The sequence below is a fragment of the Pseudomonas urmiensis genome, from assembly GCF_014268815.2.
GTDB lineage: Bacteria > Pseudomonadota > Gammaproteobacteria > Pseudomonadales > Pseudomonadaceae > Aquipseudomonas > Aquipseudomonas urmiensis.
The window spans coordinates 2,906,818-2,962,805 of record NZ_JABWRE020000001.1 but is presented as its reverse complement, the minus strand read 5'-3'; the positions used below and the strand labels follow the sequence as shown (position 1 = coordinate 2,962,805).

Sequence of the window (55,988 nt, the reverse complement as noted above, 5' to 3'; positions counted from 1 at the left end):
GCGCAGGTGGTTCAGATAGCGCTGGCCCAGGTCAAGGTTGCGGATGCCCTTGACGAACCTGCTCGTATCCAGCGCCATCCGCGCGCCATCGGCTGAAGGATAAAGCCAAATTGGCGTGTCCGGCTTCAGGTTTTGCAAAGCGGCCTCCAACCAGGACATCGATCGGTGATGGCCCGGGGTGCGATCGCTGAGTACTGCTTGGTCAACCTGGGGCAGCGTCTGGCCGGGATACCAGGACTTAAGAGCGTCGTGCAGCAGTGGCCGGCAGAAAGTCTCGACCGATTGGATAGAGGCCATGGCCTGCTCCAGCTTGCGGGTGGCCTTATGACTGAGCTGCAGACGGCTTTTCAGCGTGCTGCGCTGCGCAAGGGTGCTCTGTTGCAGCCAACTCGGCATTCGTTGATGGATCAAGGCAAGGTGATGAGGCAGTGCGTGAGACATGAGCTGCTCCTGGTGTGTGGAGCAGCGAGGCTAAGCAAACGCCAGTGCCGGGGTTGTGTATCCGGTTACTACCTGTGCCGGACAAGGCTTGAGTGGGCGGGCTCGACACCTTGCTCACGCAAGCGCTTGTATAAGGTGGTGCGGCTGATACCCAGGCTGCGGGCCAGCGAGGAGAGGTTGCCGTTAGCCGAGCGCAGCAGTTCAACCAGGCTGCCGGTTGCCGGCGCATTGCCTGGCAACGCGCAACTTTCTGAAGGACCAGAGTGTGGTTCAGCAAAACCTTGTGGTAGGTGTTCGATGCTGATCGCAGCGGTGCCAGCGAGTGCCAGTGCCACTTGCAGCACGCTGCTCAGTTGCCGCAGGTTGCCAGGCCAGGGGTGGTTGAGCAAAACCTCCATCACTTGGGCAGTCAGCTGCTGGGGTTGCCCAGCCTCGCAATAGCGGGCATGCAGTTGCTCGATCAACTGACGCTTATCGCTACGCTCGCGCAGCGCTGGCAGTGTCAGGCTCAGGCCAGCGATGCGATAGTAGAGGTCTTGGCGAAATGAGCCGTCGCGCACTTGCACGGCCAGGTCGCGATTACTCGCCGAAACCACCCTGATGTCCACCGCTACCGGCTCAGCGCTGCCCAGCGGTTGAATGCTGCGCGATTGCAGCACCCGCAGAAGACGAGCTTGGGTGGCCAGTGGCATGTCGCCGATCTCATCGAGAAACAGGATGCCCAGGTGGGCCTTGCGGATCAGCCCAGGGTTGCCTTTGTGGTGGGCACCGGTAAAGGCGCCTTTGTCATAACCGAACAGTTCCGACTCCACCAGCTCGGCTGGGATCGCTGCACAGTTGACCGCCACCAGTGGTTGCTGGGCACGGCTGCTGGCGCGGTGCAGGGCTTGCACGAAGACTTCTTTGCCGACGCCCGTTTCGCCCTGGACCAGCACCGGGATGTCCTTTTCCAGCAGTAGCCCAGCCTGGGCCAAGGCCTTCTCCACACGCGGGTCGCAGTTGCCGCTGCGCTGACCAGTGCGCGGCTTGCGTGGGGCGTGCCATTGGCAATGCAAGCGGTTGCGCCCGGTCGCTTGCAAGGCAAACGGCTGGCCCTCGGCTTGCGCCAGGATCTCGCGTAGCGGGATCTGGAACAGCTGCTCCAGATTGTGCTGCAGCGGCACCCGGCCCAGCAGGCTATCGGCCCGGTGGTTGGCGGCCAGTACCCGACCGTGTTCGTCGAACAGCAGCAGGCCGGCCCATGAGCTGTCGAGGTTATCCGGACCACTGTTGAACAGCAGCTGGTGCAATTGATCGGCATGCCGGGCGAGGATCAGCCGGTTCTCCAGGCTCTGGCTCATCATGCGCACCAGGCCCAGGGTTTGAGCGGCGGGCAGATAACCATCGCTGGCCACATCGAGCACGCCAATCAGGCCTCGCTCGGCATCGAACAACGGCGCAGCGGCGCTGGCCATGTAGCGATTCTGGCGCAGGAAGTGCTCGTCCTGGCTGACATGTATGGCTTCGCCGCAGATCAGCGCGGTGCCCAGGGCATTGGTCCCCACGCCTTGCTCGCGCCAGCAGGCTCCAGGGCAGAAACCATGTTGTTGGCGCGGCTCGACAAAACGCTGCGTACCCCAGGTCTGCAGCAGGCAGCCAGCGGCATCGGCGAGCATGACCAGATAGCTGGAGTTGCCCAACAGGTGGCTGTATTGCGGCATGACCTCATCTCGGGTTACGCGCAGCAGGGCGTGCTGGCGTTCGAGCAGGGCGTTCAGTTGCACGGGGGTTAGGCAGTCGAAATCCGGCGCGCCGTGGGGCGCCAGGCCGTGCTCGCGGCAACGCGCCCAGGAGGCCTGGATCAATTGGGCATGGGTCGATGCGGATGCGGCCATGGGCCTGTCCTGTGTGATTGTTGTTTTGTGCCGACCGCAGTTCAGTGTTGTTCAGCGCTGTTCATTGTCAATGCCGGGTCTGTTCAGTTGTGCAGCGAAACTGTTCATTGGTGTTCAGTCGGCTTGTGCTGGCAACCAGCGTTGATGCCTCGCGGCTCGGTGATAGAGCCCTCGCCCCTGGCCTGGCACGGATCTGGCTCTGGTCTGCGCACAACAACGACAAAAGGCCACGCCATGTCCCTGGTGCTTGAGCAGGTCAGCCGCAGCGTCGACAACCAGCCTTGGATTGTCGATGCCAGCCTGCGTTTCGAACCCGGCTCGTTCAACGTGCTGTTGGGTCGCACCCTGGCCGGCAAGACCAGCCTGATGCGCCTCATGGCCGGGCTCGATCGGCCTGATCGTGGTCGGGTGCTGATCAATGGCCAAGACGTTACCGGCGTGCCGGTGCGTCAGCGCAACGTGTCGATGGTCTATCAGCAGTTCATCAATTACCCGACCCTGACGGTCTTCGAGAACATCGCCTCGCCCTTGCGCCAGGCACGTCTGGCGGAGGACGAAATTCGTCGGCGGGTGCAGGAAACGGCGCAGATGCTGCGCATCGAGGCGTATCTGCAGCGCTTGCCGTTGGAGCTGTCCGGCGGCCAGCAGCAGCGCACGGCGATGGCCCGTGCGCTGGTCAAGGACGCCTCGCTGATCCTGTTCGACGAGCCGTTGGTCAACCTCGACTACAAGTTGCGCGAGGGGCTGCGCCAGGAGTTGCGCGAGCTGTTCGCCGCACGCAACTGCATTGCCGTGTACGCCACCACCGAGCCGAACGAAGCGTTGGCCTTGGGCGGTACCACGACCCTGGTTGATCGAGGGCGGATTATCCAGAGTGCAGCCAGCGCCGAGGTCTACCACCACCCGTGTAACGAGCTGGCCGCCGAGCTGTTTTCCGAACCGCCGATCAATCTGGTGCCCGGGCAGATCGCCGGTAACGAAGTCAGCCTGGCCGGCGCGGTGCACTTTGCCCGCAACGCCGACCTGCGCCGGCTGGGCGATGGCCAGTACCGCTTCGGCGTGCGTCCCAGCCATATCACGCTAGTGCCGGCGCATGACGATGACCTGGAGTTGCCGGTGCTGGTGGAGTTGGCCGAAATCAGTGGCTCGGAAACCTTCCTGCATGTGCGCAACGAGCACTGGCGAATGATTCTGCACCTGCCCGGTGTGCACGAGTATCAGGTCGACACGGCCATTCGTGTATTTGTCCCGACCCACAAGCTGTTCGTCTTCGACAGCGCCGGAGCACTGGTGCAGGCGCCTGGCCTGCGCGAAGCGAGGAGCGCCTGATGGCCGAGATTCGTTTGCGCCAGTTGGCTCACAGCTACAGCCGCCAGCCACGCTCATCGGCCGACTATGCCTTGCATGAGCTGGAGCATGTCTGGGAGCAGGGTGGGGCCTATGCCTTGCTTGGGCCGTCGGGCTGCGGCAAGTCGACCTTGCTCAACATCATTTCCGGTTTGCTCAGCCCCTCCCAGGGCGAGGTGCTGTTCGACGGCAAACCGGTCAATGAACTGTCGCCGCAGCAGCGCAACATCGCCCAGGTGTTTCAGTTCCCGGTTGTCTACGACACCATGAGCGTGTTCGACAACCTGGCCTTTCCCCTGCGCAACCAGGGCCTGGACGAAACCCGGGTGCGCGCGCGGGTGGCGGAGATCGCCGAGGTGCTCGACCTGGCTGAGGTACTGAAAAAGAAAGCGCGCAACCTCAGCGCCGACGAGAAGCAGAAAGTTTCCATGGGGCGTGGCCTGGTGCGTGATGACGTCTCGGCGATCCTCTTCGACGAGCCGCTGACGGTGATCGACCCGCACCTGAAGTGGAAGCTGCGGCGCAAGCTCAAGCAGATCCATGAGCAGTTCAACATCACCATGATCTACGTCACCCATGATCAGCTGGAGGCCTCGACCTTCGCCGACAAGATTGCGGTGATGCATGGCGGACGGATCGTCCAGTTCGGCACCCCGCGTGAGCTGTTCGAGCGCCCGCGGCACACCTTTGTCGGCTACTTCATCGGTAGCCCCGGGATGAACCTGATCGAGGTGCGCGCGCAGGCCGATGGGGTGGGTTTTGGCGACGTCCACCTAACGCTGCCAGCAGGCTTGCGCGAGCGTCTGGCGGAGCAGCCGGGCGGGCGCCTGCAGGTGGGTATCAGGCCGGAATTCGTGCAGGTTTGGGAGCGGCCGCTGGACGATACCTTCGAGGCGCTTGTGGTGGATGTGGAGGATTTGGGCACCTACCGCATTGTCACGCTCGATTTGGCCGGCACCCCGCTCAAGGCGCGTATGCCAGAAGATCGGCCGGTGCCACAGGGACGCGCCTGGGTCAGCTTGCCGAGCCAGTGGTTGATGCTCTATGTCGATGATCTGCTGCTGGAGCTGGCGCCATGAACAAGGTGCCGAACAACAAGGCCTGGTGGTTGGTGCTGCCGGTGTTCCTGCTGGTCGCGTTCAGCGCGGTGATCCCGATGATGACCGTGGTCAACTATTCGCTGCAGGACATCTTCGATCAGTCCAATCGCTACTTCGTCGGCACCGACTGGTATCGCCAGGTGCTGCGAGATCCGGCCCTGCACGACGCGCTGTTGCGTCAGTTCATCTATTCCGGTTGCGTGCTGCTGATCGAGATCCCGCTGGGCATCGCCATCGCCCTGACCATGCCGACCAAAGGCCGCATGGCCTCGGTGTGCCTGATCGTGATGGCCATCCCGCTGCTGATTCCATGGAACGTGGTGGGCACCATCTGGCAGATCTTCGGCCGCGCCGATATCGGCCTGCTCGGGGCTACCCTGGCGCAGTTGGGGGTGAACTACAACTATGCCGGTAACCCCTTCGATGCCTGGGTCACGGTGCTGGTGATGGATGTCTGGCACTGGACTTCACTGGTCGCGCTGCTGTGCTACTCGGGCCTGCGCGCGATCCCCGATGTGTATTACCAGGCTGCGCGCATCGACCGCGCCTCGGCCTGGGCGGTGTTTCGGCATATCCAATTGCCCAAGCTGAAGAATGTGCTGCTGATCGCGGTAATGCTGCGTTTCATGGACAGCTTCATGATCTACACCGAGCCTTTCGTGCTCACCGGCGGCGGCCCCGGCAATGCCACCACCTTCCTCAGTCAGACCCTGACGCGCATGGCCGTGGGGCAGTTCGACCTAGGCCCGGCAGCGGCGTTCTCGCTGGTGTATTTCCTGATCATCCTGCTGGTGTCGTGGCTGTTCTACACGGCCATGACCCATGCCGACAAGGACTAGGCCGATGACCCTGCGCAAGACAGTGCCCTTGCTGCTGTACTTCTTCTTCCTGCTGGTGCCGATCTATTGGCTGCTGAACATGTCGTTCAAGCCCAACAGCGAGATCCTCGGCGGCCTGACCTTGTGGCCAGAGGCATTCACCCTGGATAACTACAAGGTGATCTTCACTGACCCCAGCTGGTACACCGGCTACCTCAACTCGCTGTACTACGTGTGCCTGAATACCCTGATCTCGCTGGCAGTGGCGCTGCCGGCTGCGTATGCCTTCTCGCGCTACCGCTTTCTCGGCGACCGGCACCTGTTCTTCTGGCTGTTGACCAACCGCATGGCACCACCGGCGGTGTTCTTGCTGCCGTTCTTCCAGCTGTATTCCTCGATCGGCCTGTTCGACACCCATATCGCCGTGGCCCTGGCGCACTGCCTGTTCAACGTGCCGCTGGCGGTGTGGATCCTGGAAGGCTTCATGTCCGGCGTGCCCAAGGAAATCGACGAAACCGCCTACATCGACGGTTATAGCTTCCCGCGTTTTTTTGTGAAGATTTTCATCCCGCTGATCGGCTCGGGGATCGGTGTGACGGCGTTTTTCTGCTTCATGTTTTCCTGGGTCGAATTGCTGCTGGCGCGCACCTTGACCTCGGTCAACGCCAAGCCGATCGCCGCGGTGATGACTCGCACCGTGTCGGCCTCGGGCATCGACTGGGGGGTGCTAGCCGCCGCCGGGGTGCTGACGATCCTGCCAGGCATGCTGGTGATCTGGTTTGTCCGTAACCATGTGGCCAAGGGCTTCGCCTTGGGCCGGGTGTAGGAGGGCGACGCGATGGAGTGGATGGCCTGGACCTTGCCCACTGCGCTGTTTTTCATCGCAGTGGGCCTGATGCTGTTGGGCATGACCGTGCTTGAGCTGCGCCGGCCGTGCATCGAGCGGCGTGGTTTTCTGCCGATTGTCACCACCCGTGGCGACCGGCTGTTCATCGGTTTGCTGGCCAGTGCCTACCTGCACCTATTGATAATTGGGGTCAGCGACTGGCCGTTGTGGGTGGCCTCGCTGTTGTCGCTGGCTTGGCTGGTGCTGGTGCTGCGCTGGGGATGACTGGCGCCGTGGAATAACTCAATCGGGAGATCACAATGTTCGATAACGACAACAAGCGGCGACATTTGACCCTGGCCGCGGTACTTGTGCTAGGGCTGCAGGGCAACGCCTGGGCCGATCAGTACGAGGACGCGGCGAAGAAATGGATCGACAGCGAATTCAAGCCCTCGACCCTGACCCCGCAGCAGCAGATGGACGAACTCAAGTGGTTTATCAAAGCCGCCGAATCGTTCCGTGGGATGAAGATCAACGTGGTTTCGGAAACCATCACCACCCACGAGTACGAGTCCAAGGTACTGGCCAAGGCCTTCAGTGAGATCACTGGGATTGCGCTGACCCACGACCTGCTGCAAGAAGGCGATGTGGTGGAAAAGCTGCAGACCCAGATGCAGTCGGACAAGAATATTTATGACGGCTGGGTCAACGACTCCGACTTGATCGGTACCCATTTTCGCTACGGCAAGGTCGAATCGATTACCGACATGATGGCCAACGAAGGCAAGGCCTACACCTCGCCGACCCTGGATCTGCAAGACTTCATCGGCATCTCGTTCACCACAGCGCCAGACGGCAAGGTCTACCAACTGCCCGACCAGCAGTTCGCCAACTTGTACTGGTTCCGCGCTGACTGGTTCGATCGCCCCGAGCTCAAGGCCAAGTTCAAGGAGAAGTACGGCTACGAACTGGGTGTGCCGGTGAACTGGTCGGCCTACGAGGACATCGCCAAGTTCTTCACCGAGGACGTCAAGGAGATCGACGGCAAGCGCGTCTATGGCCACATGGACTACGGCAAGAAAGACCCATCGTTGGGCTGGCGCTTCACTGACGCCTGGTTCTCCATGGCCGGCGGCGGCGACAAGGGCCTGCCCAATGGCCTGCCGGTGGACGAGTGGGGGATACGCGTTGAGGACTGTCATCCGGTTGGTTCCAGCGTTACTCGGGGTGGCGACACCAACGGCCCAGCGGCGGTCTATGCGACCCAGAAATATGTCGACTGGATGCGAGCCTATGCGCCCAAGGAAGCCCAGGGCATGACCTTCTCCGAGGCAGGCCCGGTGCCTGCGCAAGGCAACATCGCTCAGCAGATCTTCTGGTACACCGCGTTTACCGCGGACATGACCAAGCCCGGCCTGCCGGTAGTCAACGCCGACGGTACGCCGAAGTGGCGCATGGCGCCTTCGCCGAAGGGGCCGTACTGGGAGGAGGGGATGAAGCTCGGTTACCAGGACACAGGCTCCTGGACGTTCTTCAAATCCACTCCCGAGAAGCAGCGCTTGGCGGCCTGGCTGTATGCGCAGTTCGTCACTTCCAAGACCGTATCGTTGAAAAAGACCATCGTCGGCCTGACGCCAATTCGTGAGTCGGACATCAATTCCCAGGCCATGACCGAGCTTGCGCCCAAACTTGGCGGCTTGGTGGAGTTCTACCGCAGCCCGGCCCGGGTGCAGTGGACGCCGACCGGCACCAACGTCCCGGATTACCCGCGCCTGGCCCAGTTGTGGTGGAGCCATATCGCCGAAGTGGCCAGTGGCGAGAAGACTCCGCAGCAGGCGCTCGATGGCCTGGCCCGCGATCAGGACCGCATGCTTGAACGGCTTGAACGCTCCAAGGCGCAGGCGACCTGTGCGCCCAAGCTCAATCCGGAGAAAGATGCCCAGTATTGGTTCGACCAGCCGGGTGCACCCAAGCCTAAGCTTGAGAACGAGAAGCCCAAGGGCGAGACGGTGAGCTACAGCGAGTTGCTCAAGTCGTGGGAGGCGGCGCGTAAGTGACTTGAGGGTGATGCTGTACGTGCCAAGGCGCAGAGCGTTCTGCGTGGGAGCGGGCTTGCCCCGCGATGAGGCCGGTGAGGGCTGCATGAAATTCAGTGCATAAAAAAACGGCACCTGCTAAAGGTGCCGTTCTCTATTCAACTCACTTATGCAGCTCTTCGGCGGCAAACAGTGTGTTCTCCAGCAAGCACGCCCGGGTCATCGGGCCCACGCCGCCCGGTACCGGGGTGATCCAGCCTGCGCGGGGCAGGGCAGTCTCATAGACCACGTCGCCCACCAGCTTGCCGTCTTCCTGGCGGTTGATGCCGACGTCGATGACGATGGCGCCTTGCTTGATCCACTCACCCTTGACCAGGCCTGGCTTGCCAGCAGCCACCACCACCAGGTCGGCGCGGCCGACGTGGCCGGCCAGGTCCTTGGTAAAGCGGTGGGTGACGGTCACGGTGCAGCCGGCCAGCAGCAGTTCCATGGCCATTGGCCGGCCAACGATGTTCGAAGCGCCCACTACGACCGCGTTCATCCCATACAGATCCTGCCCGGTGCTTTCCAGCAAGGTCATGATGCCTTTGGGCGTGCACGGGCGCAGCAGCGGGATACGTTGGGCCAGACGACCGACGTTATAAGGATGGAAGCCATCGACGTCTTTGTCCGGACGGATGCGCTCGAGCAGCAGCGAGGCGTCCAGGTGTGCCGGCAGCGGCAGTTGCAGCAGGATGCCGTCGACCGCTGCATCGTCATTGAGGCGATCGATCAGCTCGGTCAGGGCTTGCTGCGTGGTATCGCTAGGCAGGTCGAAGGCCTGGGAAATGAAGCCGACCTCCTCGCAGTCCTTGCGCTTGTGCGATACATAGACTTGGGAAGCGGGATCGGTGCCGACCAGGATCACCGCCAGGCCTGGCGTACGCAGGCCTTGCTGGCGACGCTCCACGACACGTTGAGCGATCTGCTGGCGCAGGCTGGCGGCGATCGCCTTGCCATCGATAAGGTGTGCAGTCATAGACGCGTGATTAACCATCGAGAAAGGAACATATAGAAGCGCGCATTCTCGCACGACACGGCGCGAGGGCAAAGGCGGGTGGTCGGGCAAATCCCCTAACCCCTTCAATAATTTAAATTTTTTAGAGAAAGAGGTTGACGCTTTTGCAGCTCGTCTATAACATTCGGCGCACTTGTCGGGCACAGCCTAGCACTGGTTGGCTAAGTCGGGCAGAATGAGTGGTTTAACAGCTTGACTGATAAGCCTCATTCGGTCAGGCGGCATGCTTATGCGCCCGTAGCTCAGCTGGATAGAGCATCCGCCTTCTAAGCGGATGGTCGCAGGTTCGAGTCCTGCCGGGTGCGCCATTAGGCGGCATAGGCACGCAAGTGAAGTTGTAGCGCGATATGGTGGGCGTAGCTCAGTTGGTAGAGCGCCGGATTGTGATTCCGGTTGTCGTGGGTTCGATTCCCATCGTCCACCCCATATTCTGCAAAGGCGCCTTGATTGTTGGATCTGGCGCCTTTGTTTTAAGTGTTACACGCGGACGTGGTGAAATTGGTAGACACACTGGATTTAGGTTCCAGCGGCGCAAGCTGTAAGAGTTCGAGTCTCTTCGTCCGCACCATGTTTCTGTAAGCTTCAATGCAACACTGCAACACCGCAATATGGTGGGCGTAGCTCAGTTGGTAGAGCGCCGGATTGTGATTCCGGTTGTCGTGGGTTCGATTCCCATCGTCCACCCCATATTTTTCGAAGGCGCCTTGATTGTATAATCAGGCGCCTTTTGTTTTATCTGCTTCACGCGGACGTGGTGAAATTGGTAGACACACTGGATTTAGGTTCCAGCGGCGCAAGCTGTAAGAGTTCGAGTCTCTTCGTCCGCACCATTCCCCTGCTTTCAACGGCCATCGAGCGCGTGTGAGGGCTCTAAAAAAATGCCGCCATGTGCGGCATTTTTTTTGTTCTGGCAGTGTCCTGTTCAGTGTTTTTTTTGGCGTTACCGTCATTCGCCTGGCGCTAGCGATTATGGGTGCGCAAGGCTGCAGGCCTGATCGTGCCTGGCTTTTCGGCTGTTCTATGAGTTTGCTTGGGTTGGTCGGATTCTTGCTTGCGAATGTCACCTCGCCAGCCTGCCGGCTGCGTCCCTCGTGTAAAAAAAGGAACTGACCATGAAAGTCTGCAGCGCGACCCGAGAAAACTTTTACAGCCTGCTTGGCGCGGTATTTCAAGCGTTGGACAAGCGTCCGGTGGTGGCGGAGTTGGGTGTGTTGCGCGGGGAGAATGCGTTGAAGCTGCGCGCAGCCCTGGCGCCAGAGCGCATGGTTTTGATCGATAGCTGGAGCAAGGCCTCCAACGAGGCCTACAGTCCATTCGAGGAGCTGCCGTCGTGGGTCAGCCCGGTCGATGCCTATGAGTACTACTATGGTGGCTCATTGCACGATGAATCGACCTGGGACAGGCTCTACGACGAGTGCGCAGCGAAGTTTGTCGATATGCCCGAGGTGACGATGATTCGCTCCGATACCATTGGTGGGATCGAGAAGGTTCGCCAGCAAACCGGTATCCAGCAGTTCGACCTGGTCTATGTCGATGCCAATCACCAGTATGAATACGTGCTGCGCGACATGATGCGCTATCAGGAGTTCCTGGGTGAAGATGGCATCATGATGCTCAATGACTGCTGTCACAGTGAGAACGGCACCAAGCAGAATCTGGGCGTACTCGAGGCGCTGGGTAGCTTCCTCAAGCGTTCAGACTTCATTCCTGTGGCAATGACCAACACCGATTGGTCGGATGTGATCCTGGTGCGCCGTAACTCGATGCTGGTACAGCTTGTCGATATGGCACTGGCCAACTCTGATGTGCCCTATGTCGAAATCCCACATCAACTGATCACGGCGGCGCGTGTGGTGTATGGCGCGCAGCGTCACAATATCAGCTTCGTGTGAAGGAGGAGTGGCGTGCGCTGACAGGCTGCGCTGGTGGTCGGTTGTCGGTGCTGCTTGCCTGCCTCTTGTTGGTGGCTTGCCAATCGCCTCGTGAGGCGCTTGAAGCGCTTGCTGGCGAGCACCGGCGCACGGTCGAGGTGCTGGCCACTGCGGATTTTCCACTGGTCATAAGCGCTCCAGTCGGCGCGCTGCGCCCGGGTGCGTTGCGGGTCTATCTCGAGGGGGACGGGCATGCCTGGGCGACCTCCTCGCAGCCTAGCCTTGACCCTAGTCCGCGTAGGCTGTTGCTGGCTGGTTTGGCCATGGATGATCCGTTGCCTTCGGTGTATCTGGCCAGGCCGTGCCAGTTCGTCAGTGGTGAGCGGTGTGCGCCCGCGCTTTGGACTTCTGAGCGGTTTTCCGAGTCGGTGCTTCTAGCGCTTGAGCAGGCGCTCGATCAATTGAAAAAACGTTACGGCAACCAGTCGTTCGAGTTGGTCGGCTATTCCGGAGGAGGGGCGCTGGCATTGTTGTTGGCGGGGCGCCGTAGCGATGTACTGCAAGTGCAGACGCTGGCCGGTAATCTCAGCCCCGCCGAGTGGACGCGCGCGCTGCAACTGACGCCGCTTACGGGGTCGCTTGAGCCGCTGCACTACCGTCAATACCTGGCGCGGATTGCTCAGCGCCACCTGCTCGGAGGCGATGATCGTCAGGTGCCTGGGCAGGTAGCGGCGGTCTATAAAGGTCAATTGGGTGTAGCCAGCTGCGCTCAATTCGTCACTTTGCCAGGCGTCGGCCATGAGCAGGGTTGGGCGCAGGCTTGGCAGCAATGGCGCGGTCGTCCATTAGGGTGTTCTAGCGAACGCCAATAGCTGTCAGTCATCCTGCCCTCTGGTGGCGGCCTTATAAAAGCTGATAGATTTCAGTCGGTTGAAACTCCGGTCGACAAGCCGGTAGAGGAATTGCCCCAATGATTGCAAAAGAAGCCCGCCAAGCCGTGGCGCTAGAGCGTTTCGCCCAAGCCAATCCGCAGATGCTCGAGGAGATTCGCGAGCTGGATCCGCGCGAGCAGGCCCAGCAGATTGAATGGGCGTTCGAAGACGCAGCGCAGGAGCAGGGTATAGAACCCTGGGAGTTGACCCTGCAACTGATCGCCGAGAGCCCTGAACAGCTGCAAGCGATGCGTCTGGAGGTTCATCGCGAGGTGGCCGAGGCGCTGGGTATGGAGTGGCAAGAGTACTGCGCGTTCAACGAGATCGATCCCGAGCAGGGGTGATGGTCGCTTGGCCGGGTAGTTGTTTGACAAGGTTTTTCAACTGCGTGCCCCAAGCGGTGGCGTGCAGCCCTTAACGGATAGGGCCTGGCGGCTGATCGCGCAGGTCCTTGAATGAAATCGATCGGCGTGGTTTCCCGTCGTCCCGAGTGGGGTGACTTCTGGTGCGTGAGTCACTAGAATGCTTGCCCTTGATTCTGGAGTCGGGCTATCGCCGGCTAACGTCTGTGCAACGAGGAATATCCATGCAAGTTTCGGTTGAAAACACTTCCGCTCTCGAGCGCCGCATGACCATCGCCGTTCCGGCCGAGCGCGTCGAGACCGAAGTCAACAAGCGTCTGCAACAGACTGCCCGTCGCGCCAAGGTTCCAGGCTTCCGTCCTGGCAAGGTGCCAATGAGCGTCATCCGTCAGCGTTACGAAGACGCTGCCCGCCAGGAAGCGTTCGGTGACCTGGTCCAGTCGTCCTTCTACGAAGCCGTAGTCGAGCAGAAGCTGAACCCGGCTGGCGCCCCAGCTGTTGAGCCTAAGTCCTTCGAAAAAGGCAAGGACCTGGAATTCGTTGCCATCTTCGAAGTATTCCCAGAGTTCACCGTTGCAGGTTTCGAGTCGATCAACGTCGAGCGCCTGAGCGCCGAAGTGGCTGACGCTGACCTGGACAACATGCTGGAAGTCCTGCGCAAGCAGAACACCCGTTTCGAAACCGTTGAGCGCGCTGCGCAAAACGATGACCAGGTCAACATCGACTTCGTTGGCAAGGTCGACGGTGAAGTATTCGCCGGTGGTTCGGCCAAGGGCACCCAGCTGGTATTGGGTTCCGGCCGCATGATCCCAGGCTTCGAAGATGGCCTGGTTGGCGCCAAGGCTGGCGAAGAGCGCGTTGTTAACGTGACCTTCCCAGAGGACTACCAGAACCTCGACCTGGCGGGTAAAGCCGCCGAGTTCACCATCACTGTCAACAGCGTTTCCGCGCCTCAGCTGCCTGAGTTGAACGAAGAGTTCTTCGCTCAGTTCGGCATCAAAGAGTCGACCCTGGAAGGCTTCCGCAACGAAGTTCGCAAGAACATGGAGCGTGAGCTGCGCCAGGCGATCAAGACCAAGGTGAAAAACCAGGTCATGGACGGTCTGCTGGCCGCCAACCCGATCGAAGTGCCAAAAGCGCTGCTGGAAAACGAAGTCAACCGTCTGCGCGTACAAGCTGTTCAGCAGTTCGGTGGCAACATCAAGCCTGACCAACTGCCGGCCGAACTGTTCGAAGAGCAGGCCAAGCGTCGCGTTGTCCTGGGTCTGATCGTTGCTGAAGTGGTCAAGCAATTCGACCTCAAGCCTGACGAAGGCAAGGTTCGCGAGATGATCGAAGAAATGGCTTCGGCTTACCAAGAGCCAGAGCAGGTCATCAGCTGGTACTACAAGAACGACCAGCAACTGAACGAAGTGCGTTCGGTTGTGCTGGAAGAGCAAGTTGTAGATACTGTCTTGCAGAAAGCGACTGTGACCGACAAATCGGTCTCGTACGAAGACGCAGTCAAACCAGCCCAGGCGCCTGCCGAAGCTGAGTAAGCTGCCCCTCTCGTAGGAAGCCCCCACAAGCCAGCCTTCGCGCTGGCTTGTGCGTATTCAAGCCATGACTATTTGGGAGTGAGTGCAGGACATGTCCCGCAATTCTTATATTCAGCAGAGCTCTGACATCCAGGCCGCAGGCGGCTTGGTCCCGATGGTTATCGAGCAGTCCGCCCGTGGCGAACGCGCCTATGACATCTACTCGCGCCTGTTGAAGGAGCGAGTGATCTTCCTGGTAGGTCCGGTAGAAGACTACATGGCCAACCTGGTCGTGGCGCAACTGCTGTTCCTGGAAGCGGAAAACCCGGACAAGGATATCCATCTCTACATCAACTCACCGGGCGGTTCGGTGACTGCTGGTATGTCGATCTACGACACCATGCAGTTCATCAAGCCGGACGTCTCCACCATCTGCATCGGCCAAGCCTGCAGCATGGGCGCCTTCCTGTTGACCGCGGGTGCCAAAGGCAAGCGTCACTGCCTGCCGAACTCGCGCGTCATGATCCACCAGCCGCTCGGCGGCTTCCAGGGTCAGGCGACCGACATCCAGATCCACGCCCAGGAGATCCTCAGCATCAAGGGTCGTCTGAACGAGCTGCTGGCCTACCACACCGGCCAGGACCTCGAGACTATCCAGCGTGATACTGAGCGCGACAACTTCATGAGCGCCCAGCGCGCGGCCGAGTACGGCCTGATCGACTCGGTATACGACAAGCGGCAACTGGTCTCCTGATCCCAGGGGCCAGAGCGGGTAGGCGCCGAAAGCGCCTACCTGCGGACTTGAAAAAGCCCGCAATTGCCTTCATCTTGTGTTTCAAGCCTACCGGATTGGATCGATCGAATGACTGACACCCGTAACGGCGAGGACAGCGGCAAATTGCTCTATTGCTCCTTCTGCGGCAAAAGCCAGCACGAAGTGCGCAAATTGATTGCCGGGCCCTCGGTATTTATCTGCGACGAGTGCGTCGACCTGTGCAACGACATCATCCGCGAGGAGGTGCAGGAAGCCCAGGCCGAGAGCAACGCGCACAAACTGCCTTCGCCGAAAGAAATCAGCGGCATCCTGGACCAGTACGTCATTGGTCAGGAGCGCGCCAAGAAGGTGCTGTCCGTAGCGGTGTACAACCACTACAAGCGCCTGAACCAGCGTGACAAGAAGGGCGACGAAGTCGAACTGGGCAAAAGCAACATCCTGCTCATCGGGCCTACTGGCTCGGGCAAGACCCTGCTCGCCGAAACCCTTGCACGCCTGTTGAACGTACCGTTCACCATTGCTGACGCCACCACCCTGACCGAAGCGGGTTATGTCGGTGAGGACGTCGAGAACATCATTCAGAAACTGCTGCAAAAGTGCGACTACGACGTAGAAAAAGCCCAGATGGGCATTGTCTACATCGACGAGATCGACAAGATTTCGCGCAAGTCGGACAACCCGTCGATCACCCGTGACGTTTCGGGCGAGGGCGTGCAGCAGGCGCTGTTGAAGCTGATCGAAGGCACCGTGGCCTCCGTGCCGCCGCAAGGTGGCCGTAAGCACCCGCAACAGGAGTTCCTGCAGGTTGATACCCGCAACATCCTGTTCATCTGCGGTGGCGCATTCTCGGGTCTGGAGAAAGTCATCCAGAACCGTTCCACCAAAGGTGGCATCGGCTTCAGTGCTGAAGTGCGCAGTAAGGAAGAAGGCAAGAAGGTCGGTGAATCCCTGCGTGAAGTCGAGCCTGACGATCTGGTCAAGTTCGGTCTGATCCCGGAATTCGTTGGTCGTCTGCCAGTGCTGGCGACGCTCGACGAGCTGGATGAGGCTGCGCTGATGCAGATCCTCACCGAGCCGAAGAACGCGCTGACCAAGCAATATGGCAAGCTGTTCGAAATGGAAGGCGTGGACCTTGAGTTCCGCAGCGACGCGCTCAAGGCCGTTGCTCGCAAGGCTCTGGAGCGCAAGACTGGCGCCCGTGGCCTGCGTTCGATCCTCGAAGGCGTGCTGCTCGACACCATGTATGAAATTCCTTCGCAGAAGGAAGTCAGCAAGGTGGTGATCGACGAGAGCGTCATTGAAGGTAGCTCGCAACCGCTGCTCATCTACGAGAACAGCGAGCCGCAAGCCAAAGCCGCGCCAGACGCCTGATTCAGGTATTTGTTGCGTAAACAGAAGGGGCCTACGGGCCCCTTTCTGCTTTTCCTGCTTAAGCGCTTGTAATTTCGCAGGGCTGCCCCCACATTAGGTCCAAGCATCATTTCCACCGGTTTCCGGCCATAAGGCCGCTGTAGAGGCGAAATCATGAAGACCACCCTCGACTTGCCTCTTTTGCCATTGCGCGATGTCGTCGTCTATCCGCACATGGTTATCCCGCTGTTCGTGGGGCGCGAAAAATCCATCGAGGCCCTCGAGGCCGCGATGACGGGCGAAAAGCAGATCCTGCTGCTGGCCCAGAAGAATCCAGCCGATGATGATCCAGGTGAAGACGCCCTGTATCGCGTGGGCACCATTGCCACTGTTCTGCAGCTGCTGAAACTACCCGACGGTACCGTCAAGGTGCTGGTCGAGGGTGAGCAGCGCGGTGCGGTCGAGCGTTTCACTGAAGTCGATGGGCACGTACGTGCCGAAGTCAGCCTGATCGATGAAATCGACGCACCTGAACGTGAGTCGGAAGTCTTCGTACGCAGCCTGCTGTCGCAGTTCGAGCAATACGTGCAGTTGGGCAAGAAGGTGCCAGCCGAAGTGCTGTCCTCGCTCAACAGCATCGAAGAGCCTGGGCGCCTGGTCGATACCATGGCTGCGCACATGGCGCTGAAGATCGAGCAGAAGCAGGAGATCCTCGAGATCGTTGACCTGCAGACACGTGTCGAACACGTGTTGGCCCTGCTGGACGCGGAAATCGACCTGTTGCAGGTTGAGAAGCGTATCCGTGGTCGGGTCAAGAAGCAGATGGAGCGCAGCCAGCGCGAGTACTACCTGAATGAGCAGATGAAGGCCATTCAGAAAGAGCTCGGCGATGGCGATGAAGGTCACAACGAAGTCGAGGAGCTGAAAAAGCGTATCGACGCCGCTGGCCTGCCCAAAGACGCCCTGGCCAAGGCCCAGGCCGAGCTGAACAAGCTCAAGCAAATGTCGCCGATGTCGGCTGAGGCCACCGTGGTCCGCTCCTACCTGGACTGGCTTGTACAGGTGCCGTGGAAGGCGCAGAGCAAGGTCCGTCTCGATCTGACCAAGGCCGAGGAAATTCTCGACGCCGACCACTACGGCCTGGAGGAGGTCAAGGAGCGCATCCTTGAGTACCTCGCCGTGCAGAAGCGGGTGAAGAAGATCCGTGGTCCGGTGCTGTGCCTGGTCGGTCCTCCGGGTGTCGGCAAGACCTCGCTGGCCGAGTCGATCGCCGCTGCGACCAACCGCAAGTTCGTGCGCATGGCCCTTGGTGGGGTGCGTGACGAGGCTGAGATCCGTGGCCACCGCCGCACCTACATCGGCTCCATGCCCGGTCGTCTGATTCAGAAAATGACCAAGGTGGGTGTACGCAATCCGCTGTTCTTGCTCGATGAAATCGACAAGATGGGCAGCGACATGCGTGGTGACCCGGCATCGGCGCTGCTGGAAGTGCTCGACCCCGAGCAGAACCACAATTTCAACGATCACTACCTGGAGGTCGACTACGACCTGTCGGATGTGATGTTCCTGTGCACCTCTAACTCGATGAACATCCCGCCTGCGCTGCTTGACCGGATGGAAGTGATCCGCCTGCCGGGTTACACCGAGGACGAGAAGATCAACATCGCGGTCAAGTACCTGGTGCCCAAGCAGGTCAAGGCCAACGGTTTGAAGAAGGATGAGCTTGAGGTCGACGTCAGTGCGATCCGCGACATCATTCGCTACTACACCCGTGAAGCTGGCGTGCGTGGCCTGGAGCGGCAAATTGCCAAGGTCTGCCGCAAGGTGGTCAAGGAACACACCGGGCAGAAACTGGTGAAGGTCAAGGTCACTGGCGAGCAGCTCGAACAGCTGCTGGGTGTGCGCAAGTTCCGCTACGGCCTGGCCGAGCAGCAGGACCAGATTGGCCAGGTTACCGGCCTTGCCTGGACCCAGGTGGGTGGCGAACTGCTGACCATCGAAGCGGTGGTCATCCCGGGCAAAGGCCAGTTGATCAAGACCGGTTCGCTGGGCGATGTGATGGTCGAATCGATCACTGCCGCGCAGACCGTAGTGCGTAGCCGTGCCCGCAGCCTGGGGATTGCCGCCGATTTCCACGAGAAGCGTGACGTGCACATTCACATGCCCGAGGGCGCCACGCCCAAGGACGGCCCGAGTGCCGGTATCGGCATGTGCACTGCACTGGTCTCGGCCCTGACCCAGATCCCGGTGCGGGCAGATGTCGCGATGACCGGCGAAATCACCCTGCGCGGGCAGGTTCTGGCCATTGGTGGTTTGAAGGAAAAACTGCTTGCAGCGCACCGTGGTGGGATCAAGACCGTGATCATTCCAGAGGAGAATGTTCGCGATCTGAAGGAGATTCCGGAAAATATCAAACAGGATCTTCAGATCAAACCGGTCAAATGGATTGACGAAGTCCTCCAAATTGCGCTGCAATACGCCCCGGAGCCCTTGCCAGATGTGGCTCCTGAGATTGTCGCGAAGGATGACAAGCGCGACAGCGATGCCAAGGAAAGAATCAGCACGCACTAATCCGTTTCTCGCTGGGGGGCTTTCCTTGACAGTTTTTTCGGGCCCTTGTTATAAAGCGGCACGCCAGTGTCAACAGGCCACCCAGCGCTAGTTTCATACGCTTTTCATTACATACTTAGAAACAAACTCAAATAGAGATATAAGGGGACTTAGAGTGAACAAGTCGGAACTGATTGACGCTATCGCCGCATCTGCTGATATTTCGAAAGCCACCGCCGGCAAGGCGCTGGACGCCGTAATCGAATCCGTCACCGGCGCCCTGAAGCAAGGTGATGACGTGGTACTGGTAGGCTTCGGTACTTTCTCCGTCAAGGATCGCGCTGAGCGCACCGGCCGCAACCCGCAAACCGGTAAGGCGATCAAGATCGAAGCTGCCAAGGTTCCAGGTTTCAAAGCTGGTAAAGGCCTGAAAGACGCCGTCAACTAAGACGTCTCTTTCAGCCGGTCCGGGCGCCGCCAGGGCCGACCGCGTGACGGCGGGGCGCAAACGTTCCCGCCCGACACGCTCGCTTCGAGAAGGCGCATCTTCGGATGCGCCTTTCTTCTATCAGGACTCTACCCACGCTCCGCGGTTGACGACGCAGTGGTACAACCGTTTCTGGGGGACGCATGCTGCAGAATATCCGGGACAATTCACAAGGTTGGATTGCCAAGTCCATCATCGGCCTTATCGTCGTGTTGATGGCGTTGACTGGCTTCGAGGCCATTTTCCAGGCCGCCAGCCATAGCCAGGACGCCGCCAAGGTGAACGGCCAGACCATCAGCCAGAACGAGCTGAGCCAGGCCGTCGACATGCAGCGCCGCCAGCTGTTGCAACAGCTGGGCAAGGATTTCGATCCTGCTCTGCTGGATGAGAAGATGTTGCGCGAAGCCGCGCTCAAGGGGCTGATCGATCGCAAACTGCTGTTGCAGGGTGCCGAAGACGCCAAGTTCGCATTCTCCGAGGCTGCACTGGACCAAGTGATCCTGCAGACGCCGGAGTTCCAGGTTGACGGCAAGTTCGACGCCAACCGCTTCGACCAGGTCATCCGCCAGATGGGCTACGGTCGCATGCAGTTCCGTGACATGCTCGCCGAAGAAATGCTCATCGGCCAGCTGCGCACCGGGCTTGCCGGTAGCAGCTTCGTCACCGACAAGCAGGTCGATGCGTTTGCCCGTCTGGAAAAGCAGACCCGTGATTTCGCTTCGCTGACCTTCAAGGCCAACCCGGCTGCGGTCAACGTCAGCGACGACGAGGTCAAGGCCCATTACGAGCAGCACGCCAAAGAGTTCATGACGCCTGATCAGGTGGTCATCGACTACATCGAGCTGAAGAAGTCGGCGTTCTTCGACCAGGTCAAGGTCAACGAGGACGAGCTCAAGGCGCTGTACGAGAAAGAAATCGCCAACCTGTCCGAGCAACGCCATGCCGCGCACATCCTCATCGATGTCAACGACAAGGTCAGCGAAGCCCATGCCAAGGCGCGTATCGAAGAGATCCAGCAACGTCTGGCCAAGGGTGAAGACTTCGCCAAACTGGCCAAGGAGTTCTCCCAGGATCCAGGTTCCGCCACCACCGGTGGTGACCTCGGCTTCGCAGGGCCTGGCGTTTACGACCCAGCCTTCGAAGATGCGCTGTACAAGCTGAACCAGGACCAGGTCTCCGCGCCAGTGCGCACCGAGTACGGCTATCACCTGATCAAGCTGCTGGGCGTCGAGGCACCTGAAGTGCCGAGCTTTGCCAGCCTGAAAGACAAGCTGACGCGTGAGCTCAAGACCCAGCAGGTCGAACAGCGCTTCGTCGAAGTGACCAAGGAACTCGAAGATGCTGCCTTCGAAGCCTCCGACCTGGCCCAGCCGGCCCAGGACCTGGGCTTGAAAGTACAGACCTCGGCGCCATTCGGTCGTGAAGGTGGCGAAGGCATCACCGCCAACCGTGCGGTAGTGCAGGCGGCCTTCAGCGAAGAAGTGATCGATGAAGGTTCCAACAGCAACGCCATCGAGCTCGACCCGGAAACCGTGATCGTGCTGCGCGCCAAGGAACACCGCAAGCCAGAGCAACTGCCTTTGGAAGCGGTGGCCAAGAATATCCGCGAGCACCTGGCCAAAGAGAAGGCGACCGCCGAACTCAAAGCCAAGGCTGACAAGCTGATCGCAGGTCTGCGTGATGGTTCGATCGCTGCCGGCACCGCCCACGAAGGTCAGAGCTGGAAGGTCCAGGAAGCGGTCACCCGCGGCCAGGACGGCATCGATCCGGTCGAACTGCAAGCGGTGTTCCGCCTGGCCAAGCCAGCCGCCAAGGACAAGCCGGAATACGGCAGTGTGGTCCTGGCCGATGGCAGCTTGGTGGTAGTGCAGCTCAAAGGCGTCAACGAAGGCGCTGCGGCCACCGACGAGGAGAAGCAGCAGATCCGTCGCTACCTCGCCTCGCGTGCAGGCCAGCAGGACTTTGCCGCCTACCGCAAGCAGCTGGAAGCCAATGCCGATATCACGCGCTATTGAGTGATCATTGGATAACCAAACAGGCCGCTTTTGCGGCCTGTTTGCTTTACGCGATCTGAAGTACCCATGCCTACCTCATCGCGGGGCTAGCCCAGAGGCATCACCGGGCTAGCTCAGCGACCTCGTGGGGGCGGGCTTGCCCCGCGATGCTCAGCTTGCATCAACGCCGTGTCCCTTCGTAGTTATCCAGCGTATCGCGTGCAATCTCCCGTCCCAGCGCGATCAACTCCGGCGCCTTGTAGAACTCGAAGAACTGGCACACCCGCTTGGGCACGTTGATCAGTACATCCGGCGGATAGCCGGCGATCTTGTACTGAGCCAGCGAGGTCTGCATCACTTCAAAACTTTGGTTGATCAGGTCCAGCAACGACGCAGGTCCGACGTTGTCGATGATGAACGAGCCGGTCGCCGACTTCGGCGCGCCGCTGCTTTCCGGCGCCGCCGCCGGTTGCTGGCCTTCAGGTTCGGCCGAGTCACTGAGCCAGGGGTTGGGCGGCGCCATGCCCTCGGCAGTGATCTCCTGTTCGATGCGGATCATCTGCTCGGCCGGCTTGCGTCGAAACGGCAGGCGCGAGCCTACCGAGTTGATCAAGGAATCAAAGCGTTTCTTGAACGCTGCAGGGCGCTCGATTACGGGCAGTTGGTACTGCTTCTGGTTGGTGGCGTTGAGGTTGACCGCGATGATCAGGTCGCAGTGGCTGGACACCACTGGCACGATCGGCAACGGGTTGAGGATGCCGCCGTCCACCAGCATGCGATTGCCTTGCACCACGGGCGTGAACAGACTGGGGATCGCCGCCGAAGCGCGCATGGCCTGATGCAGGCAACCTTCCTGGAACCAGATTTCCTGTTGGTTGGTCAGGTCGGTGGCTACCGCGGTATAGGGGATGCGCAGCTGCTCGATGTTGATCTCGCCCACGATCTTGCGGATCTGGCCAAACACCTTATCGCCGCGAATGGCGCCAAGGCGAAAGCTCACGTCGACCAAGCGCAACACATCCAAATAATCCAGGCTTTCGATCCAGTGTCGGTATTCGTCGAGCTTGCCAGCGGCGTAGATGCCACCGACCACGGCGCCCATGGAGCAGCCGGCGATGCAGGCGATGTCATAGCCGCGTCGCTCGATTTCTTCGATCACACCAATGTGGGCATAGCCCCGTGCACCACCTGATCCCAGCACCAACGCGACACGTTTGCTCATAGAATTCCCCCGCAGCTGTGCAACCATGGTCCAACAATGCACCCATTGCACCCTGTGCTTCAATGGACGCCGCGCTGAGCTACGCTGAACAGGGCACTTTTCCCTAGCCTGAGCGTCGAACGGCCACTGACTTTTCACCTTTGGAGTATTACCGATGAAAGCCTGGATCTGCCTTCCACTGATCGCCCTGGCCCTGGCTGGCTGCGCGGGCAAGACGGCCTACCGTGACAGCTGCGCGACCCAGCTGGATGCCGCCTGGAAGGAGCTTGACCTGGCCAAGGCCGAGGGCTTTGCCGGGACTGTCAGCTACTCCAAGGCGTTATCGCTGCTGACCGGTGCCAAGACCCAGCAGCAGTTCGAAGGGTTCGAGGGCTGCACCAAGAAAGCCGAGAAGGCGCGTTTCTACATCCGTGAGTCGCGCGCGGGTCGTTGACCAAGGAGCCTTGAATGTCTGCCATGCTCGATCATGTCGTCGCGCAACTATTGACCTTGCAGGTACGCCTGCTGGCCTGCCGCGAGCGCTTGGCAGGCGATGTCGACAGCGAGGCGCTGCATGACCTGCGCACCACCACCCGGCGCTTGCGCAGCCTGCTCAGGCCGTTGCGCGGCCTGCCAGGGGTCGAGCAGCTGGAAGATGCCGCTGGGGCCCTGGGCGATCTGACTACGCCACTGCGCGATCGTGAGGTGCTGGCCGACCAGTTGCTCAAACGCGGTTACCAGCAGGCCGGTCAAGCGCGTTTACAGGGCAGGGCGCGCACCTTCGCTAGCGTGGCCGAGAGCGCTCAGCTCACGCGCATGCTGGCGATTGTCGATGCCTTCCCGCTGTTTCTACGTGCGGCCGATCGGGAAGGGCTCGCCAGTGGGCTCAAGCGGCGTATCGACAAGCGCCTGACCAAGCAATGGCGCAAGCTGGAACAGGGGCTGAAGGATCCGGCCCATGACCGCCATCGGCTGCGGCTGCTGATCAAACGGGTGCGCTATGGCGACGAAGCCTACCCGCAACTCGATCACGCTGGGCGCAAGCTGCAGCGGTTGCTCAAGCGCGCCCAGGGCGATCTGGGCGACTGGCATGACCGCGTTCAGTGGCTGTCGCAAGTGCCGACGCATGCCGATCTTGCGTCGTGCAAGGTGGCCTGGGAAGAGGAGCTGCAGCAGGCTGAGCAGCAGTCTGATGTCACCCTGCAGAAGCTGCAGGATGCCTTGGCGCGACGATAGCCCGCGGGAATGGCCGATATGCGGGCTGCTGTGTGCAGGTTCGCTGGCTAACATCGGAGTTTTCCTGCAAAAGCCGAGGGCATCATGAATTTCACCCAATTGCTGACTGCAGTGCGCGAGCACCCCGAATCGGTGTGCGTGCCCGCCAACTGGGCTCAGGGGCGGGCAGCGTTTGGCGGTCTGATGGCCGCGCTGGTGTACCAAGCCATGCGCTCGAAGCTGACCGACGAGCGCCTGGTTCGCTCCCTGGCCATCACCTTCGTCGGGCCTGCTGCGCCGGACGTGCCGATCAGTTTCGAGGTCGAGCTGCTGCGTGAGGGCAAGGCCGTCAGCACCCTGCTTGGCCGTGCGGTGTAAGACGGCCAGGTGGTGACGCTGGTGCAGGGGAGTTTCGGTGCGGGACGAGCCTCAGAGGTCGAGGTGACGGCGCTGCCCGCCGTAGAGATGAAAGCGCTCGAGCAGAGCGCGCCCGAGCTGCCTTATATCAAGGGCATCACACCGGAGTTCATGCGCCACGTAGCGTTGCGCTGGGCTATCGGCGGGTTGCCTTTTACCGGCAACGCTTCGCGGCAAATGGGCGGCTGGGTGCGCCTGCGCGATGTTGAGCAGGGGCCGGTCAACGAATCGCATCTGCTGGCCCTGGTGGATGCCTGGCCGCCGAGCTTGATGCCGTTTCTCAAGCAGCCCGCTGCGGGCAGCACGTTGACCTGGACCATCGAGTTCGTCCAGCCGACACCGACCCTGTCGACCCTCGACTGGTGCCGCTATTGCGTCGAGACCGAACACGCCAAGGATGGCTACGGCCACGCCTCGGCTGCGCTGTGGACCGCCGAGGGTGAGTTACTGGCGCTAAGCCGGCAAACGGTCACGGTGTTCGCTTAACGCCGGTGCTTGTGCCGTTCGCGCCAGGCCCGCCACCAGGCGCCGCTCAAGAGGAAGCGGGGAAAGGTGATGAATTGCTCGGTGAGCAGGCGCTGCACGGCGTCCTTGCGATTGGCGAAAGGCTCTGGCTGCTCGGCTTCCAGGCGATGCCCTTGGCGTTGTAGCCCAAGCCCGGCGATCAGGGCGATGATGCCGACAGCGATCTGCCCCAGATCCAGGCCGAACAGCCCGGACAGCACCAGCAAGGCGCCGAGGATGAACAGCGGCACGGCAATCAGGTGCAGTACCAGATTGGCCGGGTGGCGATGATTGTGGTGGTAGCCGCGCCATTGCCAGGCGGGCAGGTTGGGCAGGCGTTTGCTCATGGACAATTCCTCAGGGTCATGTCCAAAGCTTAGTGCGGCCCCCGCGAGGGGGCCAATCGAGGCTGGCTATGATGACTATAGCTTGAGCTGGCCAATGGCCTTGCTGAGCTCTCCGGCGAGGGTCGCCAGTTCGCTGCTGGTGGTCGCCGAACCGACCGTCTGCTGCACGGTTTGCTCGGTCACATCGCGAATGCTCACCACTGCCCGATTCATCTCTTCGGCGACCTGGCTCTGTTGCTCGGCGGCCACCGCGATCTGGGTATTGCTCTCACGCATCTGGGCTACGGCGCTGGTGATTTCCGCCAGCGACTCGCCAGCCTCCTGGGCCTGCTTGACGCAGTCGTCGGCCTTGTACGAGCTCTCCTGCATGAACTCCACCGCATCACGCGTGCCCGATTGCAACGCAGCGACCATGCCGGTGATTTCATCGGTGGAGGTTTGCACGCGCTTGGCCAGGTTGCGCACCTCGTCGGCGACCACCGCGAAGCCGCGACCGAGGTCGCCCGCCCGCGCGGCTTCAATCGCAGCATTGAGCGCCAGCAGATTGGTCTGCTCGGCAATACTGTGAATCACCCCAACCACGCCATTGATCTTCTGGCTGTCTTCGGCCAACTGGCGGATCATTTCGGCGGTCTGTTGCACGCCGCTGGACAGGCCGGAAATCGAATCCTGCACCCGGCTGACCACAACCTGGCCGCTGCCTGCCAAACTATCGGCGGTTTGCGAGAGGTCACGGGTGGCGCCGGCGTGCTGGGCGATATGATGCACGGTGGCCGACATCTCGTTGATCGCTGTCGCCGCCTGATCGGTCTCGCTCTGTTGGCCGATCATGCCGTGGCGCACCTCGTTCATGCTCGCCGCCAGGCGCGCCGCGCCGGAGTCGAGCTGCGCAGCGGTGCGGGCGACAGTGCTGACCACCCGGTGATAGGTCGACTGCATGGCATTGAAGGCGCCGGCCATCTGCCCGACCTCGTCGCCACAAGCCAGTGGCACCCGCGCCGACAGGTCGCCAGTCTTCTCCACATGCAGCATCACATCCTTGAGGGTGTTGAGCTGGCTGAGCAGGAAGCGAATCAACAATTGCGAGGCACAGAGCATCGCCAGCATCAGGATGGCGACGCACACCGCATAGTTACCGAAACGGTCGAAGAACACCTGGCGCAGGCTCGGTGACTGGGCCAGTACCGCCAGCTGCTGATCGCCCTGGCGTACAACCTGGGCGCCGCGCAGTGGATTGTCGCCAAGGATCCACGCGCTGGGCAGCTCGACCCAGCCTTGGGCATCCTTGGGCAGCAGCAGGGGTTCGCCGGCAACGCTCGGTGTTTGCCCTGGCTGCCAGCTGATCACGTTGCTTTGCTTGGGCAGTTGCTGTGCGCTGGGCCAGGCTGCCAGCAGCTGCGCCTGGGCTTGCGCTTGTGCGCGTGCGCCCTCGGCCCGGGCCTGTTGCTCCAGGTGCACGGCATACAACACCAGCAACAGGGTTGTGACGAAGGCCACCGCATTGACGGCCCAGAACTTGTACTTCAGGGAAATATTGCTAAGCCAGGCACCCATCGTAGGTCTTCTCTGAGTTGAGCGGAAACAGTATTGGCAAGGTGCCATCATTGTGTCCGAGCGGCTCAGTATGGGTCTTGATGTGCGTCAAGAAAGCTCAGGGGGAATCAGTCATTTGCGCCGTGCTCTTTTCGCGGGCTTGCCTGCGAAAACAACGACTCGATTTCAAGGCAAATCGAAGAACTGCCGGGCGCATTCGCTAGTATGCCGAGCCGTGTGCTCTGGCGCTTCGCCCCGATGCAAGGCCACCTCGTGTAGCACCTGGGGCAAGAACGCCGGTTCGTTGCGGCCATTTTTTGGTTTGGGCCGCAAGCTGCGTGGCAACAGATAGGGCGCGTCACTTTCCAGCATCAGTCGCCCTTGGGCAATATTGCCCACCAGCGGATGCAGATGAGTACCGCGGCGCTCATCGCAGATCCAGCCGGTGATGCCGATGTGCAGGTCCATGTCCAGATAGGCGAACAGCGCCTCACGCTCACCGGTGAAACAATGCACCACGGCGGCCGGCAGGTGATCGCGATAGTCCTTGAGAATGGCCAGCAGGCGCTCGCTGGCGTCACGCTCATGCAGGAATACCGGCAGCTGCAGTTCAGCGGCCAGGCTCAGTTGCGCCTCCAGGGCTTTTTCCTGCAGCGGGCGAGGGGAGAAGTCGCGGTTGAAGTCCAGGCCGCATTCGCCCACGGCCTTGACCCGAGGTTGTTCGAGCAACTGGCGCAAGCGACGTTCACTGGCGCCATCCCAGCTCTTGGCGTCGTGCGGGTGGACACCTGCGGTCGAGAACAGCCGCTGCCCGTGCTCATCGAGTTGCTGGCACAGCTCCAGGGCCTGTTCGCTGACCGCAAGGCTGGTGCCGGTCACGACCATTTGCACCACGCCCGCTTGCACGGCCCGTTCGACGATATCCGCCTGTTGGTCGTGGAAGCTGCTGTTGGTCAGGTTGACGCCGATATCGATCAGTTGCATGGTGCTACCTCGTGCCGCGGGCCGGCCAGCATAGCAAAAACCGGGTATTTCAGGAAAAAGCCAAGAACTTCAAGCTGTTGCCATGGTCTTCTAGCGTCATTTGTCACGGACGCACCGGCCTTGATGGTTTCAGCCCACAGCCCTCGGACACGTTTTCGCATGCAGCGACCCTTGCTGACCCTACTGCTGATGATTGGCTTGCTCCTGCCTGGGGCGGCCAGCGCACGCTTGCCAGGGCCGCAGCAGACTGCAACCAGCAATCAGCCTCGTGATTTGGCCCAGGTGCGCGCAACCAAGGTGCTGCGGGTGCTGGTCAATCAGAGCCGCAATAGCTCTGGCGAGGTCAAGGGCGAGCCGGTCGGTATCGAATATCACCGGCTCAGGGCGCTGGAGCACTACCTCAATGGCCGCGAAAGGGAAGGGCAGCTGATCCAGGTCAAACTGATTCCGCGGGCCAAGGAGCAGTTACTCGGCGCCTTGGCCCGAGGTGAAGGTGATCTCGCCGCTCCCGGCGAACTACTCGATCCGGGCCTGGTGCGCGGTGTCAGCACCAGCGCCCCGGTGCTCGACCAGGTGCCATTGCTGCTGGTCGGGCGCAAGGGCGAACGCAGTTTCAGCCGGGTCGAGCAGCTGTCCGGGCGGACCGTCGCGCTGACCACCGCCAGTGCTGCCGGAGCGCTGATTCAGGACATCAACGAGCAGTTGGCGCTGCGCAAACGCGCGCCGATCAAGATCGAGTGGGTCGATCCGACCTTGGCCATCGAGGACGTGTTGGAGATGGTCCAGGCCGGCATCTATCACCTGACAGTGGTGGAGCGGCCCATTGCCCAGCGCTGGGCGCGCGTGATGCCGCGGCTGCGTGTTGACACTCGCTTGAAGCTCGGCGAACCCCAGGCCATGCGCTGGTATGTCGGTCGCGATGCGCATCTGTTGCTGGCCACGGTCGACCGCTTCCTGGCGGGTTACCGCGCCCCAGACAACCAGGACGCCGCGTTCGAGCGCATTTATCGGCGTCAGTACCGGGTGCACAACCCATTGGCGCGCAAAGATCGCCAGCAATTGCAGACGCTGCGGGCGGTGCTGCAAAAGCATGGGCAGGCGCAACAGATCGACTGGCTCAACCTGGCTGCGCTGGCGTTCAAGGAGTCCACCCTCAATCCCGCCGCACGAGGTATGGGCGGCGCTCATGGATTGATGCAGATCACGCCGTCGGCCGCGCAACGGGTCGGGGTCAGTAACACCACCACCGTCGATGGCAATGTCCAGGCCAGCGCCCGCTACCTGGCGTTGATCCGGCGCAAGTTCTTCGCCAGCCCCAAGCTTAACGAGCGCGAGCGCATGGCGTTCATCCTGGCGGCTTACAACCTGGGCCCGGAGCGGGTGCAGGCGATGCGTGCCGAAGCGCGTCGGCGCGGGCTCAATGGCAACCAGTGGTTCTTCCAGACCGAACGCATCGCCATGGAGCAGGTGGGCATGGGGCCGGTCAATTTCGTCAACAGCGTCAACAAGTACTTCCTGGCCTTCAATCGTGAGCGGGCTGCGCTAGAGCGTGTGGCAAAGCGTTAATAAATCGAAATATACGATATTAATCACGCATATTATGCGATTTTACTATTGGTTAATTTGATTAAGATGGCGCCCATCCCAACACAACATTGCGTGCCCTAAGGAAGACTTGAAATGAACTCCAACACCCTCAACTCGCTGTTCGTCACCCGCGCTGGCGCTGGCTTGAGCGTTATCCGCATCCTGGTCGGTCTGATCTTCATGGCCCACGGCGCACAGAAATTGTTCGGCCTGTTCGGTGGCTACGGCCTGGAAGGCACCGGGCAGTGGATGGAAAGCATCGGCCTGGCCCCGGGTTACCTGATGGCCCTGTTGTCGGGTAGCGCCGAGTTCTTCGGTGGTCTGGCACTGCTGATTGGCCTGCTGGTGCGCCCAGCTGCCCTGGCACTGACGGTGACCCTGGTGGTGGCGATCTTCTCGGTGCACATCGGCAACGGCCTGTTCATGTCCAACAACGGCTACGAGTTCGCCCTGGCGCTGATGGCAGGCACCGTGGCCGTGCTGATCGAAGGTGCCGGTCGCTTCTCCCTGGACCGCCTGATCGCCCGCTGACACAACGCTGTAAAGCGCATCCCTCAAGCTGCGAGTAAAGTCTACTTGCAGCTTGTCGTTTCACTCTCTAGGATACCGCTTGCGCCGATTTAAACAGCTACTTGCGGGGCGCAGGAGAGGCCCCCAGCCGGGTCATCCGAAATACCGCTAAAGCGCTGGTTCGGTGACGCCTCCCACCGCTGCCCAGCGGGATTTGCGAGGCGGAGAAATACTCCATGAGTTGTCCACGTACCAGTGTCTGCCTGACCCCCCTGCCTGCCAGCCAGGCTTCTCGCACACCGCGCATCCTGCTCGGTGGCCAGCATCAGCCTACCTTGTTGCGTCACCTTGATGGTTTCTCGCGACGCAAGGGCCAAGCCCGCGCTTTCCTCATCCAGTTCGCTGAAACCTGCGGCTTGCTCGAACAGTACGGCAGCGATCGCTTTGACCTCGCGGTGATCCAGTCGCCGGCAGCCGAAGACGCAGCCGAGGTTATCGGCCATCTCACCCGCATCGCACGCCAAGGCCTGATTACCCGTCGTTGAGTAGCATGTCAGCGCCGGGCGTTTTTGGTTAAGCTCGGCCTCACTACGTCGGCACGCACAGGCGTTGAGGAGAATGCCGTTTGAGCACCAACATCATCACCACCGAAGGTCATCAGGCGCTCAAGCAAGAGCTCGACCATCTGTGGCGGGTCTACCGGCCGGAAATTACCCAGAAGGTTGCCTGGGCAGCGTCGCTGGGCGATCGCAGTGAAAACGCCGATTACCAGTACAACAAGAAGCTCTTGCGCGAGATTGATCGTCGCGTACGTTACCTGCGCAAGCGTCTTGAAGATGTCAAAGTGGTTGCCTATTCCCCGGAACAGGAAGGCAAGGTGTTTTTTGGCGCTTGGGTGGAAATCGAAAACGATGATGGCGAGACCCTGAAGTTTCGCATCGTCGGTTATGACGAGATCTATGGGCGCAACGACTACATTTCGATCGATTCGCCCATGGCCCGCGCGTTGCTCAAGAAGGAGGAGGGTGACGAGGTGGTGGTCAAGACGCCGACGGGGGATGCTACCTGGTATGTCAACAGCATCAGTTATCCGGCTGTACAGGCGGATGCCTGAATAACTGAAGCTTCCAAGACTGGGGCCACAAAGCAGCCCCAGTTCACATTTGCGTTGAGCTCAAGTGTCGCGCAAAACCGCCAAAGGACTGGCATTGAGCGCACGCCGGGTGCCAAACACCCCAGCACCCGCCACCAGCAATGCACCCACCAGCGGTAATGCCAGCAGCCATGGATGCGGACTCCACGGCAGGTCGAACGCATAGCGATACAGCGCCCAGCTGATCAGCTCGCAACCCAGCGCCGCCAGCACGCCGCTGGCCGCCCCCAGCAAGCCGAACTCGATGCGCCGGGTCCTGACCAGCAAGGGCCTGGGCGCACCCAGCGCGCGCAGCAAGGCGCCTTGGTGAATGCGCTCATCCAAGGTTGCCTGCAGCCCGGCGAACAGCACTGCCAGGCCCGCCGCCAACACGAACAACAGCACATACTCCACCGCCAAGGTCACCTGCGCCAGGATGCTGCGCAACTGCTCGAGCAGCGCGTCGACCTGAAGAATGGTCGCGGCCGGGAACGCCCGGGACAGGGCGACCACTTCCTGGTCGTGACCCGCTGCCAGGTAGAAGCTGGTCAGGTAGGTGGTGGGCAAGCCCTGCAGGGTGCCGGGTTGGAAAATCATGTAGAAGTTGGGCTGGAAGCTGTCCCAGTGCACCGAGCGCAAGCTGCTGACCCGTGCCTGGCGTTGCTGACCACCGATATCGAAATTGAGCAGGTCGCCCAGCTTCAGATGCAGGCTGGCAGCAAGCTCCGCTTCTACCGAAACACCAGGGATGCCATCGCTTGCTGGGGTGGGCTGCCACCAATCACCTGAGGTCAAGGCATTGCCCTGGGGCAGCTCGGCGGCCCAGGTCAGGCTGAGATCGCGTTGCACGGCGCGTTCACCGGTGGACTCCTTGCTCACCAGCTGGCGCACTGGCTCGTCGTTTATGTGCGTCAGCCGACCCGGGATCACCGGATACAACGGCGCCGAAGTGGCGTTGACCTCGCGCAAGCGCTGGATAAAGGCATCGCGCTCATCCGGCAGGATGTTCAAGGCGAAGTGATTGGGGGCATCTTTGGGCAGTTGCGCTTGCCAGGTATCCAACAGCTCGGCGCGCAGCAAAGCGACCAGGCCCATGGCCAGTAGGATGAGGCCAAACGCCAGCGCTTGGCCGGCTGCCGCCAGCGGGTGACGCAGCAATTGGCCTAGCCCCAGCCGCCAAGTCAGGGGCGCGCCCGCCAGTAACCGGCGCAGGCTACGCAACCCGAGCAGGAGCAGGCCACCCAGTAACAGCGCAGCGATCAACCCGCCGCCGAGCAGGGCAAAGGTCAGCAGCAGATCCAGGCTCAGGCGCCACATGATCAGGCCCAGGGCAAATAGGGCAGCGCCATACACCAGCCAGCTGCTGGGCGGTACCGGCAGCAGGTCGCGGCGCAACACCCGCAGCGGCGGCACGCGGCCCAGTGCCGCCAACGGCGGCAGGGCAAAACCTGCGAGGGCGACCAGGCCCGTGCCGATGCCAGCCAGCGCCGGGGTGATGCCACCGGGTGGAATGACGCTGGGCATCAACCCGTGCAGTAAACGGAACAGGCCCAGCTGTGCCAGCCAGCCGACCAGAGCCCCGACCACTGCTGCCACCAGGCCTAGCGTTGCCAGTTGCACGCAGTACAGGCCCAGGGCCTGGCGACGAGACAAGCCCAGGCAGCGCAGCAGGGCGCTGGCGTCCAGGCGCCGGGCCGCGTAGCGGCTGGCCGAGAGCGCCACGGCAACGCCTGCCAACAGCACCGCCACCAGGCTGGCCATGTTCAAGTAGCGCTCAGCCTTGCCGAGGGCGCCGCCGATTTGCCGGTTGCCATCACGTGTGTCGAGCAGGCGCTGGTTGGCGGCCAGATCCTTGTCGATGGCCTGGCGATACTGGCTCAACGTTTGCGGCTCGCCTCGCCATAGCTCGCGATAGCTGACCCGGCTGCCTGGCTGGATCACGCCGGTGCTTTGCAGGTCGTCGAGGTTCATCAGCACCCGCGGGGTGAGGCTGTAGAAGTTGTTGGCGCGGTCTGGTTCGTAGGTCAGCACGCGGGTCATGCGCAAGCTCTTCATGCCAACATCAATGCTATCGCCTATCGACAAACCCAGCGCCGCCAGCAAACGTGGCTCGACCCAGACCTCGCCGGCTGCTGGGCCGCCCCCGGGCGCTTCCTGCGCATAGGGCGCTGCGGCGCTGCGTAATTTTCCCCGCAGCGGGTAGGCAGTGTCGGCGGCCTTGATGCTGGAGAGCTGGATGCCGCTATCGCCCCCGACCACGCTGGTAAATTCCACCACCCGTGCATGGCGCAAGCCCAGCGCCGTGCCGGCGTCGATCTGCTCCTGGCGAGCTGGCGAGCTGCCCTGCAGGACCAGATCTGCGCCGAGAAACTCGCTGGCGCGCAGCTGCATGGCGCCATTCAGGCGTGCGCCGAAATAGCCGATGGCGGTGCTGGCCGCCACGGCCACCAGCAGGGCGAAGAACAGCACGCGTACTTCACTGGCACGGGCGTCGCGCCAGAGCTGGCGCAGGGCCAAGGCGCACAGGCGCAGAAACGGCAATCGAGTCATCACGGCTCCAGGGGCGCCACCAGGCGCCCAGCGTCCAGGCGGATTAGGCGCCGGCAGCGCTTGGCCAGGCGTTCGTCGTGGGTGACCAGAACCAAGGTGGTGCCGCGCTCCTTGTTCAGTTCGAACAACAGGTCGCTGATGCGCTCGCCGGTGTGGCTGTCCAGGTTGCCGGTAGGCTCGTCGGCGAACAGCACCGCTGGCTGCGCGGCGAACGCTCGGGCAATCGCCACTCGTTGCTGCTCACCGCCTGACAGCTGGCGCGGGGTATGGGTCAGGCGTTTGCCCAGGCCAACCCGTTCGAGCAGGCTGCGCGCATGCTCGCGGGCATCGCGGCGGCCATCGAGCTCCAGCGGCAACATGACGTTTTCCAGTGCATTGAGGCTGTCGAGCAATTGGAACGACTGGAACACGAAGCCGACATGCTCGGCGCGCACCCGCGCCCGTTGATCTTCATCCAGCGGCCCCAGGTCGTGACCGGCAAGGATCACCGTGCCGGCGCTAGGGCGGTCCAGGCCTGCGAGCAAGCCCAGCAGGGTCGATTTGCCCGAGCCCGAAGCGCCGACGATGGCCAGGCTGTCGCCCTGGTTCAGGTCGAGGGAGAGTGCGTGGAGGATGGTCAGGTCGCCTTCCGCGCTGGGAACCACTTTGCTAAGGTGCTGCGCAACGAGAATGCTTGGGCCCATGGAGAATCCGATGCGAGTGTGGTGGTTGAGTGCCGGTCTGGCCCTGTATTGCCTGGCCCAGAGCGCGGCGGCGGGAACACTGCTGGTCGTCGGCGATAGTATCAGCGCCGGTTTTGGCCTGGATACCCGCCAGGGGTGGGTTTCCCTGTTGCAGCAACGGCTGCAGCAGGAAGGCTCGAGCGATCAGGTGGTCAATGCCTCGATCAGTGGTGACACCAGTGCAGGTGGCCAGGCGCGGCTGCCGGCGCTGCTTGCAGAGCATAAGCCGAGCCTGGTGATCATCGAGCTGGGCGGCAACGATGGGCTGCGTGGACAGCCGCCAGAGCAATTGCAACAAAATCTTGCTTCGATGATAGACCGCTCCCAGGCGGCAGGGGCCAAGGTGGTCCTGTTGGGCATGCGCCTGCCGCCCAATTACGGGGTGCGCTATACCACTGCCTTTGCCCAGGTCTATGAGCAGTTGGCGACACAGAAAAAAGTGCCATGGGTGCCGTTTTTCCTCGAGGGTGTTGGCGGTGTGCCGCAGATGATGCAGGCCGATGGCATTCACCCAGCCCAGGGCGCCCAGCAGCAACTGCTGGAAAATGCCTGGCCGGTGATAAAACCCTTGCTGTGACGCTTTTAACGGGGGCTGCTTTCGGATAATGTTGCGCCCCCCGTTTCGAGACCCCCCAATGCCGCGCCCTGCCTGGTCCCTGTATGCCTATCAACTGATCGAGCCCGATGAGCAGCTCGACCTGTTCGCGTGTCAGGAAGTCCGCGTCCACCTGGTAGCCCGCCAACTTGAGCTGGGCGCGCCGGTCGACCGCACCTTATGCGGCGGTCTGTTGCCAGCGCAGCCACGGTGGTCGATGGTGCCGCGCGCGATCAATCGCGACAGCCGCCTGTGCACGCTGTGCAAGGCGATCTTAGATGCCCAGCGCCGTGGCACTCGACCGGTATGGCCGCAACTCTAGATGGCAAGTGCCGGCCGGAACTAAGACTGCCTTTCATCATCTGAAACGCATGCAACTGCCCGATGCCTCCCGCTTGTGCCGGGGCGGGTGTACAATCGATCCTCTTGACCCACCTTTCGAAGGATTTACCGGATGTTGCCGCGCTTTCCCGCCGTCACCCGTAGCCTGTCCCTGGCCGCCCTGCTGGTAGCAGGCCCTGCCTGCGCGCTGGAGCTGCCACTGCCGCCACCCGGTGAGGACGTCGTCGGCCAGGTCCAGACGATCAAGGCCAAGTACGAAGACACCTTCGCTGACATCGGCACCGCCAATGATCTGGGCTATCTGGAGATGATCGCCGCCAACCCGGGCGTCGATCCATGGTTGCCCGGCGCCGGTACCGAAATCATCCTGCCGACCCGCTACGTGCTGCCTCCGGGGCCACGCGAAGGCATTGTCATCAACCTGGCTGAATACCGTCTGTACTACTTCCCGAAAGGGCAGAACGTAGTGCATACCTTCCCGCTGGGCATCGGCCGTGAAGGCTGGGGCTCGCCGATTGCCAATACCAAGATTACCGCCAAGACGCCGAACCCGACCTGGACGCCGCCCGCTTCGATCCGCGCCGAGCATGCCGCCGATGGCGACATCTTGCCGACCGTAGTGCCCGCTGGCCCGGACAACCCGCTGGGGCCGTTCAAGTTCACCCTGGGTGTGCCTGGTTACCTGATCCACGGTTCCAACAAGAAGTTCGGTATTGGTATGCGCACCAGCCATGGTTGCTTCCGCATGCTCAACAATAACGTCCTGGAACTTTCCAAGATGGTCCCGGTAGGTACGCCGGTGCGCATCATCAACGAGCCGTACAAGTTCGGTATCAGTGCCGGCAAGGTCTACCTCGAGGCGCACACACCGCTGGATGATCATGGCGATCCGTCGGTGGTCGACAAGCACACTGCAGTTATCAATGCCTTGCTCAAGCGTGAAGACCTGGCCAATAACCTGCGGATGAACTGGGACATGGTGCGCGACGTGGTTGCCGCTGAAGATGGTATGCCGGTGGAAATTGCCGTTCCCGTCACCGGTGGTGCGGCACCGATGGTCTCGAGCATTCCGCCTGAACTTCAGTAAGTCGTAAGTCGCTGCGGCGCGATCAGGGCCTGCCTTAGTGCAGGCCTTTTTCGTTTTTGCCGCAGGCGTTTTCATCGGCAATAAAAAAGCCGACCCACAAGTGGGTCGGCTTCATAACAATCCGTGAGGATTATTACTTGCGGCTGGCTTTGTCCAGCATACGCAGAGCGCGCTCGTTGGCTTCGTCAGCGGTTTGCTGAGCCTTCTGAGCGGCAGCCAGAGCGTCGTCAGCCTTACGGTAGGCTTCATCGGCACGGGCTTGGGCGCGAGCTGCTGCGTCTTCGGTAGCAGTCAGGCGAGCTTCGGTTTCTTTGGAGACGCTGCTGCAACCGGTAGCCAGAACTGCGGCCAGAGCCAGAGCAGAGAATTTCAGAACGTTGTTCATCGTGTTCCCCTTCAAGGACTTTCTATTAAATAGCCATCTCTCGGAAAAGAGAAACTGGCCGGCGTACATAGTACCCATTACTTGTAGTAAGTAAACTGACTGAGCGCAAGAACTGCAAAAAAAATGTGCACTGCTGGGTCGCTGACACCTTTGTAGCGCTTTTGTGAACAACCTGTTCAGGGTTCGCAAGCGATTGTACTAGCGGAACTTTTTGTTGAACTAAAGGTGACTTGTACTGTCCTTGTGCGTCTTAGCAGTACAACATCCGCGTGCTGTTGCGAGTCCACCGTCAGGTCCGCGCAACTGGGTTTAACGGCGAATTTTTGCCGTCTGCCACCTTGAGCATTCCTGCCGGCGGCGCCTACTATTTGTGGGTGCCCAGGGTACAGAACGACCCAGTCACCTTGCTGTCCAAGGGGGCATGAGGGGGCGTAGAAGATTCCGCGCCGGATACATCATCGGTTAAGGTAAAGGTCTGCCGAGAAGACCTGCGAGGAGTAGTGATGAGCGAAGCGCTGACCATCCACCATGACCAGGCCGGTCATCAGTTCGAGACCAACGTGGACGGTCATCGTGCCTACCTGACGTACATGGACCTGGGCAAGCAGACGCTGGATATCTATCGCACCTTCGTGCCCAACGCCCTGCGCGGCCGCGGCATTGCCGCAGCGCTGACCGAACAGGCCCTGCAGTACGCCGACCAGATGGGCTACACGGTCATCCCGTCGTGCTCGTACGTCGAGCGCTACATGGAGCGCCAGCAGCGCCATTCCAGCAAAGCCTGACGTTCGGGGCTGATCGAAACACACAAAAATTCCGGGCATTGCCCGTAATGCTGTTCACTTAAGATTTTGGGGCCGCCTTGCGGCCCTTCGCGGACAAGCCCGCTCCCACAGGTATCGCGCCGCCCTCAAGTTAAGCGCTATCCCTGTGGGAGCGGGCTTGCCCGCGAAGGGCTGCAACGCAGCCCCACAACAGACGACACTCAGCCGCGTTGGCGTTTGGGCAGAACGTCCTTGAGCTTGTCGCGCATGCTGCGCACGGACTTTTCGGTGGCGGCCCAATCGATACAGGCGTCGGTGACCGATACGCCGTATTGCAGATCGGCAAGATCCTTGGGAATCGACTGGCAGCCCCAGTTCAAGTGGCTCTCGACCATCAGGCCGATGATCGACTGGTTGCCTTCGAGGATTTGGTTGGCGACGTTGTCCATCACCAGCGGCTGCAGGGCCGGGTCCTTGTTGGAATTGGCGTGGCTGCAGTCGACCATGATGTTGGCCTTGATCTTGGCCTTGGCCAGGTCTTGCTCGCACAGGGCAACGCTGACCGAATCATAGTTGGGCTTGCCGTTGCCGCCGCGCAGTACCACGTGGCCATAGGCATTACCCTTGGTGGTGACGATGGACACGCCACCTTCCTGGTTGATCCCCAGGAAACGGTGTGGCTTGGATACCGACTGCAGGGCGTTGATCGCCACGGTCAGGCCGCCATCGGTGCCGTTCTTGAAGCCGACCGCCGAGGACAGGCCCGAGGCCATCTCTCGGTGGGTCTGCGATTCGGTGGTACGTGCGCCGATCGCCGACCAACTGATCAGGTCCTGCAGGTACTGCGGGGAGATCGGGTCAAGTGCTTCGGTGGCGGTTGGCAGGCCCATTTCGGCCAGGTCCAGCAGCAGTTGGCGACCGATGTGCAGGCCGTCCTGGATCTTGAACGAGTCATCCAGGTACGGGTCGTTGATCAGGCCTTTCCAGCCGACGGTGGTACGCGGTTTTTCGAAGTACACGCGCATTACCAGGTACAGGGTGTCGGCGACTTCCGCGGCCAGTACCTTGAGGCGCTCGGCGTATTCGTGAGCGGCCTTGATGTCATGGATCGAGCAGGGGCCGATCACGACGAACAGTCGATGGTCCTTGCCGTCGAGAATGTTGCGCACCACTTCGCGGCCGGCAGTCACGGTCTGCAGGGCCTGGGCGCTGAGAGGAATTTCCTTCTTGAGCTGATCGGGGGTGATCAAGGTCTCGTTGGAGGCAACGTTTAGGTCATCGATCGGTAAATCAGCCATCGTGTTACTCGTCAGGTCACGGGTGCCGGCCGCCAGCAATCCCCGTGCGGCCTAGCAGCAGATTGTTCGCAACGGGGAGGCCGAACCTTAGCGCGTTACAGGGGGCGCGACAATGGGCTGGGCCCCGTCGGCGTGGGGTTTTTGGCCATCAGAGGGGATTTTTGTTTCTACGCGCTTGAAGCTACCTTCCGAGAGTGCCTGAGTGTTTGAGCCTGTAGGAGCGGGCTTGTCCCGCGATGAGGCCAGAACTGACACTAGAAAATGCTGCTCTGACTTAAATCGCGCATTACAGTTGGGCCACATCGGCCTGACTTGTAAGCATCAGGCGAACCAGCAGCTGGATCGAAAAGGAGTAGTGCATGGAGTCTCGCAGTACGCGTATCGGGATCATCGGCAGTGGGGCCATCGGCGGGTTCTACGGGCTGATGCTGGCCCGCGCAGGCTTTGAGGTGCACTTTCTGTTGCGCAGCGAGTACGAGGCGGTGCGCGAGCAGGGGCTGAGCTTGCAAAGCGCGGTGCATGGTCAAGTGCATATGCAGGTCAACGCCTATGCCTCGGCCGCCGACATGCCGTTGTGCGACTGGTTGCTGGTGGGCGCCAAGGCTACCAGCAATGCCGAGCTTGCGCCGCTGATCGTCCAGGCTGCCGCGCCTGAGTCCAGGGTGGTGCTATTGCAAAATGGCCTGGGCGTTGAAGATCAGTTGCGCCCTGCGTTGCGCCCAGATATGCACTTGCTCGGTGGCTTGTGCTTTATATGTGTCAACCGCGAGGCCCCCGGAGTGATTCGTCACCAGGCGCTGGGCGCGGTCAACCTTGGCTATCACAGCGGCCCGGCTGCAGGTACAGCGCTGGCCATCGTCGAGGAGGGCGCCGCGCTGTTCCATGCCGCGGGGATCGACTCGCAGGCCATGGAAAACCTCGACCAGGCCCGCTGGCAAAAGCTGGTGTGGAACGTGCCCTACAACGGTCTGTCGGTACTCTTGCAAGCCAGTACCACGCCGTTGATGGCCGACGCCGACAGCAGGCTGCTAATCCAGCAACTGATGGCCGAAGTGGTGCAGGGCGCCCAGGCCTGCGGCCTGGTGCTGCCGCAGGGCTATGCCGAGCACTTGTTGCGCATTACCGAGCAGATGCCTGACTACTGGCCCAGCATGTATCACGACCACGCCCAGCAGCGTCCGCTCGAACTCCAGGCGATCTACGCCGAGCCCCTGGCGCGGGCACGCGCCGCAGGCTGCCACCTGGTGCGCATGGAAATGCTCTACCAATCGCTGGCCTTCATCGATCGACGCAATCGCCAGGCCTGACTGAGCCTCAAGGCCTGCTGGGCAGCACGCCGGACGGCGCAGCGCCCGGCTACGGCGCTGCTAAGCTGAACCTTGCTCTGCCGTAGCGGCAGTCGAGGAGGTCGAATGATTCGTTCCATGCTGTATGCCACCGACCTCGGTGTATACGCGCCTGTTGTCATGCAGCACGCCCTGGCCTTGGCGCGCACCTTCAATGCAGAGCTGTACGTGATCCACGCGGTCGAACCGATGGGCCAGTTCGCCGAATCGTTGTTGCAGAGTTATCTGGACGAACAGACCCTGGACCAGTTGCACAGCCAGGGGGTGAATACAGTGATGGCCAATATCGAGCAGAGGGTCCTGGAAAATTTTCGCGATGAGCTGGGCGAGGAAGCGGATCTGGCTGTGATCCGTGCCGTGCGCGTGCGCCAGGGCGATCCTGCGCAGGTGATCCTCGATCAGGCGCAACGGCTGAGTGTCGATCTGTTGATCTTCGGCAGCCATACCCAAGGTGCAGGGGTAGATGTGCCGATTGGTAGGACGGCAGTGCGGCTCTTGCAGCTGTCACCGGTGCCGGTCTACATGGTGCCGTTGGCGCAGCATTTGGGGCGTAGGAAAGCATGAAGATGGCAGTAGGTCATTTCCCCTTGGCGTAACAAAATAGTTCTAGATTTATTTCCAGAACCACTAATATAGTTATATATCGTCGCTGCCAGCTGCCGGTGACCTACCGCTGAACCGAGGGAAACCTATGAAGCTCCAACAACTGCGCTACATCTGGGAAGTGGCGCACCACGACCTCAACGTCTCCGCGACAGCGCAGAGCCTCTATACCTCCCAGCCGGGGATCAGCAAGCAGATCCGCCTGCTCGAGGATGAGTTGGGTGTCGAAGTCTTCGCCCGCAGCGGCAAGCACCTGACCCGCGTCACCCCGGCCGGCGAGCGCATCATCAACACCGCTGGCGAGATCCTGCGCAAGGTTGAAAGCATCAAGCAGATCGCCCAGGAATTCTCCAACGAGAAGAAGGGCACCCTGTCGATCGCCACCACCCACACCCAGGCACGCTATGCCTTGCCGCCGGTGATCAGCAGCTTCATCAAGCAGTACCCGGAAGTGTCCCTGCACATGCATCAGGGCTCGCCCATGCAAATCGCCGAAATGGCGGCTGACGGCACTGTCGATTTTGCCATCGCCACTGAAGCCCTGGAGCTGTTCGGCGATCTGATCATGATGCCGTGCTACCGCTGGAACCGTTGCGTGGTGGTACCCCAGGGCCACCCACTGGCCAAGCTGCCGAAGCTGACCCTCGAAGCGCTCGCCGAATACCCGATCGTCACCTACGTGTTCGGCTTCACTGGCCGTTCCAAGTTGGACGAGGCGTTCAACCATCGTGGCCTTACGCCAAAAGTGGTGTTCACCGCCGCTGACGCTGACGTGATCAAGACCTATGTGCGCCTGGGCCTGGGTGTGGGCATCGTGGCCGGTATGGCGGTAGATGCCAAGCTTGATAGCGATCTGGTCGCCCTGGATGCCAGCGAGCTGTTCGAAGCCAGCGTGACCAAGATCGGCTTCCGCCGTGGCACCTTCCTGCGTGGTTTCATGTGCGACTTCATCGAGAAATTCGCGCCGCACCTGACCCGTGAAGTCATGGCCAAGGCTATCCAATGCCATAACAAGCAAGAGCTTGAAGAGCTTTTCCACGGCGTCGAGTTGCCGTTCCACTGATCGACAGGCGCAAAAAAACCGGCTAATTGGCCGGTTTTTTTATGCCTGCTACAAGGTCAGGCCTTGGAGATCAGGTTGCCGGCATGCAGCCCGCATTCCTTCTGCGTGGACTCTTCCCACCACCAGCGGCCTTCGCGCTCATGCTGGTTAGGCAGCACTGGGCGGGTGCAAGGCTCGCAGCCGATACTGATGAAGCCGCGTTCATGCAGGCTGTTGTAGGGCAGTTCAAGCATGCGGATATAGCCCCACACTTCGGCGCTGGTCATCTGCGCCAGGGGGTTGAACTTGTACAGCGTGCGTTCAGCAGTGGAGAACGCCGAGTCGATTTCCAGCGCGGCAACCTGGCTGCGGGTGCCAGGGCTCTGGTCGCGACGTTGGCCTGTGGCCCAGGCGCTGACGGTGGACAGTTTGCGCCGCAGCGGCTCGATCTTGCGGATGCCGCAGCATTCGCCATGGCCATCCTTGTAGAAACTGAACAGGCCCTTATCCTTGACGAATGGATCCAGCTTGGCCCGGTCCGGGCTGAGGATCTCGATCGGCAGGTTGTACTGCTCGCGGACCTGATCGATAAAACGATAGGTCTCCGGGTGCAGACGGCCGGTATCGAGGCTGAAGACCTTGACCTGTTTGTTCAGTTTCCAGGCCATATCCACCAGCACCACATCCTCGGCGCCGCTGAATGAGATCCACAGGTCGTCGCCAAAGTGTTCGAAGGCGAGCTTGAGAATGTCCTGCGGGGACTTGTTGGCGTAGGTCGCGGCCAGGGCGGCGACGTCGAAGGCTTGGCTCATCAGGCGGTTTCCATCGTGTGTATGGCGCTGTGCGCTCGTAATAGGCAGATGGTAACAAAAAATGGCGGGGTAGACGTTCTGCCATGGCGTAATCGGTTCGAGAACGGTGTTGTCCTTTTCGCGGGCAAGCCCGCTCCCACAGGGATAGCGCTGATCTGAAAATATGCGCGGTTTCTGTGGGAGCGGGCTTGCCCGCGAAAAGGGCGACACGGATCAGAGGCTTTGCAGCGTCTGCATCAACACCCGCACCTTGGCGATCGACTCCTCATACTCCGCCTCCCACTGCGAATCCGCCACCACTGCGCCGCCACCCCAGCAACAGGCCTGACCGTCCTTGATCAGCAGGCTGCGAATGGCGATGGAACTGTCCATTTCGCCGCGCACATCGATGTACAACAGCGAGCCGCAGTACAACGCCCGGCGAGTCGGCTCCAGCTCGTCGATGATCTGCATGGCGCGGATCTTCGGTGCGCCGGTGATCGAGCCACCGGGGAAGCTGTCGCCGATCAGGTCCAGAGCGTCTTTGCCGCTGGCCAGCTGCCCGGTGATGCTGCTGACCAGGTGATGGACATTGGGGTAGCTCTCCAGGCTGAACAGCTCGGGAACCTTGACGGTGCCGATCTCGCAGGTGCGTCCTAGATCATTGCGCAGCAGGTCGACGATCATCAGGTTTTCCGAGCGGTCCTTGGCGCTGGCGAGCAGTTCGGCAGCGTTGCGCGCATCTTGCTGCGGGTCGCTGGAGCGCGGGCGGGTGCCTTTGATCGGGCGGGTTTCTACCTGGCCTTGGCTTACGCGAACAAAGCGCTCGGGGGAAAAACTCAGCAGCGCGCTGCCGTCGGCCAACTGCTGATAGCCGGAGAACGGGGTTGGGCAAGCCTTGCGCAGGGCCTGGTAGGCGTGCCACGGATCTCCCTGGCAGGCAGCGCGGAAACGCTGGGTGAGGTTGATCTGGTAGCAGTCGCCGGCCTGAATGTAGTGCTGGACCTGATCGAAAGCCTGGCGATAGTGGGCTGGTTCAAGGTCGCCACGCATGGGCGCAAGCAGCTGGAAGTCGGTGCTTTGATCAACGGCAGGTGCCTCGAACAGGCTGATCAGCCGCTGCTGCTCGCTCGCTGGCAAGCTGGGGTGAAACACCAGTTGCGTGGTGCCCAGCAGGTGGTCGCTGACCAGCGCCCAGGCATACAGGCCCAGCTGTGCATCCGGCAGGCCCAGATCGTCCACGGCCATGCTGGGCAGCTGTTCCAGGCGCCGACCGAAGTCGTAGCTCAGGTAGCCGATCAGGCCGCCGGCAAAGGGCAGCTCAAGGTTGTCAGGGAGATCGGCGTGCCCCAGCTCGGCCAAGCCATCGCGCAGGCGCTGTAAGTAAGCCCGGCCATCTTCGTCAGGCTCTGCCTGCAAATGTGCCACCGGCCAGGCGCTGAGCAGGTCGAAGCGGCCACGCTCGGCCCCAGGGCGGGCGCTGTCGAGCAGGATCGCGCCGGGCGCCTGGCGCAGTCGGGCGAAATAGGCGGCAGGGTCGGGCTGGTAGGGCAGGGGGTGGAGCGTACAGGTCGGCATGCGAATGGGCGGCGATGAAGGCGAGGAGGGGATTGTAATGGTCTGTAGGAAAAGGGCCTAGCACTGGGCGCGACATTCAAGCTTGTGTTTGGGTCCGCTTCGCGGCCCTTCGCGGGCGAGCCCGCTCCCACAGGGATAGCGCTGATCTGAAAATATGCGCGGTTCCTGTGGGAGCGGGCTCGCCCGCGAAGCGGACCCCAACGGGCTAAGCCATTAGCGCGAAGGCACGTGCCCAAACAGCCCTTGGGCCACGCGCACACGCTGGTCGGCGTCTTCGCTAAGGCCATCTTTGGCCAGCGCTTCCAGATGCGCCTCGATGGCGTGGGTGCGCTGGGTCAAGCCGCAATCGTTGGCAATCTGAATATTCAAGCCCGGACGCGCATTCAGCTCAAGGATCAACGGCCCCTTGTCCTGGTCCAGCACCATGTCCACACCGATATAGCCCAGGCCACACAATTCATAGCAGCCAGCGGCCAGCTTCATGAAGCCGTCCCAGTTTGGCAGTTGCACGCCGTCCACCGCGTTGGTGGTGTCCGGGTGCTTGCTGATGATGTTGTTCAGCCAGGTGCCGCGCAGGGTCACGCCAGTGGCCAGGTCGACACCGACGCCAATGGCGCCCTGGTGCAGGTTGGCCTTGCCGCCCGACTGGCGGGTCGGCAGGCGCAGCATGGCCATGACCGGGTAGCCCATCAGTACGATGATGCGGATATCCGGCACGCCTTCGTAGCTGATGCTCTTGAAGATCTGGTCCGGGGTCACCCGGTATTCGATCAGCGCCCGGTCGCGGTGGCCGCCCAACGAGTACAGGCCAGTGAGGATGCTCGAGACCTGGTGCTCGATCTCCTCGTGGCTGATGATCTTGCCCGACACCGTGCGGTAGCGATCCTCAAAGCGGTCGGCGATCACCAGGATGCCGTCACCGCCAGCGCCTTGCGCCGGCTTGATGACGAAATCGCTGCGCCCGCCGATGATCTCGTGCAGCTTGTCGATCTGCTTCTCTGTCTCGATGATGCCGTACATCTCCGGCACATGGATGCCGGCCTTGATCGCACGCTCCTTGGTGATGATCTTGTCGTCGACGATCGGGTACAAATTGCGCTTGTTGTACTTCAGGACATAGTCCGCGTTGCGCCGGTTGATACCCATGATGCCCCGGGCCTCCAGGGCTTTCCACGTCTTGATCAGTCCGAACATCAGGCGTCAGCCTTTTTTACGAAAGCCTTGAAGCGAACGAGCTCGGTCAGGCGGTAGCCGCGGTAGCGACCCATCGCCAGCATGAAGCCCACCAGAATCAGCAGTACCGCCGGGAAGGTGAAGACGAAGTACACCAGCTCCGGCACCATCATCAGCAGGTGCGCCAGGGAGGCTGCGAACAGGGTGCCGATCGCCACTTTCATGGCATGGCCACCACCGCGTTCTTCCCAAGTGATCGACAGGCGTTCGATGGTCATGGTCAGGATCACCATCGGGAACAGCGCAACCGACAGGCCGCGTTCCAGGCCCAGCTTGTGGCTGAACAGGCTGATCGCGGCGATCAGCACCACGACGAAGGTCAGCACCACCGACAGCCGCGGCAGCATCTGCAGCTTCAGGTGCTCAAGGTAGGAGCGCAGCGACAGGCCCAGCGCGGTGATCACGGTAAACAGCATGATGCCAAAGCCCAGCTGGGTCTCGCGGAAGGCCAGGGCGATCAGTACCGGGGTGAAGGTACCCAGGGTCTGGATGCCGATCAGGTTGCGCAGCACCAGGATCACCAGCACGCCGATCGGGATCATCACCATGATCATGAAGGTCTGCTGGGTTTGCAGCGGCAGGCCGTACAGCGAATATTCGAGAAAATCGGCGTCGGTGTTCTCGTCGGTCAGCTTGGCCAGGCGGATGGCGTTCATCTCGCTGTTGTTCATGCTGAAGGTGACGTTGGCTTTCTTGCCGCCATCGACAGTGATCAGGTTGTCATCACCGGTCCACCACAGCAGGCGATCGCTGGGCAGGCCCTGCTCGCCGGTATCTGGGTTGAAGTACAGCCAGTCATTGCCGTTGAAGCTGCGCAGCCACAGTTCCGGCGTCTGCGGAGTGTCGGCGACCAGGCGGATGGTGTGGACTTTTTCCATTGGCACGTGGGCGATCGACAGCAGCAGGTCGATGACCTTGGCCTTGTTCAGCGCCGAAGTATCGCCAGCCAGCAGCAGCTTGACGTTGTCATCGTTAAGGTTATTGACCCGCTTGATGGTCTCGCTGACAAAGGTCTCGACGTCGGCCGAGTGCTGGCGAATCGGCGCCATCAGGGCTTCGGCGGCGATCTTCTCGGGGCCTTCCACGGCCAGGCTGTCACGGAAGGTCGGGCCTTTGATGGTGGTTTTTTCGTTGCTGTAGCGCTTGGTCAACACCAGGCGGTAGTAAAGCGTCTGGTTGCCGCTGGCGCGACGGGCCGACCAGGTCACCTTGCGGTTGCCGTCGGCGCGGTTGACGCTCACCCCATAGTTGTTGGAGATGAAGCTCTCGTTGAGGCTGACGTAGTCACGGCTCAAGGGCGGCACGAACATCTGTACCTTGACCGGATCCTTGGCACTGGCGACGAACTCGACCTTGGCGTCGATGTTCCACAAGTCGTCGGTTTCATCCTCGGTCACCGGGATGCCGAGGAAGAAGATCTGATAGGCCGTAACCGCCACGCCCAGCAGCACCAGCACGGTGATGAGGACTTTCAGGTGAAGGGTAAGAGAGCGCATCGGGATTACTCTGCTTTAGGAGCGTCGGTGGCACAGGCAGGTTTGCCGGCCGCGTATTTGAGGCTTGGGTCGACCAGCGCATCGAAGTCTTTCAAGGCCTCCGAGCCGATCAGCAGCGGGAACTGGAAGGCGCTGCGGTCGGTGAGGTTGACTTCGATGGTGCGCAGGGTCTGGCCCATGCAAATGTTCAGTTCGATCACCGGGCGGGCGGTGTAGGCCTTGCCTTCTTCAGCGTCATAGTCGCCAGCGCGGCGCTTGATCTTGCTGACCCGGGCCAATGGCCGTTCGATCGGGTGCGAATGCGCGGCGTCGATGGCCAGGTAGAAACGTACCCAGCTCTCGCCGTTGCGCTTGAAGCGCTTGATGTCGCGGGCGCTGAGCGAGGCGGTCTTGGCACCGGTATCGAGCTTGGCCGCGACCTCAAGGTCCAGGTCGTTCAAGCGCGCATATTCGTTGAGCCCGTACACGGACTTTTGAGCCGCTTGGCCAAGGGCCGGCAGCAGGGCAAGGCAGAGCAACATTAAAACGGGTGTAAGTCTCATAAATCCTGGCGCGGTGCTGTGCTGGGTTCAGGGCAAGGCGACTGGCCAAGCATCCTCGTTAATCTGTCAACAATATGAATTGCCGTACAGACAGACTACTCATTCTCCCTCGGGAAGCGCGGCATTCTATCACGCCGACGTCTTGACGCCAGCGCGCCGCGATCTGACAGCGAATCGGCTGAGTAAGTTCGTTCTTAGACGATTGTCGACAATGTTCATTTTGTCTTTGACTGTGAGGTTCTGTTTCGCTAGTTTTGGCCATAGAGAAACCCAAGGTGTCGACAATATGCTGGACGTAACTCAGGCGCCCGCCACGCTGGCCGAAGAAACGGAAACCCTTTCCGAGAACGTCTTCCGGCGCATCCAGGCGGCCATCGTCAAAGGCGACATCGCCCCGGGCAGCAAGATCTCCGAGCCTGAGCTGGCGCGCACCTACGGCATCAGCCGCGGCCCACTGCGCGAAGCCATCCACCGCCTGGAAGGCCAGCGCCTGCTGGTGCGAGTGCCGCACGTCGGCGCGCGAGTGGTGTCGCTTAGCCACGCCGAGCTGATCGAGCTGTACGAGATCCGCGAATCCCTCGAAGGCATGGCGTGCCGCCTGGCTGCCGAGCGTATGAGCGTAGCCGAGATCGATGAGTTGCGCCGGGTGCTCGACACCCATGAGCGCGATGCCGCGTTCCAGGCCGGGGTTGGCTATTACCAGCAGGAAGGCGACTTCGACTTCCATTACCGGATCATCCAGGGCAGCGGCAACCAGACCCTGGTCAAGATGCTCTGCGGCGAGCTGTATCAGTTGGTGCGCATGTACCGCATCCAGTTTTCCGCCACGCCCAACCGCCCGCACCAGGCATTCGCCGAGCACCACCGCATTCTCGATGCCATCGCCGACCGAGACGGCGAGCTGGCAGAACTGCTGATGCGCCGCCACATCGGCGCATCCAAACGCAATATCGCGCGCCACTATCAAGGCGCTGACAACAATAGCCCACGAGGTGAGTCATGACTGTGAAGAGCACGCCCGGCCAACGTTTCCGCGATGCGGTGGCTGCCGAACATCCGTTGCAGGTGGTTGGCGCGATCAACGCCAACCACGCCTTGCTGGCCAAGCGCGCCGGCTTCAAGGCCATCTACCTCTCCGGTGGCGGCGTCGCTGCCGGCTCCCTGGGCCTGCCGGACCTGGGCATCAGCGGGTTGGATGACGTGCTCACCGACGTGCGGCGCATCACCGATGTGTGCGACGTGCCGCTGCTGGTCGATGTCGACACCGGCTTTGGCGCCTCGGCCTTCAACGTGGCGCGGACCGTGCGCTCGATGAACAAGTTCGGCGCGGCAGCGATTCATATCGAAGACCAGGTTGGCGCCAAGCGTTGCGGCCACCGGCCAAACAAGGAAATCGTCTCCCAGCAGGAGATGGTCGATCGCATCAAGGCGGCGGTAGACGCTCGCCTGGATGACAGCTTCGTGATCATGGCGCGTACCGACGCCTTGGCCGTGGAAGGCCTGAACGCTGCCCTGGACCGCGCAGCGGCGTGTGTCGAGGCCGGCGCCGACATGATCTTCCCTGAAGCGATCACTGAATTGCACATGTACAAGACCTTCGCCGACCGGGTCAAAGCGCCAATCCTGGCCAACATCACCGAGTTCGGCGCCACCCCGCTGTACACCACCGACGAGTTGGCCTCGGTCGACGTCTCGCTGGTGCTGTACCCGCTGTCGGCGTTCCGCGCGATGAACAAGGCGGCGGAAAACGTCTACACCGCGCTGCGCCGCGATGGCACGCAGAAAAACGTCATCGACACCATGCAGACTCGCATGGAGCTCTACGATGCCATCGGTTACCACGCCTTCGAGCAGAGCCTCGATGCGTTGTTTGCCCAGAAGAAGGGCTGAGCTGAGTTAGAACGAAGCCAATGATTCGCCTGTGCCGGCGCTATCGCGGGGCAAGCCCGCTCCCACGCTCTGGTGGGCTGGCACAGGCACCCTTGATTAGCCAGAAATTCCATAACAAGTTCAATAAAGGAGAAACACCATGGCCGAAGCAAAAGTACTCAGCGGCGCAGGCCTGCGTGGTCAGGTGGCCGGCCAGACCGCACTGTCGACTGTAGGCCAGGCCGGTGCCGGCCTGACCTACCGCGGTTATGACGTCCGTGACCTGGCGGCCGCTGCCGAATTCGAGGAAGTGGCCTACCTGCTGCTCTATGGCGAGCTGCCCAGCCAAGCCGAACTGGACGAGTACAAGACCAAGCTCAAGGGCCAGCGTGATCTGCCCCAGGCACTCAAGGAAGTGCTCGAGCGCATCCCCGTCACTGCCCACCCGATGGACGTGATGCGCACCGGCTGCTCGGTACTCGGCACCCTGGAACCGGAGCTGACCTTCGACACCCAGCGCGACAAGACTGACCGCCTGCTAGCGGTATTCCCAGCGATCATGTGCTACTGGTACCGCTTCACGCATCACGGCGTGCGCATCAACTGCACCAGCGATGAAGACACCCTGGGCGGGCACTTCCTGCACCTGCTGCATGGCAAGAAACCGAGCGCGCTGCATGTCAAAGTGATGAACGTGTCGCTGATCCTCTACGCCGAGCACGAATTCAACGCCTCGACCTTCACCGCCCGGGTGTGCGCCTCGACCCTGTCGGACCTGTACTCCTGCGTCACCGCCGCCATCGGCTCGCTGCGCGGCCCGCTGCACGGCGGCGCCAACGAAGCGGCGATGGAGCTGATCGAACGCTTCCAGAGCCCGCAGCAGGCCACTGCCGAGCTGCTGAAGATGCTCGAGCGCAAAGACAAGATCATGGGCTTTGGCCATGCGATCTACAAAGAGTCCGACCCGCGCAACGAAGTGATCAAGGGCTGGGCCAAGCAGCTTGCCGATGAAGCCGGCGACAGCGTGCTGTACCCCGTCTCCGAAGCGATCGACAAGACCATGTGGGAGCAAAAACGCCTGTTCCCCAACGCCGACTTCTACCATGCCTCGGCGTATCACTTCATGGGCATCCCGACCAAGCTGTTCACCCCGATTTTCGTCTGCTCGCGCCTGACCGGCTGGGCGGCGCATGTCTTCGAGCAGCGTGCCAACAACCGCATCATCCGTCCGAGCGCCGAGTACGTCGGCGTTGAACAGCGCCAGTTCGTGCCCATCGCACAGCGCTGAATAGAAATAGAGAGGCAACCCGTTTCCCCTGTGGGAGCGGGCTTGCCCGCGAATGCGTCCGACTGGGCAACTGATGTGCACCTGCTGACGTATTCGCGGGCAAGCCCGCTCCCACAGGGACGGTGGAGCTTTCCGAATCCTGTGACCGAGCCTGAATGATGAACACTGCATACCGCAAAGCCCTGCCAGGCACACCCCTGGACTACTTCGACGCCCGCGCAGCTGTCGAGGCCCTCAAACCCGGTGCCTACGACGGCCTGCCGTACACCTCCCGCGTGCTCGCCGAGAACCTGGTGCGCCGCTGCGATCCGGCCACCCTCGATGCCTCGCTCAGCCAGCTGATCGAGCGCAAGCGCGACCTCGACTTCCCGTGGTTCCCGGCGCGGGTGGTGTGCCACGACATCCTCGGCCAAACCGCCCTGGTCGACCTGGCTGGCCTGCGCGATGCCATCGCCGACAAAGGCGGCGACCCGGCCCAGGTCAACCCGGTAGTGCCGGTGCAACTGATCGTCGACCACTCGCTGGCGGTCGAATGCGGCGGTTTCGATCCGCAGGCATTCGACAAGAACCGCGCCATTGAAGACCGTCGCAACGAAGACCGTTTCCACTTCATCAACTGGACCAAAAAGGCTTTCAAGAACGTCGACGTGATCCAACCGGGCAACGGCATCATGCACCAGATCAACCTGGAGAAGATGTCGCCGGTGATCCACAGTGATCGCGGCGTGGCCTACCCAGACACCTGCGTCGGCACCGACAGCCACACCCCGCACGTCGATGCCTTGGGCGTGATCGCCATCGGTGTCGGTGGCCTGGAAGCCGAGAACGTCATGCTCGGCCGCGCGTCGTGGATGCGCCTGCCGGAAATCGTCGGCGTCGAGCTGACCGGCAAGCTGCAGCCGAACATCACCGCCACCGACCTGGTATTGGCCCTGACCGAGTTCCTGCGCAAGCAGAAAGTGGTGGGCGCCTACCTCGAATTCCATGGTGAGGGCGCCCGCGCCCTGACCCTGGGCGATCGCGCCACCATCTCCAACATGGCGCCGGAGTATGGCGCCACGGCGGCGATGTTCGCCATCGACCAGCAGACCATCGACTACCTGCGCCTGACCGGCCGTGAAGAGCAGCAGGTCCAGCTGGTCGAAACCTACGCCAAGGTTGCAGGCCTGTGGGCCGACAGCCTGGTCAACGCCGAATACGAGCGGGTGCTCAGCTTCGACCTGTCGAGTGTCGTGCGCAACATGGCCGGCCCATCCAACCCGCACGCCCGTGTCGCTACCAGCGAGCTGGCGGCCAAGGGCATCGCTGGCGCCTGGCAAGAGCTGCCGGGGCAGATGCCTGATGGCGCGGTGATCATCGCCGCCATCACCAGTTGCACCAACACCAGCAACCCGCGCAACGTCATTGCTGCAGGCCTGCTGGCGCGTAATGCCAACAAGCTCGGCCTGACCCGCAAACCGTGGGTGAAGTCCTCGCTGGCGCCAGGCTCCAAGGCGGTCAAGTTGTACTTGGAAGAAGCCGGCCTGGAGCAGGAGCTGGAGCAGCTGGGCTTTGGCATCGTCGCCTTCGCGTGCACCACCTGCAACGGCATGTCTGGCGCGCTGGACCCGAAGATCCAGCAAGAAATCATCGACCGCGACCTGTACGCCACCGCGGTGCTGTCGGGCAACCGCAACTTCGACGGGCGGATTCACCCGTACGCCAAGCAGGCATTCCTCGCCTCGCCACCGCTGGTAGTGGCCTATGCCATCGCCGGCACCATCCGCTTCGACATCGAGAAGGATGTGCTGGGCGTGGTCGACGGTAAACAGATTCGCCTCAAGGACATCTGGCCGAGCGACGAAGAGATCGACGCGGTGGTGCGTGCTGCGGTCAAGCCGGAGCAGTTCCGCAAGGTGTATATCCCGATGTTCGCCATTGAAGAAGACAAGGGGCCGAAAGTCGCGCCGCTGTATGAGTGGCGCGAGATGAGCACCTATATCCGTCGCCCGCCGTATTGGGAGGGCGCCCTGGCTGGCGAGCGTACCCTGCGCGGGATGCGCCCGCTGGCGGTACTGCCGGACAACATCACTACAGACCACCTGTCGCCGTCCAACGCGATCATGCTCGACAGCGCGGCGGGTGAGTACCTGGCGAAGATGGGCCTGCCTGAGGAGGACTTCAACTCCTATGCCACCCACCGCGGCGATCACTTGACCGCCCAGCGCGCCACCTTCGCCAACCCCAAGCTGTTCAACGAGATGGTGCGCAAGGAAGACGGCAGCGTGCAGCAAGGTTCGCTGGCGCGGATCGAGCCAGAAGGCAAGGTGACCCGTATGTGGGAGGCGATCGAGACCTACATGCAGCGTAAACAACCGCTGATCATCGTTGCCGGTGCCGACTACGGCCAAGGCTCGTCGCGCGATTGGGCGGCCAAGGGTGTGCGCCTGGCAGGGGTTGAAGCGATTGTCGCCGAAGGCTTCGAGCGCATTCACCGCACCAACCTGGTAGGCATGGGCGTGTTGCCGCTGGAGTTCAAGCCGGGTACCGACCGCAAGACCCTGCCGCTCGATGGCAGCGAGAGCTACGACGTGTTGGGCGAGCGTACGCCGCGGGCGACCTTGACCTTGGTGGTCACCCGCCGTAATGGCGAGCGGCTCGAGGTGCCGGTGACGTGCCGGTTGGATACCGCTGAAGAAGTGTCGATCTACGAGGCGGGTGGGGTGCTGCAGCGCTTTGCCCAGGACTTCCTGGAAGGCACCGCGTAAAGCGGGGCCGCTCCGCGCCCCTTCGCGGGCAAGCCCGCTCCCGCAGGTCCCGCTAGGAGCGGGCTTGCCCGCGAAGGGGCGCGGAGCGGCCCCAGCCGTACAACTGAATGATCAGGACCGAACCATGGCATACGCACCGCAGATCAAGATCCCCGCCACCTACATCCGTGGCGGCACCAGCAAAGGCGTGTTCTTCCGCCTGCAAGACCTCCCTGAGCGCGCCCAGCAACCAGGCCCGGCCCGCGACGCCCTGTTGCTGCGGGTCATCGGCAGCCCGGATCCTTACGGCAAGCAGATCGACGGCATGGGCGGCGCCACCTCCAGCACCAGCAAGTGCGTGATCCTCTCGGCCAGCAGCAACGCTGAGCACGACGTCGATTATCTGTTCGGCCAGGTCTCGATCGACAAGGCCTTCGTCGATTGGAGCGGCAACTGCGGCAACCTCTCGGCAGCGGTCGGCTCGTTCGCCATCAGCAGCGGCCTGGTCGACCCCGTGCGCATCCCGCATAACGGCATCGCCACCGTGCGCATCTGGCAGGCCAACATCGGCAAGAGCATCATCGCCCATGTGCCAATCAGCGAAGGCGAAGTGCAGGAAACCGGCGATTTCGAATTGGACGGCGTGACCTTCCCCGCTGCCGAAGTGCAGCTGGAATTCCTCGACCCGGCCGCCGACGAAGACGGCGACGGCGGGGCGATGTTCCCCACCGGCAACCTGGTCGACGACCTCGAAGTGCCAGGTATCGGCACCTTCAAGGCGACCCTGATCAACGCGGGTATCCCGACCATCTTCGTCAATGCTGCTGACATCGGTTACAGCGGCAGCGAACTGCAAGACGCGATCAACGGCGATCCTGCGGCGCTGGCGCGTTTTGAAACCATCCGCGCCTATGGTGCCCTGCGCATGGGCTTGATCGAGCACGTCGATCAGGCGGCCACGCGTCAGCACACCCCTAAGGTCGCCTTCGTCGCGCCGCCAGTGGCCTATACCTCATCCAGTGGCAAGGCGGTTGCGCCAGGTGACATCGACCTGTTGGTTCGTGCACTGTCGATGGGCAAGTTGCACCACGCCATGATGGGCACCGCCGCCGTGGCGATCGGTACCGCCGCCGCCATTCCAGGGACGCTGGTCAACCTGGCAGCGGGCGGCAACCCGCGTAGCGCGGTACGTTTCGGCCATCCCTCAGGCACTTTGCGGGTCGGCGCCGAGGCACGTCAGGTGGATGGCCAGTGGACAGTCACCAAAGCAATCATGAGCCGAAGCGCTCGCGTGTTGATGGAGGGCTGGGTACGGGTACCTGGTGATGCCTTCTAGGCGCACCCCCTGACACATGAGCGGCGCTCGGCTTCTTTGTTCAACCCTCTGCAACAGGAAGCAACAGAGATGAGCGCCAACGTTGACCTCAACGACCGCCCGGACTACGACCGGGTGCTGCAAACCATTGCTGACTACGTGCTCGACTATCAAGTCGGCTCGGCCGAGGCGCTGGACACCGCGCGCAACTGCCTGATGGACACCTTGGGCTGCGGCCTGCTGGCGTTGCGCTTCCCCGAGTGCAGCAAGCACTTGGGGCCGCTCGTCGAGGGCACGATCGTGCCCAACGGCGCGCGGGTGCCCGGCACCTCGTACCGGCTGGACCCGGTCAAGGCCGCCTGGGACATCGGCTGCATCGTCCGCTGGCTGGACTACAACGACACGTGGCTGGCGGCCGAGTGGGGGCATCCGTCCGATAACCTCGGCGGCATCCTGGCGGTGGCCGATCACCTCTCGCAAAAGCGCGTGGCAGCAGGCGAGCAACCGTTGAACATGCGCCAGGTGCTCGAAGCCATGGTCATGGCGCACGAAATCCAGGGGGTGCTGGCGTTGGAGAACTCCTTCAACCGCGTCGGCCTGGACCATGTGCTGCTGGTCAAGGTCGCCTCGACGGCAGTATGCGCCAAGTTGATGGGGGCCAACCGCGAGCAGCTGTTGTCGGCGCTGTCGCATGCCTTCGTCGATGGCCAGGCCTTGCGCACCTACCGCCATGCGCCTAATGCCGGCTCGCGCAAGTCGTGGGCCGCAGGTGATGCGTCAAGCCGTGGTGTGCGCCTGGCCGATATCGCCCTGCGCGGGGAGATGGGCATTCCGGGTGTGCTCAGTGCACAGCAGTGGGGCTTCTACGACGTCTTGTTCAGTCATACCAACAAGGATCTGGCGCTCAAGCCGGTCGACCAGCGTCAGCTGCGACTGCCTCAGGCGTTCGGCAGCTACGTGATGGAAAACGTCCTGTTCAAGATCAGCTTCCCGGCCGAGTTTCACGCCCAGACCGCCTGCGAGGCGGCGCTGGTGTTGCATCCAAAAGTGCGTAACCGACTGCATGAAATCGAACGCATCGTCATCACGACCCATGAATCAGCGATCCGCATCATTTCCAAGGTGGGGCCGCTGGCCAATGCCGCTGACCGTGACCATTGCCTGCAATACATGACCGCCGTGCCGCTGATTTTCGGCAACCTGGTGGCTGAGCACTACGAAGACAGCTTCCATGCCGCGCACCCGACCATCGACCGCCTGCGCGAGAAGATGGAGGTGGTCGAGGAGCCGCGATTCAGCCGTGAATATCTTGAGGCTGACAAGCGCTCGATCGCCAATGCGCTGCAAGTGTTCTTCAACGATGGTTCAAGTACCGAGCAGGTGACGGTGGAGTATCCGATCGGTCATCGGCGGCGGCGGGCCGAGGGTATCCCGTTGCTTGAGGAGAAGTTCAAGGCCAACCTCGCTACCCGCTTTGCCGGGCAGCGTTGTGCGCAGATCTTTGCCTTGTGCAAGGCGCAGGCGCAGCTGGAGGCGACACCGGTGCACCGGTTTGTCGATCTGTTCGTGATCTGATGATTTTGTAGTGTTCATGCCGGCCTCATCGCGGGGCAAGCCCGCTCCCACGCAGTTCGCTACATGGGCCGTGG

51 protein-coding genes, 5 tRNA genes and 1 pseudogene (1 of these 57 running past the window's edge) are annotated in these 55,988 nt (G+C 61.6%); 40 read left to right on the top strand and 17 right to left on the bottom strand.

Annotated elements, in window-relative coordinates; genetic code table 11:
* Positions 1-441: the 5' end (the start) of a dermonecrotic toxin domain-containing protein gene (locus HU737_RS13385; RefSeq protein WP_186555020.1), read on the bottom strand. 4,404 nt of this gene lie to the left of the window's left edge; the window shows 441 of its 4,845 coding nt (coding positions 1-441); the start codon lies at positions 439-441; its stop codon lies off the left edge, out of view.
* A 68-nt stretch (positions 442-509) separates the two neighbouring features.
* Entirely contained in the window at positions 510-2,315 is a 1,806-nt protein-coding gene (locus HU737_RS13380; protein WP_186555019.1) for a sigma-54-dependent Fis family transcriptional regulator, read from the bottom strand.
* A 234-nt stretch (positions 2,316-2,549) separates the two neighbouring features.
* Here HU737_RS13380 and HU737_RS13375 point away from each other — a divergent pair, with 234 nt between their 5' ends.
* From HU737_RS13375 to HU737_RS13350, 6 genes are read left to right on the top strand one after another with little or no spacing between them, the layout of a single operon-like run.
* Complete coding sequence (locus tag HU737_RS13375) at positions 2,550-3,644, top strand: ABC transporter ATP-binding protein (protein WP_186555018.1); 1,095 nt, start codon at positions 2,550-2,552, stop codon at positions 3,642-3,644.
* A complete protein-coding gene (locus tag HU737_RS13370) occupies positions 3,644-4,741 on the top strand; it encodes an ABC transporter ATP-binding protein (RefSeq protein ID WP_186555017.1) in 1,098 nt (365 codons plus the stop codon). Before HU737_RS13375 ends, HU737_RS13370 begins: the two co-directional genes overlap by 1 nt.
* A complete protein-coding gene (locus tag HU737_RS13365) occupies positions 4,738-5,601 on the top strand; it encodes a carbohydrate ABC transporter permease (protein WP_186555016.1) in 864 nt (287 codons plus the stop codon). The genes HU737_RS13370 and HU737_RS13365 overlap by 4 nt, the downstream gene beginning before the upstream one ends.
* Positions 5,602-5,605: 4 nt before the next feature.
* The gene (locus HU737_RS13360) at positions 5,606-6,406 is read left to right on the top strand and encodes a carbohydrate ABC transporter permease (protein WP_186555015.1); all 801 of its coding nucleotides are present in this window, start codon (positions 5,606-5,608) and stop codon (positions 6,404-6,406) included.
* 12 nt (positions 6,407-6,418) lie between these two features.
* Positions 6,419-6,691, top strand: coding sequence for a DUF2160 domain-containing protein (locus HU737_RS13355; protein WP_186555014.1), 273 nt, complete (start codon positions 6,419-6,421; stop codon positions 6,689-6,691).
* Positions 6,692-6,726: 35 nt separating this feature from the next.
* A complete protein-coding gene (locus HU737_RS13350; RefSeq protein ID WP_186555013.1) occupies positions 6,727-8,463 on the top strand; it encodes an ABC transporter substrate-binding protein in 1,737 nt (578 codons plus the stop codon).
* Between the two features lie 142 nt (positions 8,464-8,605).
* On the opposite strand, the gene folD is transcribed toward HU737_RS13350, so the two are convergent.
* Complete coding sequence (folD, locus tag HU737_RS13345) at positions 8,606-9,460, bottom strand: bifunctional methylenetetrahydrofolate dehydrogenase/methenyltetrahydrofolate cyclohydrolase FolD (protein ID WP_186555012.1); 855 nt, start codon at positions 9,458-9,460, stop codon at positions 8,606-8,608.
* 270 nt (positions 9,461-9,730) lie between these two features.
* Here folD and HU737_RS13340 point away from each other — a divergent pair.
* From HU737_RS13340 to HU737_RS13315, 6 genes are all read left to right on the top strand, one after another.
* Positions 9,731-9,807: transfer RNA gene (locus tag HU737_RS13340), tRNA-Arg, on the top strand.
* A 42-nt stretch (positions 9,808-9,849) separates the two neighbouring features.
* A tRNA-His gene (locus tag HU737_RS13335) sits at positions 9,850-9,925 on the top strand.
* A gap of 57 nt (positions 9,926-9,982) precedes the next feature.
* A tRNA-Leu gene (locus tag HU737_RS13330) sits at positions 9,983-10,067 on the top strand.
* Positions 10,068-10,110: 43 nt separating this feature from the next.
* Positions 10,111-10,186: transfer RNA gene (locus HU737_RS13325), tRNA-His, on the top strand.
* 58 nt (positions 10,187-10,244) lie between these two features.
* A tRNA-Leu gene (locus HU737_RS13320) sits at positions 10,245-10,329 on the top strand.
* Between the two features lie 282 nt (positions 10,330-10,611).
* A complete protein-coding gene (locus HU737_RS13315; RefSeq protein WP_186555011.1) occupies positions 10,612-11,391 on the top strand; it encodes a class I SAM-dependent methyltransferase in 780 nt (259 codons plus the stop codon).
* On the opposite strand, the gene HU737_RS26210 is transcribed toward HU737_RS13315, so the two are convergent.
* Positions 11,370-11,624, bottom strand: coding sequence for a hypothetical protein (locus HU737_RS26210; RefSeq protein ID WP_225915755.1), 255 nt, complete (start codon positions 11,622-11,624; stop codon positions 11,370-11,372). The two genes, HU737_RS13315 and HU737_RS26210, sit on opposite strands and share 22 nt — an antisense overlap.
* Before the next feature lie 69 nt (positions 11,625-11,693).
* On the opposite strand from HU737_RS26210, the gene HU737_RS13310 reads away from it, so the two are divergent.
* The 8 genes from HU737_RS13310 (at position 11,694) to HU737_RS13275 (ending at position 21,358) form a co-directional block, all read left to right on the top strand.
* Complete coding sequence (locus tag HU737_RS13310) at positions 11,694-12,242, top strand: alpha/beta hydrolase (RefSeq protein ID WP_312151376.1); 549 nt, start codon at positions 11,694-11,696, stop codon at positions 12,240-12,242.
* A gap of 98 nt (positions 12,243-12,340) precedes the next feature.
* The gene (locus tag HU737_RS13305; RefSeq protein WP_186555010.1) at positions 12,341-12,646 is read left to right on the top strand and encodes a DUF6388 family protein; all 306 of its coding nucleotides are present in this window, start codon (positions 12,341-12,343) and stop codon (positions 12,644-12,646) included.
* A 242-nt stretch (positions 12,647-12,888) separates the two neighbouring features.
* The gene (gene tig, locus HU737_RS13300; protein WP_186555009.1) at positions 12,889-14,202 is read left to right on the top strand and encodes a trigger factor; all 1,314 of its coding nucleotides are present in this window, start codon (positions 12,889-12,891) and stop codon (positions 14,200-14,202) included.
* Between the two features lie 91 nt (positions 14,203-14,293).
* Positions 14,294-14,935: an ATP-dependent Clp endopeptidase proteolytic subunit ClpP gene (gene clpP, locus HU737_RS13295; protein WP_186555008.1), complete on the top strand. Its 642-nt coding sequence runs from the start codon at positions 14,294-14,296 to the stop codon at positions 14,933-14,935.
* A 108-nt stretch (positions 14,936-15,043) separates the two neighbouring features.
* Positions 15,044-16,327, top strand: a complete 1,284-nt coding sequence (clpX, locus tag HU737_RS13290; RefSeq protein ID WP_186555007.1) for an ATP-dependent Clp protease ATP-binding subunit ClpX — start codon at positions 15,044-15,046, stop codon at positions 16,325-16,327.
* A 153-nt stretch (positions 16,328-16,480) separates the two neighbouring features.
* Positions 16,481-18,877, top strand: a complete 2,397-nt coding sequence (gene lon, locus HU737_RS13285) for an endopeptidase La (protein ID WP_186555006.1) — start codon at positions 16,481-16,483, stop codon at positions 18,875-18,877.
* A gap of 154 nt (positions 18,878-19,031) precedes the next feature.
* Positions 19,032-19,304, top strand: a complete 273-nt coding sequence (locus tag HU737_RS13280) for an HU family DNA-binding protein (protein WP_186555005.1) — start codon at positions 19,032-19,034, stop codon at positions 19,302-19,304.
* A 182-nt stretch (positions 19,305-19,486) separates the two neighbouring features.
* A complete protein-coding gene (locus HU737_RS13275; protein WP_186555004.1) occupies positions 19,487-21,358 on the top strand; it encodes a SurA N-terminal domain-containing protein in 1,872 nt (623 codons plus the stop codon).
* A 160-nt stretch (positions 21,359-21,518) separates the two neighbouring features.
* On the opposite strand, the gene HU737_RS13270 is transcribed toward HU737_RS13275, so the two are convergent.
* Positions 21,519-22,559: a patatin-like phospholipase family protein gene (locus tag HU737_RS13270; protein WP_186555003.1), complete on the bottom strand. Its 1,041-nt coding sequence runs from the start codon at positions 22,557-22,559 to the stop codon at positions 21,519-21,521.
* Positions 22,560-22,713: 154 nt separating this feature from the next.
* Between HU737_RS13270 and HU737_RS13265 the strand changes: the two genes are divergently transcribed.
* The 3 genes and pseudogenes from HU737_RS13265 to HU737_RS13255 all read left to right on the top strand — a co-directional run bounded on the left by HU737_RS13265 (position 22,714) and on the right by HU737_RS13255 (position 24,656).
* The gene (locus tag HU737_RS13265) at positions 22,714-22,992 is read left to right on the top strand and encodes a hypothetical protein (protein WP_027593946.1); all 279 of its coding nucleotides are present in this window, start codon (positions 22,714-22,716) and stop codon (positions 22,990-22,992) included.
* Positions 22,993-23,006: 14 nt separating this feature from the next.
* Positions 23,007-23,774, top strand: coding sequence for a CHAD domain-containing protein (locus tag HU737_RS13260; RefSeq protein WP_186555002.1), 768 nt, complete (start codon positions 23,007-23,009; stop codon positions 23,772-23,774).
* An 84-nt stretch (positions 23,775-23,858) separates the two neighbouring features.
* Positions 23,859-24,656: pseudogene (locus HU737_RS13255) on the top strand (acyl-CoA thioesterase).
* Here the strand turns inward: HU737_RS13255 and HU737_RS13250 are convergent.
* From HU737_RS13250 to HU737_RS13240, 3 genes are all read right to left on the bottom strand, one after another.
* A complete protein-coding gene (locus tag HU737_RS13250) occupies positions 24,653-25,021 on the bottom strand; it encodes an Mpo1-like protein (protein ID WP_186555001.1) in 369 nt (122 codons plus the stop codon). The pseudogene HU737_RS13255 and the gene HU737_RS13250 overlap by 4 nt on opposite strands.
* A gap of 75 nt (positions 25,022-25,096) precedes the next feature.
* Positions 25,097-26,575, bottom strand: a complete 1,479-nt coding sequence (locus HU737_RS13245; protein WP_186555000.1) for a methyl-accepting chemotaxis protein — start codon at positions 26,573-26,575, stop codon at positions 25,097-25,099.
* Between the two features lie 165 nt (positions 26,576-26,740).
* Positions 26,741-27,538 (bottom strand): TatD family hydrolase, encoded by a 798-nt coding sequence (locus HU737_RS13240; protein WP_186554999.1) that lies wholly within the window; start codon positions 27,536-27,538, stop codon positions 26,741-26,743.
* A gap of 159 nt (positions 27,539-27,697) precedes the next feature.
* On the opposite strand from HU737_RS13240, the gene HU737_RS13235 reads away from it, so the two are divergent.
* From HU737_RS13235 to greB, 4 genes are all read left to right on the top strand, one after another.
* Positions 27,698-29,104 (top strand): MltF family protein, encoded by a 1,407-nt coding sequence (locus tag HU737_RS13235; RefSeq protein ID WP_186554998.1) that lies wholly within the window; start codon positions 27,698-27,700, stop codon positions 29,102-29,104.
* 114 nt (positions 29,105-29,218) lie between these two features.
* Positions 29,219-29,656, top strand: a complete 438-nt coding sequence (locus HU737_RS13230) for a DoxX family protein (RefSeq protein ID WP_186554997.1) — start codon at positions 29,219-29,221, stop codon at positions 29,654-29,656.
* Between the two features lie 215 nt (positions 29,657-29,871).
* The gene (locus HU737_RS13225) at positions 29,872-30,180 is read left to right on the top strand and encodes a hypothetical protein (protein WP_186554996.1); all 309 of its coding nucleotides are present in this window, start codon (positions 29,872-29,874) and stop codon (positions 30,178-30,180) included.
* Between the two features lie 80 nt (positions 30,181-30,260).
* On the top strand, positions 30,261-30,749 hold the full coding sequence (gene greB, locus HU737_RS13220; RefSeq protein ID WP_186554995.1) for a transcription elongation factor GreB: 489 nt from the start codon (positions 30,261-30,263) through the stop codon (positions 30,747-30,749).
* Positions 30,750-30,809: 60 nt separating this feature from the next.
* Here greB and HU737_RS13215 read toward each other — a convergent pair whose 3' ends face one another.
* The gene (locus HU737_RS13215; RefSeq protein ID WP_186554994.1) at positions 30,810-33,317 is read right to left on the bottom strand and encodes an ABC transporter permease; all 2,508 of its coding nucleotides are present in this window, start codon (positions 33,315-33,317) and stop codon (positions 30,810-30,812) included.
* Positions 33,317-34,000 (bottom strand): ABC transporter ATP-binding protein, encoded by a 684-nt coding sequence (locus tag HU737_RS13210; RefSeq protein WP_186554993.1) that lies wholly within the window; start codon positions 33,998-34,000, stop codon positions 33,317-33,319. The genes HU737_RS13215 and HU737_RS13210 overlap by 1 nt, the downstream gene beginning before the upstream one ends.
* Positions 34,001-34,010: 10 nt before the next feature.
* On the opposite strand from HU737_RS13210, the gene HU737_RS13205 reads away from it, so the two are divergent.
* The 3 genes from HU737_RS13205 (at position 34,011) to HU737_RS13195 (ending at position 36,063) form a co-directional block, all read left to right on the top strand.
* Positions 34,011-34,616: an arylesterase gene (locus HU737_RS13205; RefSeq protein ID WP_186554992.1), complete on the top strand. Its 606-nt coding sequence runs from the start codon at positions 34,011-34,013 to the stop codon at positions 34,614-34,616.
* Positions 34,617-34,674: 58 nt separating this feature from the next.
* A complete protein-coding gene (locus HU737_RS13200) occupies positions 34,675-34,956 on the top strand; it encodes a hypothetical protein (RefSeq protein WP_186554991.1) in 282 nt (93 codons plus the stop codon).
* A gap of 132 nt (positions 34,957-35,088) precedes the next feature.
* Positions 35,089-36,063, top strand: a complete 975-nt coding sequence (locus HU737_RS13195; RefSeq protein WP_186554990.1) for a L,D-transpeptidase family protein — start codon at positions 35,089-35,091, stop codon at positions 36,061-36,063.
* A 133-nt stretch (positions 36,064-36,196) separates the two neighbouring features.
* Here the strand turns inward: HU737_RS13195 and oprI are convergent, their stop codons facing one another.
* Positions 36,197-36,448, bottom strand: coding sequence for an outer membrane lipoprotei OprI (oprI, locus tag HU737_RS13190; protein WP_003259780.1), 252 nt, complete (start codon positions 36,446-36,448; stop codon positions 36,197-36,199).
* Between the two features lie 503 nt (positions 36,449-36,951).
* Here oprI and HU737_RS13185 point away from each other — a divergent pair.
* A complete protein-coding gene (locus HU737_RS13185) occupies positions 36,952-37,233 on the top strand; it encodes a GNAT family N-acetyltransferase (protein WP_186554989.1) in 282 nt (93 codons plus the stop codon).
* A gap of 200 nt (positions 37,234-37,433) precedes the next feature.
* On the opposite strand, the gene HU737_RS13180 is transcribed toward HU737_RS13185, so the two are convergent.
* Entirely contained in the window at positions 37,434-38,510 is a 1,077-nt protein-coding gene (locus tag HU737_RS13180; protein WP_186554988.1) for a 3-deoxy-7-phosphoheptulonate synthase, read from the bottom strand.
* Positions 38,511-38,869: 359 nt separating this feature from the next.
* Here HU737_RS13180 and HU737_RS13175 point away from each other — a divergent pair, with 359 nt between their 5' ends.
* The 3 genes from HU737_RS13175 (at position 38,870) to cysB (ending at position 41,522) form a co-directional block, all read left to right on the top strand.
* Positions 38,870-39,817 (top strand): putative 2-dehydropantoate 2-reductase, encoded by a 948-nt coding sequence (locus HU737_RS13175; RefSeq protein WP_186554987.1) that lies wholly within the window; start codon positions 38,870-38,872, stop codon positions 39,815-39,817.
* Between the two features lie 105 nt (positions 39,818-39,922).
* A complete protein-coding gene (locus HU737_RS13170) occupies positions 39,923-40,420 on the top strand; it encodes a universal stress protein (RefSeq protein WP_186554986.1) in 498 nt (165 codons plus the stop codon).
* A 127-nt stretch (positions 40,421-40,547) separates the two neighbouring features.
* Entirely contained in the window at positions 40,548-41,522 is a 975-nt protein-coding gene (gene cysB, locus HU737_RS13165; protein WP_186554985.1) for an HTH-type transcriptional regulator CysB, read from the top strand.
* A 56-nt stretch (positions 41,523-41,578) separates the two neighbouring features.
* Here cysB and HU737_RS13160 read toward each other — a convergent pair whose 3' ends face one another.
* The 5 genes from HU737_RS13160 to rloA form a co-directional block, all read right to left on the bottom strand.
* On the bottom strand, positions 41,579-42,313 hold the full coding sequence (locus HU737_RS13160; protein ID WP_186554984.1) for a phosphoadenylyl-sulfate reductase: 735 nt from the start codon (positions 42,311-42,313) through the stop codon (positions 41,579-41,581).
* A gap of 213 nt (positions 42,314-42,526) precedes the next feature.
* Entirely contained in the window at positions 42,527-43,870 is a 1,344-nt protein-coding gene (gene pabB / locus HU737_RS13155) for an aminodeoxychorismate synthase component I (protein WP_186554983.1), read from the bottom strand.
* Between the two features lie 213 nt (positions 43,871-44,083).
* Positions 44,084-45,064 (bottom strand): alpha-L-glutamate ligase-like protein, encoded by a 981-nt coding sequence (locus tag HU737_RS13150; protein ID WP_186554982.1) that lies wholly within the window; start codon positions 45,062-45,064, stop codon positions 44,084-44,086.
* Entirely contained in the window at positions 45,064-46,599 is a 1,536-nt protein-coding gene (gene rloB / locus HU737_RS13145) for an osmotic stress tolerance membrane protein RloB (RefSeq protein WP_186554981.1), read from the bottom strand. The genes HU737_RS13150 and rloB overlap by 1 nt, the downstream gene beginning before the upstream one ends.
* A gap of 5 nt (positions 46,600-46,604) precedes the next feature.
* A complete protein-coding gene (rloA, locus tag HU737_RS13140) occupies positions 46,605-47,141 on the bottom strand; it encodes a retropepsin-like aspartic peptidase RloA (protein WP_186554980.1) in 537 nt (178 codons plus the stop codon).
* A gap of 286 nt (positions 47,142-47,427) precedes the next feature.
* Between rloA and HU737_RS13135 the strand changes: the two genes are divergently transcribed.
* The 6 genes from HU737_RS13135 (at position 47,428) to prpD (ending at position 55,914) form a co-directional block, all read left to right on the top strand.
* Positions 47,428-48,144 (top strand): GntR family transcriptional regulator, encoded by a 717-nt coding sequence (locus HU737_RS13135; protein WP_186554979.1) that lies wholly within the window; start codon positions 47,428-47,430, stop codon positions 48,142-48,144.
* A complete protein-coding gene (prpB, locus tag HU737_RS13130; protein WP_186554978.1) occupies positions 48,141-49,031 on the top strand; it encodes a methylisocitrate lyase in 891 nt (296 codons plus the stop codon). Before HU737_RS13135 ends, prpB begins: the two co-directional genes overlap by 4 nt.
* 139 nt (positions 49,032-49,170) lie before the next feature.
* A complete protein-coding gene (prpC, locus tag HU737_RS13125) occupies positions 49,171-50,298 on the top strand; it encodes a bifunctional 2-methylcitrate synthase/citrate synthase (protein ID WP_186554977.1) in 1,128 nt (375 codons plus the stop codon).
* A gap of 158 nt (positions 50,299-50,456) precedes the next feature.
* Positions 50,457-53,045 carry a Fe/S-dependent 2-methylisocitrate dehydratase AcnD gene (acnD, locus tag HU737_RS13120; RefSeq protein ID WP_186555071.1) on the top strand — a complete coding sequence of 863 codons (2,589 nt, stop codon included), beginning with the start codon at positions 50,457-50,459 and terminating at the stop codon, positions 53,043-53,045.
* A 124-nt stretch (positions 53,046-53,169) separates the two neighbouring features.
* Complete coding sequence (gene prpF / locus HU737_RS13115) at positions 53,170-54,360, top strand: 2-methylaconitate cis-trans isomerase PrpF (RefSeq protein ID WP_186554976.1); 1,191 nt, start codon at positions 53,170-53,172, stop codon at positions 54,358-54,360.
* Between the two features lie 69 nt (positions 54,361-54,429).
* Entirely contained in the window at positions 54,430-55,914 is a 1,485-nt protein-coding gene (prpD, locus tag HU737_RS13110; RefSeq protein WP_186554975.1) for a 2-methylcitrate dehydratase, read from the top strand.
* Positions 55,915-55,988 lie beyond the last annotated feature (74 nt).

Excerpts from the sequence above, each read along its gene's own strand:
- HU737_RS13380 (WP_186555019.1), bottom strand. The coding sequence starts at position 2,315 with ATGGCCGCATCCGCATCGACCCATGCCCAATTGATCCAGGCCTCCTGG.
- HU737_RS13375 (WP_186555018.1), top strand. The coding sequence starts at position 2,550 with ATGTCCCTGGTGCTTGAGCAGGTCAGCCGCAGCGTCGACAACCAGCCT.
- HU737_RS13370 (WP_186555017.1), top strand. The coding sequence starts at position 3,644 with ATGGCCGAGATTCGTTTGCGCCAGTTGGCTCACAGCTACAGCCGCCAG.
- HU737_RS13365 (WP_186555016.1), top strand. The coding sequence starts at position 4,738 with ATGAACAAGGTGCCGAACAACAAGGCCTGGTGGTTGGTGCTGCCGGTG.
- HU737_RS13360 (WP_186555015.1), top strand. The coding sequence starts at position 5,606 with ATGACCCTGCGCAAGACAGTGCCCTTGCTGCTGTACTTCTTCTTCCTG.
- HU737_RS13355 (WP_186555014.1), top strand. The coding sequence starts at position 6,419 with ATGGAGTGGATGGCCTGGACCTTGCCCACTGCGCTGTTTTTCATCGCA.
- HU737_RS13350 (WP_186555013.1), top strand. The coding sequence starts at position 6,727 with ATGTTCGATAACGACAACAAGCGGCGACATTTGACCCTGGCCGCGGTA.
- folD (WP_186555012.1), bottom strand. The coding sequence starts at position 9,460 with ATGACTGCACACCTTATCGATGGCAAGGCGATCGCCGCCAGCCTGCGC.
- HU737_RS13315 (WP_186555011.1), top strand. The coding sequence starts at position 10,612 with ATGAAAGTCTGCAGCGCGACCCGAGAAAACTTTTACAGCCTGCTTGGC.
- HU737_RS26210 (WP_225915755.1), bottom strand. The coding sequence starts at position 11,624 with ATGCCCGTCCCCCTCGAGATAGACCCGCAACGCACCCGGGCGCAGCGC.
- HU737_RS13310 (WP_312151376.1), top strand. The coding sequence starts at position 11,694 with ATGGATGATCCGTTGCCTTCGGTGTATCTGGCCAGGCCGTGCCAGTTC.
- HU737_RS13305 (WP_186555010.1), top strand. The coding sequence starts at position 12,341 with ATGATTGCAAAAGAAGCCCGCCAAGCCGTGGCGCTAGAGCGTTTCGCC.
- tig (WP_186555009.1), top strand. The coding sequence starts at position 12,889 with ATGCAAGTTTCGGTTGAAAACACTTCCGCTCTCGAGCGCCGCATGACC.
- clpP (WP_186555008.1), top strand. The coding sequence starts at position 14,294 with ATGTCCCGCAATTCTTATATTCAGCAGAGCTCTGACATCCAGGCCGCA.
- clpX (WP_186555007.1), top strand. The coding sequence starts at position 15,044 with ATGACTGACACCCGTAACGGCGAGGACAGCGGCAAATTGCTCTATTGC.
- lon (WP_186555006.1), top strand. The coding sequence starts at position 16,481 with ATGAAGACCACCCTCGACTTGCCTCTTTTGCCATTGCGCGATGTCGTC.
- HU737_RS13275 (WP_186555004.1), top strand. The coding sequence starts at position 19,487 with ATGCTGCAGAATATCCGGGACAATTCACAAGGTTGGATTGCCAAGTCC.
- HU737_RS13270 (WP_186555003.1), bottom strand. The coding sequence starts at position 22,559 with ATGAGCAAACGTGTCGCGTTGGTGCTGGGATCAGGTGGTGCACGGGGC.
- HU737_RS13265 (WP_027593946.1), top strand. The coding sequence starts at position 22,714 with ATGAAAGCCTGGATCTGCCTTCCACTGATCGCCCTGGCCCTGGCTGGC.
- HU737_RS13260 (WP_186555002.1), top strand. The coding sequence starts at position 23,007 with ATGTCTGCCATGCTCGATCATGTCGTCGCGCAACTATTGACCTTGCAG.
- HU737_RS13250 (WP_186555001.1), bottom strand. The coding sequence starts at position 25,021 with ATGAGCAAACGCCTGCCCAACCTGCCCGCCTGGCAATGGCGCGGCTAC.
- HU737_RS13245 (WP_186555000.1), bottom strand. The coding sequence starts at position 26,575 with ATGGGTGCCTGGCTTAGCAATATTTCCCTGAAGTACAAGTTCTGGGCC.
- HU737_RS13240 (WP_186554999.1), bottom strand. The coding sequence starts at position 27,538 with ATGCAACTGATCGATATCGGCGTCAACCTGACCAACAGCAGCTTCCAC.
- HU737_RS13235 (WP_186554998.1), top strand. The coding sequence starts at position 27,698 with ATGCAGCGACCCTTGCTGACCCTACTGCTGATGATTGGCTTGCTCCTG.
- HU737_RS13230 (WP_186554997.1), top strand. The coding sequence starts at position 29,219 with ATGAACTCCAACACCCTCAACTCGCTGTTCGTCACCCGCGCTGGCGCT.
- HU737_RS13225 (WP_186554996.1), top strand. The coding sequence starts at position 29,872 with ATGAGTTGTCCACGTACCAGTGTCTGCCTGACCCCCCTGCCTGCCAGC.
- HU737_RS13215 (WP_186554994.1), bottom strand. The coding sequence starts at position 33,317 with ATGACTCGATTGCCGTTTCTGCGCCTGTGCGCCTTGGCCCTGCGCCAG.
- HU737_RS13210 (WP_186554993.1), bottom strand. The coding sequence starts at position 34,000 with ATGGGCCCAAGCATTCTCGTTGCGCAGCACCTTAGCAAAGTGGTTCCC.
- HU737_RS13205 (WP_186554992.1), top strand. The coding sequence starts at position 34,011 with ATGCGAGTGTGGTGGTTGAGTGCCGGTCTGGCCCTGTATTGCCTGGCC.
- HU737_RS13200 (WP_186554991.1), top strand. The coding sequence starts at position 34,675 with ATGCCGCGCCCTGCCTGGTCCCTGTATGCCTATCAACTGATCGAGCCC.
- HU737_RS13195 (WP_186554990.1), top strand. The coding sequence starts at position 35,089 with ATGTTGCCGCGCTTTCCCGCCGTCACCCGTAGCCTGTCCCTGGCCGCC.
- oprI (WP_003259780.1), bottom strand. The coding sequence starts at position 36,448 with ATGAACAACGTTCTGAAATTCTCTGCTCTGGCTCTGGCCGCAGTTCTG.
- HU737_RS13185 (WP_186554989.1), top strand. The coding sequence starts at position 36,952 with ATGAGCGAAGCGCTGACCATCCACCATGACCAGGCCGGTCATCAGTTC.
- HU737_RS13180 (WP_186554988.1), bottom strand. The coding sequence starts at position 38,510 with ATGGCTGATTTACCGATCGATGACCTAAACGTTGCCTCCAACGAGACC.
- HU737_RS13175 (WP_186554987.1), top strand. The coding sequence starts at position 38,870 with ATGGAGTCTCGCAGTACGCGTATCGGGATCATCGGCAGTGGGGCCATC.
- HU737_RS13170 (WP_186554986.1), top strand. The coding sequence starts at position 39,923 with ATGATTCGTTCCATGCTGTATGCCACCGACCTCGGTGTATACGCGCCT.
- cysB (WP_186554985.1), top strand. The coding sequence starts at position 40,548 with ATGAAGCTCCAACAACTGCGCTACATCTGGGAAGTGGCGCACCACGAC.
- HU737_RS13160 (WP_186554984.1), bottom strand. The coding sequence starts at position 42,313 with ATGAGCCAAGCCTTCGACGTCGCCGCCCTGGCCGCGACCTACGCCAAC.
- pabB (WP_186554983.1), bottom strand. The coding sequence starts at position 43,870 with ATGCCGACCTGTACGCTCCACCCCCTGCCCTACCAGCCCGACCCTGCC.
- HU737_RS13150 (WP_186554982.1), bottom strand. The coding sequence starts at position 45,064 with ATGTTCGGACTGATCAAGACGTGGAAAGCCCTGGAGGCCCGGGGCATC.
- rloB (WP_186554981.1), bottom strand. The coding sequence starts at position 46,599 with ATGCGCTCTCTTACCCTTCACCTGAAAGTCCTCATCACCGTGCTGGTG.
- rloA (WP_186554980.1), bottom strand. The coding sequence starts at position 47,141 with ATGAGACTTACACCCGTTTTAATGTTGCTCTGCCTTGCCCTGCTGCCG.
- HU737_RS13135 (WP_186554979.1), top strand. The coding sequence starts at position 47,428 with ATGCTGGACGTAACTCAGGCGCCCGCCACGCTGGCCGAAGAAACGGAA.
- prpB (WP_186554978.1), top strand. The coding sequence starts at position 48,141 with ATGACTGTGAAGAGCACGCCCGGCCAACGTTTCCGCGATGCGGTGGCT.
- prpC (WP_186554977.1), top strand. The coding sequence starts at position 49,171 with ATGGCCGAAGCAAAAGTACTCAGCGGCGCAGGCCTGCGTGGTCAGGTG.
- acnD (WP_186555071.1), top strand. The coding sequence starts at position 50,457 with ATGAACACTGCATACCGCAAAGCCCTGCCAGGCACACCCCTGGACTAC.
- prpF (WP_186554976.1), top strand. The coding sequence starts at position 53,170 with ATGGCATACGCACCGCAGATCAAGATCCCCGCCACCTACATCCGTGGC.
- prpD (WP_186554975.1), top strand. The coding sequence starts at position 54,430 with ATGAGCGCCAACGTTGACCTCAACGACCGCCCGGACTACGACCGGGTG.